We start from the raw sequence: 50122 nt of genomic DNA on the forward strand, positions 1-50122 counted from the left end.
AAAATCTAAAACAGATTTTGGGCCACTCAGAAGGGGGCAGATCAGCAGAGCATTTTCGCAAGTGTAAAGTTACACAATACACCTTCAGAGAATCCCGCAGTTTCTGACCTGCGCTCATGACGCAGTTGCATCCGCACTGCATGGATCTTACTGACTAACCAATCAGTCATTACGAGTCGAGGGAGAGGGCATGATGCGCAAGCGGTCCCGCAGTGATCCGGAAGAACGGCGCAGCCACATTCTCGACGAGGCGATCCGCATCGTCGGCCGGCACGGCTATCATGGCTTTACCATCCAGCAGCTGGCGCAGGTTTGCGGGATGACCAATGGTGGGCTGTTGTACCACTTCCCCTCGAAGGAGAACCTGCTGGTCGCCATCCTGGAAGAGCGGGACCGGCGAGATGCCGCGATCGTCCCGCAGGACGTGGACCTGAGCGCCCGGGATTGCGGCAGCGACAGTGGCTATGCGCTGTCTACCGTGCGGTCACTGCTGCGCGCGATTGTAGCGCGGACCGTGGCGGAACCGGAGCTGGCGCGGCTCCATGCCGTCCTTCAAAGCGAGGCCATGGCCCCTTCACACCCGGCTCATGGCTATTTTGAGCGGCGCGAGGCGATGGTCCTCGAAGAATTCGCCGCGATGCTCACCGGCCATTGCCGGGATCCCCGGTCGGCAGCCCGTCAAACGCTGGCGATGATCGACGGCCTGGTCCAGCAATGGCTGCGGGCGAACGGTGCCTTCGACCTGATCGCACAGTGGGATGCCGCGGCCGCCGCGATCCTGCCGGCTTCTTCCGCCCATGACTGAAAGGCTCGCCATGTTCCGCACGCTTGACCGGCGCACCCGCGACGATGCCGCGTTTCACGCTTTCGACCCGGAAAGCTTCTTCACCGCCGAATTTCCGGCGCTCGCTGCCCGGCACGGCCATCTGGTGGCCGGCGCGATCCGCATGCTGGGCGTGCCGCCGCTTGCGATCGAATGCGACGGCAGTGCCTGGACCATCACGGGAGAGGGCGGCACGGGACAGGATGGCACGATCTGGGCCGAACGGGGGATCGCGCCCGGCGCCATGGTGCTGACGCTCACCGGGGAGCAGTTCGGCGAATGGGCACAGAACCGGCTGACCCTTAACGGCATGATGACCGCGCGGTCACTGGTCTTCCGCGAGGGAACAGTGCGCGACATCTCGTGCTGGGATGCCATTTCGCATGCTCTCCTCGAAGGGTGGCCGGTGACAGACGATGGCCTGACGTTTACCGACCGCCAGGGCGCCCCGCTGGACCTCGCCCGCGCCTTCACGCCCAGGGACGATCCGGCGGAGATCTTCCAATTCCTGGCGCAGGCCGGCTATGTGCATCTGCGTGGCTGGCTGGATCCTAGGGACATGGCCGAAATCTGCGCCGACATGGACCGTGCCCTGCCGCATTACCGCGAGGGCGACGGCAAGTCCTGGTGGGCACAGCTGAGCGACGGATCGCGCCGCTGCGTGCGCCTGCAGGAATTCGTCGAACATTCGCCGGCGACGCGCCGCATCCTTTCGGGGGAGACCTGGGCGCGGATCCGCCATATCGTTTCGGGCGACGACACCCTCAAGGTGCTGCCGGCCGAAGGACGGGTGATAGAAGCGCTGTTCAAGCCGGCAGGCGTCGTCTCCGGCCCCTCGGACGTTTCGTTCCACCGCGACTGCCACCTCGGCCGCCACGCCTACAGTTGCTCGCGCCGGGTGGTGGGCATCGCCCTGACCGCCAGCAGCGCGGACAACGGCCTGCTGCGCGTGGTGGCCGGGTCGCACCGCGTCCATATGCCAGTGGAGCTGGCGAAGACCGCCTCCTACCTGCCCGTGATCGCGCTGCCGACCGAGCCGGGCGACGTGACGGTTCATCTTTCCTGCACCCTGCACGAAGCGACCCGGCCGGTTTCGGCCGAGCGCCGGGTGATGTACACGGAACTGCCGCATGCCGATGCGGTCTCCTATGCCGACACGGCCGAAGGCGAACTGCGCGAGCAGGTAACCGGCATACTGCGCGACCTGGAGCCTCGGACGGCCGCCTGACCGTTACAGCCACACCATGAACCGGGTCCTGGCGGGCCAGGCCCGGGAAGGACCTGCGTTCAACGTGAGGTTTTCCGGTCTTGAAACGGCTTCGTGCGCCAGCCATCCTTGTCTCAGAACAGAACGCCGGCGCGCGGCTTCGCCCAGGGTTCACTGGTGCGCTCGACATCGAGCGGGCCATCCCACGTCCGGCACAGGGCAAAGGCCTCTTCCGGCGTCCCTTCGACCCATTGCCGCCAGTGCTCCGGCCGCAGAATGGTGGGCATCCGGTCGTTGGCATCGCCCATCCGTTCACAGCCATCGACCATGACCATCGAATAGGCCTGCCCCCAGGCATCGGTCGGCCGCCAGATCCCGGCAACGGCAAAAAGAGCGGCATCGGGCAGGCTGAACCAGGTCCGGGTCATGCGGCCCTTCTCGCCATCCGCCTCGGCCCAGGCGGAGACCGGGACGAGGCAGCGCCGGTTCACGAAGCTGTCGCGCCAGAACGCGGTAGCGAGCTTGTCCTCGCGCGCATTGTTGACCGGCTTGGGCTTCAATGGCTGTCCGGTTTTCCTGCTCCTCAGCACCAGCGGAAATCCCCAGGTCATGGCGCATAGCGCACCCTCGGCAACGACCAGCCCGGGATAGCCGGGATAGACCTCGCCCGCGAAATTCGCCGGAGCGCCCGGATCGGCCCCGAACAACGTGGAAACGGCCTCGCGCGGCGCGGTCATGCGGTAGAGATTGCACACGCCGCGAGCATGACCTGCCAGGGCCAGGTGTCAATCGGACTGCGCCCAGCGCTCAGAATGTTCTATATACGTTCTCATGAACGCAATCCCGACTCGATGCCTGCGATGCGCTGGTCCCGCGACGGGGTAATGCTCCCCACCTGCATTCTCGAGGCGGCCACCTTCCAGCAATCGGTCCAGCTCACTTGCCGGTGCGGGCATACGGGGCGTTTCGAGGCCCACGGGCTGTGGTGGCATTTCGAGAGGCGGGGCTGGGACGACCGCTTCGCGGCTGCCCGGCCCCGCTTCTGGTGCCGGGTCTGCGCCTCGCGCGAGCGCCGCAAGGTCCATCCTGACCGGCTCGAGGCGGTGCCCTGGCAGCAAGGCGATGTCGAACTGCCCTGGCCGGAGGAGCGCCGGTGGAAACAGGCGACCGCGCGCTTGCGCTGAGACACGGCCCATTCGCTCCCGGGCTCTACGGCGCGACTGCAGCCCCCTCGCCTTCAACACGCGCGGTATCCCTGGAGCACTGTCCAGCCAGGACGGCGAACAGGCCTCCCGGACTCTCTTCACCCGGGACGGCCGGATCCCGCGCGCAGCGCAGGACCAGGAAGATCCCTCTCCCGGGTCCGCGCGCCTCGCGGCCATCTCCTGCGGCAAGCCGGACATCCAGCTTTGCAAGGTAGGCACGCGTTTCCGGGGGAAGCGGGCGTCCGGGGTCGAGATATTCGGCGTAGCGGGCCGGCCCCGCATTGTAGGCGGCGAAGAGGCCGGGATACCCGAACCGGTCGTAGAGCAGCCGCAGATAGAAACTGCCGGCGAGGATATTGTCGCGGGGATCGTGCGGATCGGGCCCCAACCCCAGCCGGTCCCGCATCGCGGCCCAGGTCCCCGGCATCAGCTGCATGAGGCCCATGGCGCCCGCGCGAGACGATCGGGCGGCCTGCCAGCATGGTGTGCCCGCCGCTCTCGGCCGCCATGACGCGGGCGATCCTCGCGGCGGGAATTCCGAAGCGCGAGGACGCTTCCGCGACATAGGCGGCCCAGCGCCCGCCGCTATCGGCTTGAGAGACTTGCGTTGCCAGCGAGGCGGCCGGCATCGGGAGTCTTGCCGGGGCCGCGCTCGCAAGCGCGAGCGACACCAGGCCAATATTCAGCGGGTCCATAGCGGCCATGCCTTGCCGACGATGGCGCTGCGCGTAGCGGCATTGACGCGGCTGAGAAGGTCGCGGGCCTCGAGGGCCGCAACCGGATCGGGAGCGGCAAGCTCGCAATCGTCGGCATTCACATGGAGATCCTGCGCGTGCCGGACTGCCATTCTCGCCTCATCGCGCACGAGGTTACCGGCGATACGGGTGAGATAGGCCCGGGGTTGATCGAGATCGTACACAGCCATTGCGGCGCCGCCCGTTCCATCATGCCTCGCTCGACTTGTCCGCGCTCAGGGGAGAAACCCCGCGTGTTTCAGCCGGGTTACGGATTCTCGCGCGACAGGTGCCATCTGACCGCTTGTGAGATGGATGACCCAGCTCCGTCCCGCCGAGACGGCCCGGTCGATGCCGATCCTTGCCACCCACCAGCTGCGATGAACCTGCTCGCCGGGAACGCCTTCCATCTCGGCTATGGCATCCCTCAGGCGCATCAGCAGAAGTTCACTATCGCTGGCACCATGGACACGGACGTAATGATCCTCGCCTTGAAGAGCGAGTATGGGTCCGGCGAAGCGCGGTGAAAGGCGATTGGCTAGGGGCGGTTCGAAAAGCCCGGATGCAGTACCTTCGGTTGCCGTCCGGTTTGCGTCCTTCTCCGCGCTCTCCTTCGTCCCGTCCTGCAAGGGCTTGTCCTGCATGTCTGTGGACACCCCTGCCAGCCTCAAGTCCGCACCTGAGGCCCAGCGTACCACTCCAAGCACAGCCAGCGCGCAGAGCAGTGATGATGGCAGGAGAACCGAGAGGCCCTCCAGCATCCTCAACTGCTCCTTTCCGATCAGGAGCCAGATCGCGACAAGGGGAGCTGAACAGAACCATACGCCCCAGAACACCAGCGGACCGCGCCGCATTCCTGTTGCAGCGGCGAGCTTGCCGAGCAGGAAGATCGCGGGCCGGACAACCAGATATGCCCCCAGCAGCAGAATGGACCAATCCAGGATACGGCCCGCAAGCCCTGTGGGTTCGTAAGTGTCGAAAGGCCCCAGGAAGCCGACCACGGCAGCAAGGACAAACATAGCCCAGAACTCGAGCAGCAGCCGGCGCATGTTGATCACATCATCCTCGTGCCATTTGGCGCAGCGTGAAGAGGAATATGGGCGATTTTCCGAAGGTTTTGCAAGTCGGATTGCCGAGTTACGGATTTGCGGTTGCGCCGGGGAGGCCTTGCACGATTAGCTTGTCCCGGCAGGACAGCGCAGTGCGGCCTAACAGGCCGGACCGTTCCTGCCGCGATACAAGATCATAACGATCGCAATGTCGGGAAGAGGCAGCAGATGGCCCCACTTTTTTCAAGGAACGCGGCAGTTCTATTGGTCTCCGCCGCCAGCCTGGCAAGTTGCACAGGTGTGACCCACAAGGAGACTGGCCTGACGCGGCCTGAGATCGGACGCTATCAGATCTCGACCGTTCCCTTCGACCGGGATCTTGTCCTGCGATCGGCGACCTATACGCCATCGGGCCGGGTTCTGGTGACTTACGCGAAGGATGAAAGTCAGGGAGAACGCCAGCTGGCCCTGGCCACGATGGACGACGACGGGCAGAATTTTCGCCCTTTCTTCTCGCAGCTCATCCCGCAACGGCCCAAGGACAACGGCATCCGCTTGATGGTCTTTCCCGACGACAGACGCATCTTCCTGGGTGACTTCGTCATCGAATGCAGCACGAGCCTGGAAACGTGCAAGGATCCGGCCCTCTTGCCGGTGGAATATCCGGCAGAGGTCGCGATTGGCGATTATATCTCGCACCGCTGGTCGGAAATCGTCGTTGCGCCGGATAACCGCCACATCGCCTGGAACGCACTGCTGTCCAATTTCGCCGTTGCCGTCTTCACAGGCGAATTGCGCAAGTCGGGCGGCACCTACGCCATCGTCAGCCCGCAGATCGTCAGCACGTTGGACCCCTTCCGCCCCGATCCGGATCATCCCGGCGGCGTGCTGCCCGCCCCGCTGCGCGGCGGCGAAGTGAAGCAGTTCATCCACGGCGGCACGGCGCTTTCGATGGTCGGCGCAGTTCGCCGCGACGTTCCGGATTCCGTCGCGCTGAGCCTGGTTACCGGCAAGACCGAGGCGATCACCGACACCCCCGGCTACACCGAGACCACCATCTTTTCGCCCGATGAACGGCTCGGGATCACCATGACTTCCCGCTTCTCCAGGGTCACCGACCCGGCAATCCTGGGCCTGGTGCCCCGGCCTTATCCGGACAGCCTCAACATCGGCGTCAGCATGCTGGCCTATACGTATGCCGTTACCGGAGTGCGCAACCAACGGCCCGGCAACATCGGCCCTGCCCTCATCGATATCCAGGCCTCGAAAACACAGGAGGGGTATCAGGGCATGGACCTGAACACGCAGGAGGACTGGGTATACTATTCGCCCATGTCATGGTCGCCGGACGGCAGGAAGGCCATGTGGATCGAAGGCCGGCGCGACAGTCCATCCAAGCGAATCCAGCTCGTGACCTTGCCCGATTACCGTCCGGGCCCGCCGGTCGCCGCCGCCACCACGCCGGATCGCATAGCCTTTGGCTCAAGTGACCTATCGCGGGTGGAGGACTATGCCCGGGCCGCCCAGGACATCGACGTGAAGGTCTATGGGCGAAAGTCCGGCTATCTCACCTATCGCCACATGCCCGGCGGCGTGATCGAGAAGCACTACTTTGACTTCAGCGACGACGGGACAGCCATCTATTCGGGCGATGAACGGCTGGAAGCCAATCCGCTTGGCCGCTCTACCTACAGGGCCGATCTGCGCCTGACAGGCCCGAAACCGGGCGCCATGCATCTGCGGATGACCTTTGGTCCGCTGGGTGGTCTCTTGCCGGCACAACTCATCTTCAGCCCGGACAGCAACGGTCTGCCGCTCACCCGGGGCTATGCGGAATACGACGGGCACCGGCTCGATGTTTCGACCCTCGTGCCGTGAAGGCCGGTGTCCGTGCCGACAAATCGTCAGAACAGTCCAGCCGAGATTGCATCCTCGTCCGACATCCAGTGAACGAAGCGCTGCAGAGGGAACATCGCATCATGCGGTCCGCCCATCACGTGCTTCGCCGCCCCGCCCAGACGGACCACACGCTGCGCACCTGCACTGGCGAGGCGGTCGCGCAGCGCGCGTTTGCGGGAGCCAGGATAGACGCCAATTGTCTGGGTCGCGACGTTAACATGCCGCACGGCCTGTTCCAGTGATGGCACATGCACCACGTTGGCTGTCTTGTTGGAGGGATGGAAGCCGACTGGCTCCTCTGTCAGCACGACCAGTCCGCGGCCATCGAAAGATCCCCAGACCTTCGCTTCATCCATGAGCGCCAGCATATCGACCTCGTCCTTGATTTCTGACGAAGGCGGCGGGGCATCGGCAGACGCCGAAAATCTGTCAACCGCGAGACGGCGCGCGAGCACCTCGCAAAACGTCTCGATCCCGGCACGCTCGCCTTCGACGAAGATGAAGCGGCTGGCGAGGCAAGCGTCCTGGTTGAATACCGTAAGATCGCTTGCGGCCAGCTCCGCAACCTCGTCGATCACTTCGTCCGATACGAAGGCCTCCGCACCAATCATCGAGATCGAGGTCTTGGGATCGAACGACACCAGCTGGATTCCCGGCCCCAGGTACTTGATGACGTTGTTGATCGCATCGCCGCCGCCCCATGCAACGATACGGTCAAAATATTGCGGGCGGTAAAGCATGCGCTCGACGCGTTCGTCGCCCCCCTTCCAGTACACAGCCGACATCGACCTGACGACCGGGTGCGACGGATCGACGTCGGCCATGGTCCGCAAGATGGCCACGCAAGTGAAGGGATCGCTTGAGGGCATCTTGAAGACATTGACCGCCTTGACCAGAGCGCCCTGGGCAATCGAGGAAATGCATCCTGTGGGCGAGTTCCCCGCCAGCATGTGCACCATGCGCGGCGGGAAGGCCCTGAGTGCGCCGACATTTCCAAGCACGTCCGTGCGCTCGACCCAGCCGTCCAGCACGGCAGGATTTGCGAAGTTCGCCTCGACATTGCTCCACAACGCCGTGGGAGAAAGGTACCCGGGGGCGCTGCGAAACAGGTTTTCGATTACGCGCCTCGGCAGGGGATTGACCTTGCACGTGTGTTCGAGCGCATGCTGCATGTAGGGGTTGGTATCGAGATCGAGGTGTTTCCCGCATTCCGCGAGGAATTCGATGATCTCGGAGACCGGAACATCGAGCAGGGGCGGCAGTTCCGAGCGCGGGGTAACCAGGGCATCGCCATCGATGGCTGGCGTCGCGAAATCGACGCCGAGATCGCGCGAACGATGCCTGACGGCATCGCCGCGCACCAGTTCACCCCGAATGAAGAAATCGACAGGAACCGGAATTTCGCCTGCTCCAGCCGGCGATTCCGTTCTGATGTTGGTCGCGGTCATGACAGTCCTCGCACATAGGCATCGACAGTTCCCGAGCAGCTGATCTTGTCATCGCCCTCAAGGTCCGAATAGCGGGCGATGTTGTCCCGGATGGACGGAGACGAGGCACCGCATTCGCAGCGGCCAAAATCGATCTGGATCCTGTCGCCGGAGATCAGGCCACCCCAACGCCCATCGAGCGACAGGTCGAAAAAGGCGGCACGCCCCTCGACTTCACCGCTGCCGGGGATCGGCACGAGGGCATCACCCTCCTTGTTGAGCGGCAGGCAGACCAGCCATGGCGGCACGTGGTAGCGCCCTCCCTTCTGGCAGCGCGGCATGGCCGTCTGTATCTCCTGCATGCTGTACATCTGATAGCTGTTCGCGGCCTGCAGGTTGAACGTCTCGAAAACGAATTCCCGGTAGTTTTCGGGCAGTTTCGCCCCTTTCAGGCCGCCTGCGACATAGGATATGTTTTCAGGGTGGAAGTCTTTGGCACCGTAGCCGCGGTTACGGACTTCTTCCGCAATCGGGAAAAGGGCGCCCCACATTCCCGAAATGAAGAGCTTTTCGCCTCGAGCCTCGATCAGTGCGTCGGCGCAGATGCCAACCGCTGCATCCATCGCCTTTTGCCGCTCGGCCGAGACTTCCTCGAACTCTGCGATGTCGCCGGGGCGGGCGGTTCCCTCGGCAATAGCCTTGCGCAGCGCGATCATCCGGCTGATGGACCCAACCGTAATCGGGGGAACCGGATAGCTGAACCGTTCCTTGCCGGGCACGCCAAAGGCGTCGCGCAGTGCCTCGCCGATCACGGCATTACGCGGCACCTGGGTGATGGGCGCAAGACCGAACACGATGCGGTCCTGTTGCGGTCTCACCCCGGTCCCCCAGGACACTGCATTGACGTTGTCCTTGCAGAACCACTCGATATCAGACGGAGACGACGGCAACATGGCGGGCTTGCCGGTCGTGCCGCTGGTGCACGAGATATAGTGGCCTGCCGTCTTCAAACGCTCAACCCATTCGTCGATATCGGCTATGCCTTCCAGGTCGACGCCGTTCAGTGGATGGGCATCTACGGTGCCAAGCCATTTGGTCAGGCGATCCCACTGGCCATCGCTCAGGACGCGCTCGGGATAGCTCTTGTAGGCCGTATGCGGCAGCAGCAGCGGCACGACATCCGCAAGCTCCCGGATCCGGGTAATTCCGGCTTCCTTCGCACGGTGCGCAACCAGCTTCACCTTGCCGGCGAATTCCTGCAGCCGTTCATCGAGAGCCGCGACTTGTGTCTCGCGCAGTTCCTCGATCGGGACGCAGTAAGCTTCATCACTGCCCTGCATCCCCATAAGCCTGTCGACAGCCTCTCCCATTCTTCTCTCCTCTCGTCAGGTCAGGGCGGAGAAGCCTCGGCCCCTCGGGGATTGACCTGCATTTTGTATCGCATTACGATACGTTATATTGCATAACGATATAGGACTAGATTTGGGTCATGGCTGTCAAGTCAAATCAGAGCGCGGAACGGGTCCTGCAGGTTCTCGACGCGATCGCGGCCAACCAGCCGGTCGGCGTCAGCACGCTCTCCCGGATCCTGGACTTGGACAAGAATGCCGTACAACGCGCCCTGGTCACCCTGGCGCAGACCGGGTGGATCGCGGCGGCGCCTTCGCCAAGCAAGGGTTGGGAACTGACGGCGCACATATTTTCCATAGCGCACAAGGGGCAGCGCAAGAACGACCTGCGGCAGCGCGCACGCCCGGAACTCGAGGCGCTGCGCAATGCGACCGGTGAAACCGCGATCCTGACCATCCCGACTTTCGACGAGTTCATCATTGCCGACGTAGTCGAAAGCCGTCAGGTACTGCGGTCCGTGCCCGACATCGGAGAGATAGCCCCTCCCCGGAACAGCGCCACGGGACTGGCGGTGCTGCCCTACCTGCCTGCGGAGCGCCAGCGCATCCTGCTGGGCACCGCCCCCGATCAGCCTCTGCTCGAACAATATGCGAATACGCTTCGGCGCGGCTTCGCGGTGGCAGTCGATGCTCCGGTCGCGGGCGGCGCCAGTATTGCCGCAGCGATTTTCGATGCGCAGGGCTTGCCATGCGGCGCCATCGTCATTGCCGGCCCGAAGGACCGCTTGCCGCCTCAACGCCAGGACGAGATCGGCGAACTGGTAAGAACTGCCAGCATCAACCTGTCCCACGCCGCCCCGGTACGGCATCCGGCCGCCTAGCGGCCTTCGGCAGCAGGACAGTCCGCGCCTGCCCGGGTAGCGAGGTTCGAACTCGGGCTATTGACCCTGCGCGGTAAGGCTTAGCCGATCACGCAGGGTCAACCAGTCCTGAGCAATGTCAGGCAGGTTCGGCATGTTTGGTGAACATGGCGATGATGTCCCCCGAGGTCACCGGCCGCGGCTGTTCACCGGCCGCCAGCGGTGCTGCACCGCCGGTCGATATCAGGGCGGTATCCACCCCTGCTTCCCTGGCCTGAGCCCGCAACGCTCCGACCGTCAGTTCCTCGCGCTTGTGATGATCGAACATCGGGAAGTTGTAGAGCCGCATGGCATTGCGATGCGTCACCTTGTCGATCTGTTCATCGGTCAGGAACTGGGCCGACTTCCAGAGGATTTCCGGTGCATTGGGCCACGGTGCATCCGAATGCGGATAATCGACTTCGTAGCAGACGTTGTCCTCGCCGATGAGGTCGAGGTTACGAAGACCATAGGCATCGTCGATGAAGCAGCTGGAGAAGTGGCGCCTGAAGCGCTCGCTGGGCTTCTCGTCGCCGAAGTACTGGTTCGAGTGCGTCCAGACATGATGCTGTTCGTGGCTGTAGTCGGCCCGTTCCATCAGATAGGGAATCCAGCCGATGCCGCTTTCGGAAAGGCACACCTTCATGGACGGATAGCGGGTCAGTGCCGCCAGATTGAGCCAGTCGGCGGCACCGAAGGCCACCGCCATAGGCATCGTCGCGATGTTGACCTCGATAGGGCTTTCCATCGACGGGTGCGGCGAGACATTGCCGGTGCCGATGTGCAGGCAGATCGCGGTATCGCAATCGGTCACCGCCTTCCACAGCGGCTCCCAGTATTCATTGTGGATCGAGGGCAGCCCGCGCATGGTCGGATTATCGCTCATGGTGACCGCGAAACAGCCCTTGTCGGCGAGCCGCCGCACTTCCCTCGCTGTTTCGTCCATGTCCCACAGCGGCAGGCAGCCGATCGGGATGAAGCGGCCCGGATATTTCCCGCACCATTCGTCGATGTGCCAGTCGTTGTAGGCACGCATGTGAACCAGAGCCTGCTTCTTGTCGTCGGCGGAAATGAACAGGCCGCCATCGATGCCGGCAAAGCTTGGAAAATTGAGGCTGGCGGCAACGCCGTTGACGTTCATGTCGCCGATGCGTGCATCGACGTCCCAGCAGCCCTTGCGGAGCTGGTCGAGGTTGGTCGGCTCCATGCCGTATTCCTCGCGCACGCGTCCGGTAACAGCGTTGAGCGCGACCGACTGGATCTGCTTGCCCTGATATTCCCAGTAGTTGGCACCGTCCGGCTTCACCTTGAGCTTGGGCGCCGTCGCGTAGTCCTGGCCCGACAATTGATTGTCGAACACGGTTCCCGGCTCGGTGATGTGATCGTCGACACTGACAATCACCATGTCTTCCATTTTCATGGCTTCACTCCCATGCGCGGATCTTCTGCCGCGCGTTTCCATTTGCAATTGCTCACCAGACGAGCGGAACCGCAGCGGGGCCCACGACGCCGCCGGGCTTGTAGGCGATTTCCGTTCCCGGCTTCACGGAGAACCTGGGAATCCGCTTGAGCCATTCCTCAAGGGCGACCCTGAGTTCGAGCCGCGCAAGGTGCCCGCCCATGCAGCTGTGAACACCTACCGTGAACGCGAGGATCGTCTTGCGGGGTCTGTCGAAATCGACCTTGAGCGGATCGGGGAACACGTCCGGATCGAAATTCGCGGCCGGCAGGCAGGTCATGACCCGGTCACCGGCTTTCATGCGCACGCCGCGCAGCTCGATGTCATGCGTCACATAGCGGCTGGAGAAGGTAACGGAATATCTCCGCAACAGCTCCTCGACGATCTTGTGCATGTCGCCCGGGCGGTCGATGATTTCCTGGACCCGGTCCGGATTGCGCGCGAGCCACAGCCAGATGTTGTTGAGCGTGGCGTAGACCGTATCCAGCCCCCCGATCCACAGGAAGCAAACGAAGCCGAACACTTCCTTGTCGGAAAGCGGGCGCCCGTCGATGCTGGCATTGGCAATAAGGCTGATCACGCCCTCGTCGGGATTGGCCTTCTTCTCCGCAATAGCCCCCTTGAGGTAGGCAATGGCCTTGCCGAAGGCCATGCCCACTTCGGCCGGATCCTGGGAGTGGATCATGATGTCGGCCCACTCGACGAAAGTCGGCAGCATGTCCTGGGGCAGCCCCATGATGTCGAGGAACACCGAGACGGGCAGAGGGCGGCCGAACGCCGTCGTGAACTCGCATTCGCCCTTTGCCGCAAACTGGTCGATCAGATCGCCTGCACGCTGGCGGATCTTGCCTTCCAGCTTCGCGACGCCGGCGGGACAGAACAGCGGATCGACGATGTTGCGGTATTTCCGGTGATGCGGCGGATCGATCTCCTGCGGAATGAAGAAGAAATAGTCGTTCGGGTCACGCGGAAAGGGTGCTGCCTCCAGGTTCCGGAAGGTCTCGGCATTGCGCAGAACGTGCAGGCAATCCTCATGCTTGGTGAGAATCCACGAGTTCCCGAACGGCGAGACGTTATAGAACACCGGCGGAAATTTCTCATGCATCGCCGCCATGTAGTCATGGGGCTCCTGCAGATATTCGGCGCCGGTAATCAGCCCGGCGTCGAGGATCAGCTCGGGCGGCACATGATCGGGAATCTGGTCCGGTCCTGCCCGCTTCGGCAGGTTGGGGCATTGGGGATTGGCAGGGTCCTGCACGAAGACCATTTCGCTGCTTTCAGTCGCCATTGAACCTCTCCGTTCGCGGTGGTCAGAATTGGGTTTCGGGCAGATGTACAATCAGCCCATCGAGATCGTCCGTCACCGTGATCTGGCACGAAAGACGGCTCGTGGGCTTCACTTCGCAGGCAGCCGCCTCAAGCAGCTCCTTCTCGACGTCGTTCGCGGGACCACCGACCGTCGCGGCCCAGGCCTCGTCAATGTAGCAATGGCAGGTCGCACAGGACGGCGCGCCGCCACACTCTCCCGCAATGCCTTCAACGCCATTGTAGAGCGCACCGTGCATAACATTTTCGCCAACGGGAACCTCAACGGTGGCCGCACGGCCATCATGCGACACGTATGTGATCTTCGGCATTCCCTCGTTCCTCTGCTCCGGCGGGGATTTTCTCCCCCACAATCCGGGATTGTCCGCCCTCCCCCCTGCACAATGGGACTCAGTGCAGTATGGAGGTTGCAATCCCTATTGAAATACACAATATTCAGGACATACTGAACATGTCAAACGATAAACTCACCCCGAGCCAGCAGGCTTTCATCGACGCTTTCGCGAACATGCTTCTCAGCTGGGGCATGACGATCGGTCCGGCGCGCCTCTATGGATATCTGCTGCTTGTGCAGGCGCCAGTTTCGCTGGACGAATTCACCGAGGTTCTGGGCATCAGCAAAAGCGCCGCCAGCACGGCAGCCCGCGAACTCGAATCCATGGGCATAGCCCACCGGATCACGGATCGCGGCAGCAAGCGCATTCGCTACGAAGTATCAAAAGACCCCGGAATTGCCTTGCGCAGCCATGCCGACCTGCTCGGCAAGATGGCCGACCTCATCAGCGCCAATTGCGATGCGATAGTTTCCGGTACCGCGCGCCAGCGCCTGACAGAACTCGCCAGTTTCCACCGCAACCTGAAGCAGGCGATGGAAACGGTGATCGATCAGCATCAATCCGGGCTGGCAGAATGAGGCGGGGCAGCGAAATCGCCGTCGAGGCAGCACAGGCTGTCCGGCAATACCATGCCCCGGCCTTATTCTGGTTTTGAGGCCCTGCCGGAAAGCGAGAGGCCGTCCTCAAGCTGCACGCCAATGGCGACCAGCCCCCAGGCCACCATGGTGAAATATCCCGCAGCGTGGATCAGATCCATGATCTGCTGGCACGACATGACGGCAGTAAGCTCGGCCCAGGCCGCATCGTCAATCTTGCCGCCGTCGCAGGTCTGGTCGACCGCTGTCAGCAGCATGCGGTCTTCGCGATTCCAGATGGGCGATGAGCCGCCGGTCCTTACGGCCGCAATCTCTGCTTCGGTCAAGCCCGCCTGACGCGCGGTCAGCGAGTTGTGCCCCCACTGGTATGTGGAGTTGTAGCGATGGGCGACGCGCAGCACGATCAGCTTCTGCTGACGCGGGCTGAGCGTCGAATTGAGGATGAAGTACTTGCCGAGATCGAGCGAAGCCAGCGCCAGTGGCGGGTGATTCGCCAGCGTCATCATCGTGTTGGAGCGCGAGCCCTTCTCACGGGCCTCATCCCCTTCCCAGAACGCGAAAACGTCTCGCGCAGCCTCTGTCCATTCCGCGCGCGCCAGCGGGGCAATGCGGGGCGTTTTCGCCTCAGTCACCAGATCATCTCATCCCTTATTGGACACGCGTGAAGCACGCTCGTGCATGACCCGGCCGTGCCAGCGGCGCCGGCCGGGTCCACATGTCCTGAGCGCGATTACGCCCGCGCGATCCGGCTTAGTCTCAGGAAAAGGCTTCCTCGCCTTCCAGCTTGGTGCGGTGCATCTGCCGGTCGCAATCGAGCGGATAGGCCATCGCGCGATGCATGGTGCCGGTGTTGTCCCACAGCACGGCATCCCCGACTGACCAGGTATGGCTCAGCGAGAAACGCTCCTGCGTCGCCCAATCGCGCAGCTTGACCAGCAAGCGGCGGCTTTCCAGCGGATCCATGCCGACGATGTAGTCCGCGGTGGACCCCAGCACGAGCGACTTGCGGCCGGAATCGTGCGTCCAGACCAGCGGCAGCTCGTTGGTCCCCAGAGCTTCCCATTCCTCATACTTGGCAAGGCTGGGCTCCGGATCGACATAGAGCTGCGAGTTCACGAAAGAGTGCACCACGCGCAATTTGCCGAGCGCTTCCTTCTCCTCGTCCGACAGCGCGTCATAGGCAGCGTAAGTGTTGCAGAACTCGGTATTGCCGCCGACGGGCGCGGTCTTCTTGCAGGTCAGGATCGACGCGAACAGCGGCACTTGCTGCATGGTGCCGTCTATGTGCCAGTAAAAGGCGCCCTTCACGTAATCGGCCTGCGGATTGACCTTCTTGTCCATCGAGATCTTGAAGACGTCGCCGCGCATTTCCGGGACCCATTTCCCGAGCGTCTTGGTGAACTCGATCTGCTCCTCGTCGTCGAAATGCACCTGCGAGAAGACGATGACACCGCGATCCTCAAGCATTTCGCGGATCTGGCCGGCAAACTTGCCGCTCAGAAGCGCTTCCTTGCTGGCATCCACCACCGCGCCGATCAGCGGCTTCACTTCCTGAACGGCGAACTTGTCTGCAACGGCTGCTGTCATATGCCCAAACTCCTGCCCAAACTTCTCAAGGCCTGCGGCTTTGCCGGATACTGGCCTGAATCACAAAAAATTTGAACACCTGTTTAGCGCATTGCGGCCAGCACCGTCAATTCTGATATTATCAAATAATATTAGTATGTTACAGAGAGAACCCACCCTTCCGCCCGATCGCAAAACGGGGCTGGAGAATGCGAATGCGGTCTGCCAGCCGAGTGCTTGGCCAAGCCGCCAGCCCCCTCGGCGGCGAGCATGGGCGGGCACGCCAGCATCTGGCGAAGCCGCCCCGGCAGTGTGCGGCAAAGCGCCCTGCACACCTCAGCGCAGACGCGCAAATAGCTGCTACTGAAGAGCGGCATCCGGCCGGACGATGCGATGCACCGCAGGCCGGATCGACAGAGTCAGCGGTCAGGCTCGTAGAGCGTAAACACCTGATGTATCAGGTCCCGCGCCTCTTCGTGCCCCGCCGATATGCCCAGCTGATCCTCGCGCGACAGTGACAGCGCCAGACTCGTCGCGATGAGCGCGAGGCAAGACGAAGGCAGCGGCGCCTTTCCGGCCATGCGGCTGACGGCACCTTCGATGGCCCGCACCTGGACGGCCCTGGATTCCTCAATGAAATACGCGACTTCCTGCCGCAACCCCTCGATGCGGTTGGCCAGCGCCATGAATTCGGAGATCAGCCGCACGTCGGTTGTATGAATGCAGACGTCCCACAGTTCCCGCAGCGGTTTTTCGGTTTTGGCTGCCTCGGTAAGGCGGGCCAGTTCACGTTCGGAAAGCCGGTGGAAAGTGTGGACGATCAATTCGTCCATCGTGCGGAAATAGTAATAGATGAGGCGCTGCTTCACCCCGATATATTCCGCCACGCGGCGCGAGGTCAGTGCAGCGTGCCCTTCCTCACGCAGAATTACCTCCGCGCCGTCCAGCATGGCATGCCAGTTCTCCGAACCAACCGGCCCCATGCGCCGATCGGATTTTTGCTGCGTCTTGGCCATGACCCCCTTTCGAAACGATCCGGTTGCGTAGACAGGTCGAGCCCTTGCGTAAAGTCCTCCAGCGGAACGCTTGACATGCCGGGAAAGCGCTAACAATGTGACGAACAATTCAACCGTGAAGAAGCAGTCAGGCAAACAGGGTACGCGCTTGCGGCGAAAACTCCGGGACGAGACCATAAGACCACCAGCTTCGCGAACACCCGGCCTGCCTTGGACCAGGACCGGTTGCTGCATTCATTCTGGAGCTCATTGATGCCTTTTTCCTTCGACCTGGATCAATGCCCGTTCATCGAAACATTGATCGACGAGGCAGGACGCGAAATGGATTTCACCGAGCTCGGCGATCCATCGCGCAATGCCGGCATGGAAGCCCTTCTCGAATCCATGAGAGAAGAAACCTGGGCGCAAATGACCCCGAAGGCCCGGGAGCTGGCGACAGATACCCTGCTCCACTATCTCGTAAACCGCATGTGGCTTGCAGCTGACCGCGCGGCCTTCCCGGAAATCACCCGCCAGAAGATCGAGGCGCCGCTGATCATTGTCGGTCCTCCGAGGTCGGGATCGACGTTGCTGCACACGCTGCTCAGCCTTGACCCGGATAACATGGCGCCGGAACACTGGATCTGCCGGGAACCGAGCCCCCCGATCGCCAGGCTTGCCCCCTCCCCGGAACGCATGGAGGAGGCACAACGGCGCATGATGAAGCAGTTCGAGCTCGTCCCGGACATCTTCGTCACGCACCCTTACATGATCGAGGAAGGCTCCGGCGCACTCGCGGAATGCGGAAGCGATATCCTGAGCATGGCAGGCACCAGCCAGCAATTGTGGTGCTTCTGGGGCGGCGAGACCTACAAGCGCTACCTGCTGGAGGCGGACCACACGGCCGCCCTGGGATTTCATCACGACTTCCTGCAGCACGTGCAATGGGGCAGCGACGGCAAGCGCTGGGCCCTGAAGGGCTCGGATCATATGCTGTGGCTGGCCGAACTGGCAGCGCGGTATCCGGACGCCAGGCTGATCTGGACGCACCGGGACCTTGCCCAGCAACTCGGATCGCTGGCCAGCGTTCAGTCGATCCTGCTGGGTCTGCGCGGCCACCCGGTCACCCCGGAACAGCGGCATGCGCAAGGCATACGGGCGATCGAGTTGCAGCATGCGGCCATCGAAAAGGCGATGAAGGCGCGCGAGGCCATCGGGGAAGATCGCTTCATCGACGTTTCCTATCACGACATGATGGCCGATCACCTCGGCACTGTGCGGCGCATCTATGAACAATGCGGCCTCGAGGTTTCACCGCGACACGAAGCCAGCATCCGCGCCTGGCTCGCGGATCACCACCAGACGAAACACGGCGTTCACAAGCACTCGCCGACGGAATTCGGCCTGGATGCAAGGGCCATCAATGAACGTTTTGCCGGCTACCTCGATCGCTTCGGCTTCGGGTTCGGCATCCGCCCCGAACTGACCTCGTGACCGGACCGGCCGCCGATCTTGCCGGAGGGCTCGACGCCGCGCTGGAATATTTCCAGCCCGAACGCCCTGCCGATCCTGAAATGCGCGATTCGGCCACCCTGTGGGTCATGGACAAGTCCGGCCGCTTCGCCCTGCCCCGCGTCACGATCGATGTCGTGGGCGGAGAATGGGAGACGCCGCGCCTCCAGCTGAATTTTGCCGCAGAAGGCGGCAAGGTGATGCGCGTGTGGTCGCAGGGACCGGGCGGGCTGGCTCTCGACGGCGATGGCCGCGCAATGACGCGCGATGCCGGGGCATTGCGGTTTGCCTGCCTCGAACCCTTTCGGCGCTGGGCGCTGGAATTCGACGGCACCGCGATGCGTACGACCACCCAGGCCGAGCTGGAAGCAAGCCAGGATGCGGTCCCAGCTGCGCTCGCCTTCCGGCTGGAGGCCGAAATGGCTGCCCCTCCCTGGCTGATGGGCGGTTTGACGCCCGAAGCGGCAAGCAGGATGCTGGGGGGAGATGCCTCGGCACTGATGGGCGGCGTGCGTTACGAGCAGCTATGCCGGATACGCGGAACGATATCCTATGATGGCGCGGACCACGACGTGGACGCAACCGGAATGCGGGTACGCCGGCAGGGCGTGCGCAACATGTCCTCTGCCATGGGCCATTGCCAGCACTCCGCCCTGTTTCCGTCCGGCCGGGCGTTCGGCGCGATCGTCATGGCGCGCGGCCCCGAAGGCCCGGAGACCTTCAACGAGGCCTTTCTGCTGCAGGGTGACGGCCGCAAGGTGGCAGCGCGCGTTGCCCGCGCGCCGTGGATGACCAGACTCGGCCCGGGAGGGGAAGACGTCGGGCTCGTCCTGGAAAGCGAGGTAGGCACAATCCGCATCGAAGGGCAGGCACTGCTGTCGATGTTCGATCACTACAACTTCGAAATGGCCGGCACCTCGGTGCTCCACCAGGGAACGGCGCGGTATGTCTGGGACGGCGAGGAAGCGATTGGCCTGATCGAGCGGTGCACCTTGCGCAGCCGCCTCAACGGGCTCTGAGGGGAGGAGACCGATGAAGACAGCACTGGTCACCGGCGGCGGTGCCGGTATCGGACGCGCTGCGTGCATGCGCCTCGCGCGTGATGGCATGGCCGTTGCCGTGCTTGGGCGGCGCATCGGGAACGCCCGTGAAGTCGCCGATGCGATCGCGGCGCAGGGTGGCCGGGCGATTGCCGTCGCTGCCGATGTCGCGGACGAGGTGCAGGTGAGCGCTGCACTAGCCCGGATCCGAAGCGCGCTTGGCCCCGTCGCCGTTCTCGTCAACAATGCCGGGATCGAGGAGTTCACGCCCTTTGCCGGGATCGATGACGCGGCGTGGGACCGGGTCATGGATGTGAACCTCAAGGCAGTCTACCGGCTCACGCAGAATGTCCTGCCGGACATGGAAAAGGCCGGCTGGGGGCGCATCGTCAACGTGACCGCCCTTGGCGCGCAGATCGGTGCGGCCAACATGGTGCACTACACCGCCAGCAAGGGCGGGATTACCGCGATGACCCGCTCGCTGGCGGTCGAACTGGGGCGCAAGGGCATTACCGTCAATGCCATTTCGCCCGGCTTCATCCTCACGCCTATGGCGCAGCGGGCCATCGATGGTGATCTGTTCCCCGTGCCTTATCAGGATATCGTCGCGACTTATCCGGTGCCCCGTGTGGGCCGGCCTGAGGAAGCGGCTGCTGCGATTGCCTATTTCGCCAGCGAGGACGCCGGCTACGTGACCGGCCAGGTCCTGGGCGTGAACGGAGGCTGCTGCCCCTGACGCGGGCGGCAGTATCGCCGCGAGGATGGGCGCAACGGCCGATTGACCATCGCCAAACCCATCGCTAACAATACGACGAACAATCGAATTTGGGAGAATTGATGTGAGCGGTTCGGGAAGACTCGAAGGCAAGGTTGCGATCGTTACCGGCGGCGGTCAGGGCATCGGCGAAGCGATTGCCGTAGGCTACGCCAGGGAAGGCGCCAGGGTCCTCGTGACCGGCCGTACTCTCGGCAAGCTCGAGGATGTCGTCGCCAAGATTACCGAGGCCGGCGGCACGGCCATGGCGCTTGATGCGGTGGCTGGCGAAGCCGAGCAGTCGAAGGCCACTGTCGACAAGGTCATGGCCGAGTGGGGCCGCGTGGACACGCTGGTCAACAACGCCCACTCCTTCACGGACTATCTGCCGCTCGCCGACCCCAAGATGGAAGAGAACTGCAAGATCGACTTCCAGTCGGCGTTCTTCGGATCGCTGCAGCTCATGCAGCTGTGCTACCCGCACATGGTCGCGCAGGGCGGCGGATCGATCATCAACATGGGTTCGAGCTACGGTATCCGCTGCGAGCCCGGCTTCCTCGCCTATGCCGCGAGCAAGGAAGCGATCCGCGCCCTGACCCGAACCGCTGCCCGTGAGTGGGGCAAGGACAAGATACGCGTCAACACCATCCTGCCTTCGGCGCTCTCGCCCAAGGCGCTCTGGTACCTGGAAGAGAGCAAGACCTACGACCTGGAACTGTCCAAGGTCGCCATGGGCCGCTTTGGCGCACCGGAGGACATCGCCCCGACCGCGATCTTCCTCGCCAGCGACGAATCCGACTTCGTGACCGGTCAGACGATCGGCGTCGAAGGCGGCGCGGTGATGTTCTAAGCCAAACCACGCTCTCAAACAGGGAAACGCCAGGTAATGACGGACCACAGGGTAGCGCTGGTCACCGGCGGCGGATCGGGCATGGGCAAGGCGACAAGCATGCGCCTTGCCCGCGAAGGCCGTGCCGTTGGCGTGCTGGATATCGACGAGGCGGCAGCGAAAGCCGTTGCCTCGGAAATCACCGCCGCGGGCGGCAAGGCCATTGCGGTTGCCGCAGACATTTCGGACCGCGGCCAGGTCAAGGCCGCCCTGGGAAAGGTCCGTGCCGAACTCGGCCCGGTGACCATTCTCATCAATAACGCCGCCATTGAGAACTTCTGCCCGCTGGGGGAACTCGACGACGAAACCTGGGACCGGCTCATGGCCGTCAATCTCAAGGGCTTCTACATCGTGACCCAGGAAGTCCTGCCGGACATGGAAGCGGCCGGCTGGGGGCGCGTGGTGAACCTCTCGGCAATCGGCGCCCAGACCGGCGCCCCGGACATGGCGCTCTACACCGCCAGCAAGGGCGGCGTCATCGCGATGACGCGCTCGCTCGCGGTGGAACTGGGCCGCAAGGGGATCACTGTGAACTCGGTCTCGCCCGGCTTCATCGACACGCCGATGGCTCGGCGTGCCATTGATGGCGACCTGTTCCCGGTTCCTTACGAACAGATCCTGCAGGGTTATCCCATACCGCGCCTCGGCCTGCCCGAGGAAATCGCCGCGGCCTGCTGCTTCTTCGCCAGCGAGGATGCCGGTTACGTTACCGGCCAGCTTCTCGGCGTCAACGGAGGCGCCGCAGTCTGACCGGACTTTTCACGCTCGAATACCGCAATTGGGAAGAGGATTGAGCCATGAAGAAATTTATCAATCACGTCGATCACGTCGCATGGCTCTCGCGCCCGGAGAACCTCGACGCCAACGTCGCCCAGCTCGAAAAGCTGACTGGCGCCACGCTGACCCGGTTCGCCCGCAAGGACATGGGTTTCACCATGTGCATCAGCTGGGAAGCGGGTCTCGAGGTCGTTGCCCCGATGGAAGAGCGCACCGACTTCAACACCTGGCTCTGGAGCGAGCTCGAGGCCAAGGGTGAAGGCGTCAGTTCGGTCGTTTTCGGTGTGAAGGACCTCGATGCCCACAAGGCGCGCCTCGAAAAGATGGGCTTCCCGGTCGGTCCGCTGATGGACGATCATCCGGATTCGCCCTGGCACGACAAGCTGGTGCTCTGGGAACGTGCAGCCGGCGAAGCGATGAACACCAACATCATTCTCGGCGATATCGATTATGCCGACGAAGTGATCCCGTTCGTCGATTCCGAAACCGCCGAAAAGGTCTGACGCATGGCCATTGCCGACGTTTCGGACAGCTCGATAGCCCAGCTCGTATCGCTGGAAGGCCGCTGCGCGGTCGTGACCGGCGGTGCACAGGGACTGGGCAAGGCCATGGTTCGCCGGCTCGCAGAGGCCGGCGCCAGGGTCCTGATCGGCGATCTCAAGGAATCAGAAGCCACCGCGGCCGCCGAGGAGATCTCGGCCCGCTACGGCACCATGGTCATTGCAACCCGGCTGGACGTTACCGACAGCGATGCGATCCGGGCTGCGGCAGACCTGGCCTGCAGCGAGTTGGGCGGCCTTGATATCTGGGTCAACAACGCCGGCCTCTATCCGAATGTCCTGCTCGAAGAAATGACCGATCCGGTCTGGGACCAGACGATGGCCGTCAATCTGCGCGGTGTATTCGTCAGTTGCCAGGAAGCAGCGCGCCGGATGAAAGATGCCGGTACCCAGGGCGTCCTCGTCAATGTGGTATCGACCGCCGGCTTCAAGGGCGTCGCACCCGGAATGGCTGCCTATGTCGCTTCCAAGCACGGCGTGCGCGGGCTGAACAAACAGCTTGCCATCGAACTCGCCCCGCACGGCATCCGCGTACTGGGCGTGGCGCCGACATTCTGCGAAACCGAAGGCAACATGGCCGCGCTCAATGCACTGCCCGAACGGGTGCGCACGGAAATCGCGGCGACCCTCACCTCCGCGCTCGGGCGTGTCGGCGTTCCCGATGACATTGCCCGCGCCGTCCTGTTCTGCGCTTCGGACATGTCCCTGTTCATGACCGGCAGCACACTGCTGGTCGATGCCGGGGAAACGGCCTGAACGGATCCGCCGGCCCCGTCCCATTCGATCCGTACAAACGAACCGGCCCACTCCCCTCACGGAGCGGGCCGGTTCCTTGATTCAGGCCGGATCGAACTCGACGTAAAGATCGGACAGGCTCCGGAAGGTATATGTCGGCTCGAAATTGAACTTGCGGTTTCCGGGTGTCCCGTGATGCTCTTCCGACAGGCGCACATTGGACGTGCGCGCAAGCAGCCGTTCGATGGCGATGCGCGATTCCATGCGGCCGAGTGGAGCACCCAGGCAGCCATGCGGTCCCCGGCTGAAGCCCATGTGGTCGCGCACATGCGGCCGGTCGATGTTGAACTGCTCCGGGTTTTCAAACTTGGCCGGATCGTTGCTGGCAGCCATGAGCGCCGCCGCGACGATGGTACCGGCAGGAACATCGACATCCCCGACCCTGGTATCCCTCGTCGCAAGACGGTAGGAGACTTTCACCGGTGCGTCGAAACGCAGGCATTCCTCGATGAAGTCCTTCACGCGCTCCGGATCCGCACGCAGTCGTGCTTGCAGCTCCTGATCGTCGGCAAGGATGAGAATGCCCATCGCGATCAGGCGCGAGGTCGTGTCCTGCCCGGCTGCAAAAAGGAAACGGGCAAGGCCCGACAGCACCTCGAAATCCGGTTCGCTGCCATCCTTGAGCCGGGTATTCATCAGGTCGGACATCAGGTCCCCGCGGTGGGTTTCCTTGCGGTCCCGCAAGTATGTATCGAACAGGGGTTTCATGGCTTCGAGCGGATCGGGCCCGACCTTGCCGACGTCGCCTTCCAGTTGGCTGGGCGGTGCGCCGATCTGCTGGAGCAGGACAGGACGATCCTCCATCGGAATGCCCATGAGGTCGGAAATGGCATAGACCGTGGTGGCATGGGCATATTCGGGAACAGCGTTGATCGCCCCTTTGCCGATAAAGCCGTCGATCAGCCGGTCAACGAGATCATAGAGGTAATCTTCGTTCTGCTTGAGCCTCTTGAAGGTCAGCAAACCACCCATGAGCCCCCGGTATTCGGCGTGCTTTGCCCCATCGAAAGCCACCAGGTGATCGGCCCACGGCATCCGGGCCCGATGCGCATCGAGCTGTGCCAGGATGTCATGGCCTTCGGGCTTGAAGGGCAAGCCCGGAATGGGGCCGACAACCGACGCGGCATTCGAGAAGACACCCTCCTTGTCGTTCAGAACCGCCAGCGCTTCGTCGTAACCTGTGACCATCAGGGTGCCGTGATAGGGTTCCCATGCCACCGGCCCTTGCGCCCGCTTGAAATCGAAATAGGCCTTCGGATTCCCGATGACCGCCGGGTCCTGATAGAAATTGGGTTCCGCCTTGTTCATGGCACTTCCTCACCACACTCGCATCTTTGTTCGTCGACTTGTTAGCAAAGGGTCCGGGAAATCACAAACTCTCTTGATGAATTCTCGTCGCGCCGTCGAAGGTAACGCCAGGACGGCACAGCAAAAGAGGCAGCAAGGCATTGCCGGGCATGCCGCGCCCGGACAGGATCGCCACTGGATTTGCCTGACCGGCGTGACGTCAAGGACCCGCGAAAAGCGAACTTCCTGGCTGGAGATGATCCGGGATCGCATGCAGGCATTGTGCGGAAAGCACTGGCTCCCCTCCCGGATACAGTCCCCGGAGCGCCAATGAAACGAGCCGGCCGAGCCGATCATGTTCAGGACTGACAAGACCGGAGGAGACCTGTCGTATAATTCCAAGAGAGCGGGCGGGCGCGTGAAGAAGGGATAACAACCCGCCCGCTCTCCGCCTCAATTCGCTCCGAAACGGTAGCGAAGTGAGATTCCGTAAGTTGCCGGCTCACCGTAGATCACGCCTGCAGCGGCGGTACCGACCTGGATCTGCGTGTAGTAGGTCTCGTCGAACAGGTTGTCGCCGAAAGCGGCAACGGTCCAGTGGTCGCTGGGATCCGTCCACTCGACCCTTGCGCTCAGGATGTCGTAGGTCCCCTGCGAGAACTGGTTCGCGGCGTCGAAGTAGATCTTTGACGTGTGGAACAGGCTTGCCGATGTCACCAGCCTGCCGCCGGCAAGTTCGCTCGCATAGCGGGCGGATACATTGCCGCTGAACTTCGGCGCATGCTGCACTCGGTTGCCATCTGCAGCAACCGTACTCGATGTGTTGAAACCTTCGAAGTCGTTTACGCCGTCCCCGTCCGTATCGCGATAGATGACAGGCGCGAAATAGCCGGCCGAAGGGAAATTACGGTACTTGGCGTCAAGATAGGTTCCCGCCGCGGAAACTTCGAAGCCATTGCCGAAATCGTAGCGCATGGATGCCTCGAGCCCCTTGATACGCGACTTGGCAGCGTTCGAAAGGATCGTCTCGCCGACCCTGTAGTAGCCGTTCTGAAGGTTCTTGTAGTCGTAGTAGAAGCCCGCCAGCTCAGCCGAGAAATGGCCGGTTCCGTACTTGAAACCCGCCTCCCAGGCAGTAACTTCTTCCGGTTCAAGATATTCGCTCCCCGATGTTGAACGGTAGTCGGGAATGGCTGACTTGTACCCCTTTGTGAACGAGGCGTAGATGCTAGTTTCCTGCGTAGGCTTGTAGCGCAGCACGATACGCGGTGTCAGCTTGTCGTCTTTCCGGTTGCTCTGATAGGTGAACAGACCGGCGACGCCCGGGTATGTCTGGTAGTATGGATCTTTCACCTCGTCGCGGCTCAGGCGAAGCCCCCCGGTCACGAAGAACCGGTCGAACACTTCATAGGTAAGATCGGCGAAGGCCGCGTAAGTACTGATCTTGGCACCGGTGGCGCTGTAATCGAAGAAGGTGTTGGCGTCGGGTGCGAGCCCGTAGAGGGCAGCAAAGGGAGCAGCCAGATCGACTTTCGCTGCCACTTTCTGGCGGAACAGGAAGATTCCTCCGGAATACTGGAGGCGTCCACCCGGCTTCGAGTTGAGCACGAGTTCCTGGGACATGATCTTGTCACGCTCGGGAAGGCTCAGGGCGAGCACGGAAGCCGATGAGTAGTCGCCTTCCAGGAACTGGGCGATCTGCTCCTCGCGGTACTGGCTGTAGGACTTGAGATCGGCAGATCCCAGATCGAACTCGCCGGTCAGTTGCACGGTATCCGCGCGAAGCCGGAAACTGGTCCTGGCATTGGCCACGAAATCGCGCCGCCCCAAAGCGAAAACCGTCCCTGGCAACGCATCGCCGGCACTGTAGATCTGGCCATCTTTCGCATAGGTCCCGTCCAGGACGCCGCGCGGATCATCCCGGTCCTCGTGCATGTAGCGCAACATCAGCGTGGCGCTGTCCGAAAGCCACGCCTTCACGCCGGCGCGAACAGACCATTTCTCGTATGCGCCGGGGTGACGAATGCTCACACCCGGCGCGTAGCCGCCCCCGGTCGCGAGGCTGCCATCATAGAGGTTCGCGTGCTGGAAACCGTCGCCGGCGCTGTATTGCCCTTCGATCGAAAATGCGATGTCAGGGGTGATGCCTGCCGTGACATAGCCCTTGATCTTGCGGGCATTGAAGCGCGCGTAAGACGCCTCGACGCTTCCGCCGGTCTCGGTGCCGGGATCGGCGGTGGACACCAGAATGGCACCGCCCGTCGTATTGCGCCCGAACAGGGTACCCTGAGGTCCCTTCAGCACCTGGATCCCGGTGACGTTGACGAAGTCGAAATCGAGCGCAAGCGCGTTGGGAAGGTAGAAACCATCGACATAGGTTCCGACGCTGGAGCCCACACCCGTCTGCACCAGCGTGGTGCCGATGCCGCGGATAGTCGGCTGGGTATAGGAGCCCTGCTGGTCGATCCTGACACCGGGGGCAAGCTTGGGCAGCGAGACCAGCGACTGCACATTGGCCGCCTCCAGTTGCCCGGCACTGGCGCTCGTGACGGTGATCGGCACGTCGCGGGACAGTTCCTGGCGGCGCTGGGCCGTCACCACAATCGCGTTCGAGGTATTGTCTGCTGCTGCCTCCGTTGCCTGTGCCGCAGCCCCCTCGGGCATAGCCATCAGGGCCATGGCCGAGGCTCCACCCAGAAACACAACTCGCGAAAAATCGCGCAGACCTGCGCCACCTGACCAACGCGTCATCGTAGACCTCCCCAAATGTTCGTCGCTTTGTTAGCGTTTCGTCACAATGTTAGCGAATGGATTTGCTGTCAAGGCGGAGTTTGCTGCAAGCACAAGCTCCCGGCGAGGACGGTTTGCGCCCTCCCGGCACAAGGATTGCCTGCCGGGAGTTGACCGCCGGGGGTTTGCAGCCAAGGTTCCGGCCCGAAAGTCAGGCGGAGGTGGCTACGCCGGCAAGCGAGGTCCAGCCCCCATCGACGATCAGCGGCGCGCCGGTCACGAACGAGGAATCGTCACTGGCAAGGAACAGGGCACCCCTGGCCTGCTCGATAGGCTCGGCAAAGCGGCCGAGCGCCGACATCCGGTAGATCATGTCCTGGTCGACCAGCCCATGCTCTTCCATCTCTTTCAATTCGCGCTGCGTCAGCGGCGACATCGTCGCCCCCGGGCACAACGAATTGACCCGGATACCGTACTGCGCCAGCTGCACCGCGCCCACGCGCGACAAGGCGACGAGCCCTGCCTTGGACGCGCAATATCCGGCGGTAAGGGCCGCAATGAAGGCACCGATCGAGGCGGTGTTGACGATGGAGCCGCCGCCCGCCGCGATCATGTGGGGCACCACGTGCTTCATCATCAGCCACGGCCCCTTGAGGTTGACCTCGATGACACGGTCGAAGGCCTCCTCACTCACTTCGTGGAGCGGCTGCTTGTTTTCGGTATCGGTGCCGGCATTGTTCAGCAGGACAGTCGGCAAGCCGAGTTCCGCGACCGTGCGCGCGACGATCCGCTCGACGTCCGCGGTCCTGGTCACGTCGGCCCCGACGGCAATGGCCTGCCCCCCTGCCCTGCGGATGGTGTCCACCGTGGGCTGTGCGGCCTCTTCCTTGAGATCGACCACGGTGACGCTGGCGCCTTCCTGCGCGAAGAGGATGGCCGAAGCCTCTCCCATGCCGCCGGCCCCGCCGGTGACGATTGCAACCTTGTCCTTCAGTCTCATTCCTTTGTCTCCCCATCCCGCCACCGGCGGTGAATGTAAAAGTCGCCGCGCAGGCCGTTCAGACCGGAATCTTTCCGCCAATCGCCTCGAACACGGCTTCGTAGAATTGCTCGGAGCCTTCGTTGCGCTCGATCAGCTCGACCAGCGCCGAACCGGCCATTTCGCCTTCGAGATAGCACCAGGGGACATCGTTTCCGGGGCCGGTCCCATCGACGAGAATCTTCGGGTCCACGCCCCCTGCCCGCATCTTCGCAATTTCGCCGCGGACCGAGTCCACCCAGTAGGCAAGGTGATGCAACCCTTCCCCGCGCTCCTGCAGGAATTCGTAGTGCGGCGAACGGTCGTCCATCGGCTCGACGATCTCCACGGCCGTGTTGCGCATCCACACGAAGGCACCCTTCAGCGACAGGCCCCTTTCCCCGTTCGCGAGCAGTGCATCGGGGAAGATTCCCTCGAACGGGAACGCGGGCCCGAAGCCCATGGTCCCGGAGAGATTGGCCAGTGCCTTGTCCCGGTCGCGCACGACCATGCCGATGTGGTGAACTGGCGGAAACCCCGAGCCATCGGAGCGGGAGCCCTGGTAGCGCGGGCTGACCGCAGCGCCCGCCCCCGCGCCCATCGGCCCGCGCACCGCAGGCACAAGTCGCCGTCGCCGCGCCGACATGCACATGATGCAGGGGCACGAGCCGATATTGTCTCCAGCAATGCGCATGAACTCTCCCGTTACCGCCAGACGGATGACATGTTCGTCATGTTGTTAGCAGCGAGGTAGCCCGGCTGCAGCCACCGGTCAATCGGGACCAGCCGGGCCGGCCGAGTGAAGTTTCAATTCCATTGCTAGCGGGCCGGGTCGCCAGACATGCCCTGGCCAGCCTTCATCACATCGATTCTCCGCCATTGACCGCGAGAACCTGTCCAGTCACGAAGCGCGAGGCATCCGAGGCGAGGTACAACAGGGCAAAGGCGATGTCCGATGGCGCGCCCAGACGGCCAAGCGGGGACTTGGCCGCCATTTCGCGCCGCACGGCCTCCTTGCGCTCTTCGCTGATCCGTCCGGTCTCGTCCCGGAAAAGATCACGGCTCATGGGCGTTTCGATCCATCCCGGAGCGACAGCATTGACACGGATACCCATGGGACCGAACTCGGCTGCGCTTGTCCAGGTCAGCGAATTCACAGCCGCCTTGGTCATCCCGTAGATGCCAATGCCCGGGAGCGGCTTGGAACCGCCGCCCGACGAAATGTTGATGATGGCACCGCCGCCGCGCCCGCCCATCACGCGCGCGGCGGACACGCAGCCCCAATAGGCCCCCATCATATTGACGGCGACAGTGTGTTCGGCCCTGGCCGGATCGGACTCCAGCAGGGAATGCAGATAGGAAATCCCGGCGCCGTTGACCCAGACATCGAGCCCGCCCGCTTCGTGCAGCGCCCAGTCCGCCAGCGCACCGAGTTCTTCCCGGCTGGAGACATCCACCTTGCGCGTCAACGCCGATCCCGTCCGCAGCGCTTCGGCCGATGCAGCAAGTCCCTGCTCGTCGATATCGGCCAGCACGACCCTGGCGCCTGCAAGCGCGAATAGCCTTGCCGTTTCCCGTCCCAGCCCGGATCCTGCCCCGGTTATGACCGCGACCCTCCCGTCCAGCGAAAATCCCTGCGCCACTTCGGGCGCCAGCCCCACCTCTCCTGTCATACCTCTCCCCTTGGTCTTCCTGCCGGCTCCCGTGACTTTCACCGGTTACGCTTGACAGTGCGAAGCTGTGCTAACATTGTGACGAACGTAGGTGCAAGGGCCCATGCAGATCACGCAAAGGCACCGAAAGCGCCGCATTCATCGCATGTCATGGGAGAGAATCATGCCGCAGGCCGCCATTGAGGCTTTTGAAAAGGTCGCATCGGGAATCTATCTCGAAGGGCTAGCCATAGACCATGGGCGGGATGTCGTCTGGTACAGCGATGTCATTGCCGGCGGCATTCACGGCGTGAAGCCCGACGGGACCAGGGTCGTCACGTTCAATCCCGAACGCATGTGGACTGGCGGCGTGATGATGAACGCCGATGGCAGCGTGCTGTCGACCGGCGAAGGCGGGATCATGTGGAACAACCCCGACACCGGGAAGTCGGGCTGGCTGATCGACACCATCGATGGCAAGCCGGTCAACGGCATCAATGAAATGGCCCCAGACGGCAAGGGCGGCATCTTCTTCGGCACCAGCGATATCGAAATGGTCATCAAGGGCGAGCAGACCCGGCCGACCCGGATCTACCGCCTCACCGCAGATCGCGAACTCATAAGGCTGGCGGACGATATCGGCTTCACCAACGGCATCATGTTCGATCCGGTTCGCAGCCGGCTCTATTGCAACGACACGTTCCACGGCACCTGGGCATTCGATGTCGACGCCGGCTGGACGCTGTCCAACAAGCAGTTCCTCATCGAGAAGGAAGACGCGGACGGCATGGCGCTCGATGCGAGCGGCAACCTGTGGATCACCGGCTTCCGGTCGAACTTCTTCACGCGGCTGGCGCCCGGCGGAACGCGCCTCCCCGACTATGCGACCCCGGCAGGATCGATCACGCAGATCCGCTTCGGCGGGCCCGATATGCGCGACATCTTTTTCAACTCGGTGCCATCCGACGGCGGCGACACGCTCAAGGAGGGCGGCGAGATCACGGCGAAGAACTCGTTCCTTTTCAAGGGGCGTTCCGAAACGCCCGGCATGAAGCTCGAGCCCGCGCGCTTCACCCTCGACTGACCATTCCCGACGCACAAGGGAGAGAGACATGAACGAAATGAGCAATTCCGGCCTTGCCATCGAAAAGCCGGTTCGCATTCCGATCGAGGCCTACGTATCCGAAGACTATGCCCGGGCCGAAAACGGGAAGCTCTGGGCCAGGGTCTGGCAGATCGCGTGCCGCGAGGAGGAAATTCCCAAGGTCGGCGACTATGTGACCTACGACATTCTCGACGAGTCGATCATCATCGTACGCAGCGCAGAGAACAAGATTTCGGCGCACTATAACGTCTGCCCGCATCGCGGACGGCGCATCACCAAGAATTGCGGTCACGCCCAGCGTCTGCACTGCCGTTTCCATGGCTGGGGCTGGGATCTTGAGGGCAACAATACCTACGTGCTGGACCCGGAGGACTGGGGCGACAGCATCTCTGCCGAAAGGCTTCACCTGAAGCCTGTGCAGGTGGACACCTGGGGCGGCTGGGTCTGGATCAACATGGATCCGGACTGCGAGCCGCTGCTCGATTTCCTCAAGCCCGCCTCGCCGATGCTCGATGCCTTCAATTTCGACACGATGCGCTATCGCTGGCGCAAGTGGCTCCGGTTTCCCTGCAACTGGAAGACGGCGCTGGAGTCCTTCATCGAGAGCTTCCACGTCGATGGCACGCACCCGCAGCTGATCCAGTGGGGCAGCAACCGCTGGTGGTGCCGCACCGAAGGGCTGCACGCCTGGCACGGAATCGGTGCGGGCCGCGGCACGGCCACGCGCTCGGGCGCAGGCGCGATCACCGTGGGGGTCGACGACGGGATGGATCCCCGCGTCACCATGGCAGAACTCTTCACCGAACTCTGGGAAACCGTAGGCACGACCACACAGACCCTGGTCGATGCGGCGAACCGTCTTGTCGACGAGCTGCCCGCGGATACCCCGCCGGATCAGCTCACCTCGCACGTGATGCAGACGGCGGCGATGACCGATGCCCAGCGCGGCGTGCCCTGGCCCGACATGACGCCCGAGCATTTCGCCGATTGCGGCATGGACTGGCACATCTTCCCGAACTCGGCGATCCTGCCGGGGATCACCTACGCCTTGTGCTACCGTGCGCGGCCGGACGGCTACAACCCCGATTCCTGCATCTTCGAAGTCTATATCATCGAGCGCTTCCCGGAAGGCGAAGAGCCCAGGACCGAATGGATCGAGGAGCCGGAACCGACCGAAGACAAGTGGCAGCTCATTCTCAGCCAGGACTTCCAGAATATCGGCGAGATCCAGAAAGGCATGAAGTCGCGCGGATACGAAGGCGCTATTCCCAGTCCCTATCAGGAAGTGCCCATCATCCACTTCCACCGTACCCTGGCGAAATACATGGGCACTGGCGAACCCGAGCCGCTCGACAAGCCCTGACCCCGCGGATCATTGCGCATGAGCATCGATTTGCTGTTCGGCTGCTGCCAGATCGAGACATGTGCGCACGATCTGGATGCCGCCCGCACCTTTCTCACCGATGTGCTTGGCGGTGCACCGGTCGAGCAGGAACTGGCCCGCCAGATCGCCGCACTGATCCCCGGCGATGCCTACGACGTGGACCATGTCGGTTGCGGCAGGGCCGTATTCCAGATCAACCGTCCTTCGCCCGCGATGGCGTACAGGGGCAACCCTTCGGTTCACCAGCAGTACCTTGACACCTCAGGCCCCTGCGTCACCAATCTCAACTACTTCGTAGACGACATTGCGCACGCCCATGCCCTGCTGACTTCGCTCGGCGCCCCGACACTCATCGAAGGACCCAGTTCGGCGGCGCGCGCATTGGCCGACTATGGCGAGGCAAACACCCGCCCCGGCGCCGACGAACGCCCGTTCCTGTTCATGGGCACGCGCAATCTGATCGGGTTCGACCTGGAAATCATGGAACCGAATTTCCTCCACTTCGCGGACCAGACCACGCAATTTCCCGCCTTCGTAGAACCACGCCCCGGCGCCAGCGGCGGCGACCTCGAATTGCACCGACTTCTCATCGCGGTGCCAGACCTGCAGGCGCTGCTCGATTCCCTTCGCACGATCTTCACGCCGGCCAGTCGCAGCAAACCCTATGCACTGATCGATGGACCATCGGGACGCTCGTTTCGCCTGGCACTCGGCGGCATGGAGATTGAATTCTGCGAACCTCGCGGTGCGGCCGGCGATCTGGCCCGCACCCTTGCCGAACGCGGCCCGGGAGTTTTCACTATTGCGTTCGGGACTGCAGATCCTGCCCCGCTTCTCGAAAGGGCCGCCGCGGCCGGAATTCCCGCCGCCCGTCAGCACACAGATCACCTGGGGAATCCCACAGCGTTGCACTCCACACTCCTCGCCAGCCAAACGGCCGCCGGTTTTGACACGCTGGTCGAGCCGCCAGAGGTCTTTTGGTGCGCCTGAGCGATCTTGCAGGGCATGCCCATTGGTACGCCAGTGCAGCGTTGACGCCATGCGCCGCTGACTGCTAACAACATGACGAACATACAGTCACCCGGGAGAGAGACTATGGCCACGAATGAAGCAGTTGCCGACCGCACGCTCGATTGTTCGGACCTCGACAACTATATCGGCAAGCCGATGACCCCCTTCAGTCTGAAGGAGGACCTGCACAACAACGATTTTCGGCGCTGGGCGCAGGCCATGCATTACCCCAACCTGCTGCACTACGATGCCGAATATGCGGCACGCGGCCGTTTCGGCAGGCTCGTTGCGCCGCAGAGCTTCACGATCTCCGCCGGAGAAGGTCATGGTGCCTGCCCTGCAGGCATCGGCAACATTCCTGATTCCCATCTGATTTTCGGCGGTGACGAATGGTGGTTCTACGGCCCGCGCCTGTTCGCCGGAGACCGCGTGATCCACGAGAAGATTCCCTTCGACTATGCCGTCAAGGAAACAAAGTTCGCCGGACCGACCTGCTTCCAGCGCGGCGACAACAACTACTACAAGCAGGACGGCACGCTCTTCGCCAAGCAGCGTTCGACCAGCATCCGCTATCGCCGCGACCTCGCCGTGGAGATGGGCTCGCTCGACCAGACGGAAGACCCGGACTGGACCGACGAGGAACTGGCGGACATCGAGAGCCGCAAGCTGGAATTCATTCAGGCCGTTCACGAACTCGGCCACGGCCGGCGCCACTGGAACGACGTCAACGTGGGCGACCAGCTTCCCGTGCGCGTATTCGGTCCGCATTCGGTCGCGAGCTTCGCCACGGAATGGCGCGCCTACATGATGACGATCTGGGGTGGATCGCACCGCAACCAGGACTGCGACCCGGCCAAGCTGGGCTTCGTCGGCCCTATGGCAGGCTGGGAAATGGATCCGGTCGAGGAACTGGTAAATCCGGAAAACACCGACGGCGCCTACATCGGCCCGTCGCGCGGGCACCTGTTCACGCGCTGGGCCCAGTATGTCGGGATGCCGCGCCCCTATGGCTATGGCGCTTCGATGGGTGCGTGGATCATCGACTACCTCGCCGGCTGGGCCGGTGAATGGGGCTATGTCGTGCACTGCAACTCGCAATATCGTGGTCCGGCATTCTCCGGCGACATCACCATCCAGACCGGTGAAATCGTCGACAAGATGACCGACGATCAGGGCCGCAAGCTGGTGCAGATCAAGTCAAAGATGGCGAACCAGGACGGAACGACGATGGCAACGGCTGTCGCCGAAGTCGAACTGCCCGAATAAGCTCGGGAGGCATTCTGCCGTGGAAGGCTTTGCATGGGTACCCGATCCCGCCATTTCGGTCGCCAAGGGCATACCGCTGTCGGAAGAGCCCGGTCTCGGAACGCTAACAGTCTCGGGCTGGCTGCGTGAAGTAACCGGACAATTCGGGCCGCGCGAGGCCCTCGTCCAGCCGCGCCCGGACGGATCGACCGAGCGCTGGACTTATGCCGATCTCTGGGACCGGTCCATGGAAGTGGCCCGGTCGCTGGTCGCCTGCGGGCTCGGCAAGGGTGACCGCGTCGGCATCCTTGCCACCAACCGGGCCGAGTTCATCTCGGCCTTCTTGGGCACGGTCCTGGCCGGCGGGACGGCTGCGCCGCTCAGCACCTTTTCCACACCCGGCGAACTCGACCAGCTGATCATGGCCAGCTGTTGTTCTGTCCTGATCGTGGAGCCGAACGTGCTCGGCAAGGACTTCGTCGAAGTCATCGCCGATCTGGATCCGGCCATCGAGAAAACCGGGCCCGACGGCATAGTCTCGGAGCGGTATCCGTTCCTGCGCCATGCCATCGCCATGGACCTGAAAACCGTCCGCCGGGGCTTCGAGCCCTGGAACGTATTCCTGCGCAGCGGGAAGAACATTCCCGACGCAGTCGTGGCCGGACGGGCTGCGAGCGTCACCCCGGCCGATGCCGCGGGACTGTTCTTTTCCTCCGGCAGCACCGGGCGCCCGAAAGGCATCCTCAACTCCCATCGGGGCATAGCAATACAGCTCTGGCGCTGGCCGCGCATCTTCGGCCTCAGGTCCGACGAGCGCGTTTGGGTCCTCAACGGTTTCTTCTGGTCTGCTCCCTTCGGCATGGGCCTTGGCGGCGCGCTGAGCATCGGCGGTACACTTGTGCTGTTATCGACCTTCGACCCCGAGAAGGCGATCGCGCTGATCGAAGCCGAGCGGATCACCTGCCCGATGGGCTGGCCGCATCAATGGGCCCAGCTCGTCGCCGCGCCGAACTTCACAAGCGCGGACCTGTCCTCGCTGCGTTGCGTGCATCCGGAGAATCCCATCAGCCAGCACCCCACTGTCAGCACGGACTGGCAGGAACCGACGCGGATTTACGGCAATACGGAAACCTTCACGCTGAGCACCGGCTATTGCTCGGGGACGCCCGAGGAAATCCTGCGGGGTGCGCACGGGTTCCCCCTGCCCGGCATGACGGTAAAAGTGCGCGATCCCTTCACGGGCGAGGCCCTGCCGATGGGCGAGCGCGGCGAACTCGCCGTGAAGGGCGCAACGCTCATGCTCGGCTATGCCGGCGTGCCGATAGACGAGACGTTCGACGACGAAGGCTACTTTCCCACCGGCGATGGCGGATATATCGATGCCGAGGGCCGCGTGTTCTGGGAAGGCCGCCTCAACGACATCATCAAGACCGGGGGAGCAAACGTCTCGCCAGTCGAGGTCGATGGCATCCTGTTGCAGTGCCCCGGCGTGAAGATCGTCAAAACGGTCGGCATACCGGACAGCCTCCTGGGAGAGATGGTCGTCTGCTGCGTGGTCGCTCACGAAGGCGCCGCAGTCACCGAAGCCGGTGTCCGCGCTTTCGCGAAGGAACACCTGGCCAGCTTCAAGGTGCCGCGCCGCGTGGTCTTCCTTTCGGAAGACCAGCTGTCCCAGACCGGCAGTGCCAAGGTCAAGACAGCGGACTTGCGGACGCTTGTGGCGGATATTCTGGAAACCGAAAGCGTCTGACCACGGCCGCTTCCCGCACAGCCGCCCCACACCTTGGAATGGGCCCGGCCAGCGCTGCTGCTGAACGATCCATGGGATGAATTGATGAAAGAGCGTTACGACTACATCGTCATCGGTGCCGGTTCGGCAGGCTGTGCGCTCGCCAACCGGCTGTCCGCCGATCCGGCCTGGTCGGTGCTGCTGGTCGAAAGCGGGCCCGCAGACAAGAGCCTGCTCATCCACATGCCGCGCGGCCTGGGCATCATCAACAATCCCGGCAGCAAGTACATCTGGGAATACAACGTCCACACCGGCGGCAATCAGCCCGATGAACGCTGGTTCCGCGGACGCACCCTCGGCGGGTCGAGTTCCACGAACGGCATGATCTACATGCGCGGTGCCCCCATGGACTACGACGGCTGGGCAGCCAGGGGCTGCACCGGCTGGAGCTGGGCCGACATCGGCCCCAAGTTCGTCGAACTGGAAGATCACGATCTCGGCGCGGCGCAGTGGCGCGGCGCGGGCGGCCCCCAGCGGATCACCACCCACCCCAAGGGCAACCCGCTGTTCGACGCGATCGTGACCGCAGGCGAGGAAATGGGCATCGCCCGCGTCGAGGATGTCAACGACCTCACCTCCGTGCGCGAAGGCGGGATCGGGTATCAGCCCAACACCCGCTACAAGGGGCGGCGCTTCAGTTCCGCGCGCTCCTTCCTGCGCCCTTCCCTCTCGCGCAAGAACCTTGACGTGGTGACTCAGACTGACGTCCTGCGCATCGAGTTTGAAGGCAAGCGCGCCACAGGCGTCGTCCTGCGCAATGCGCAGGGACAGCGCACGATCCGGGCAAACCGGGAAATCATCCTGTCGGCAGGTGCGATCCAGACGCCAAAGCTGCTCCAGCTTTCAGGCATCGGTCCGGCCGCTCTGCTCAAGTCCGTCGGCGTCGAAGTCGTCGCGGATTCGCCAGGCGTCGGCCAGAACATGCGCGAACACCGCCATGTCGACTTGCGCCTGAAAGTGCGCGGGTGCAGCCAGAATCAGGAACTCGCGGGCATTCACGCGGTCTGGTCGGTTCTGCGCTACCTTGCCGCCCGCAAGGGCCCGATGTCGCACGGCGCCCACGAAGTCGGCGGCTTTGCGAAATCGGAACCGGGACTGGACCATGCCGATCTGCAGTTCGGCCTGATGTCCTTGTCGGCCAGCAGCAGCGGCAAGGACGGCGCCGTCGCGCTGGACACTTATCCGGGCATCACCTTCATCACCTATTTCACCCGGCCCGAAAGCCAGGGCGAAGTCCGCATCCAGTCGAGCGATCCGGACGTTGCACCTTACGTCAACGTCAATCATCTTTCGGCCGAGATCGACCGCCGCAAGTTCTGCGCGGCATTCCGCTGGAACCGCCGCCTCGCGCAGCAGCCGGCCTTGCAGAAATGGGTCGAGGAGGAAACCTTCCCCGGCCCCTCGGTCCAGACCGATGAAGAGATCCTCGCCATGGCCATGGAACTTGGCGGCAGCTGCTTCCACAGCGCCGGCACCGCGCGGATGGGCACGGACGATCAGGCCGTTCTGGACCCGCAACTGCGCGTGCGCGGGGTGGAGGGACTGCGTGTCGCGGACACCTCGATCATGCCGACGCTGGTCTCGGGCAACACCAACGGCCCTGCCATGGTGATCGGCCTGCGCGCTGCCGATTTCATCCTGGCCGACCGTTAGGGCGGATCGACATTCAGCCCTGGCGGCCTGCAAATGGCGCTTTACCGTGCTTCCGGTGCTCACGTACCGAAAGTACGCTCCGCTCCGGGTCACGGAAAATCACCATTTTCGGCGCGCCATCATCTGAATGTCGATCCGCCCTAGTCCGCCCGCACCTGATTTCCTCGCTGCAAAGACCCGGACTGCCGGAAACAATCTGCGCGCCTTGAGCGGTGAACGCCCGCTCAAGGCGCGCATTTTGCGCATGGAGATGAAAACCCGCATCTCAGATGCAACCCGGAACGCTTGCCCGCCCCGGCGCTTCTCCACCATAAATCCTGTACTTTAGACAAGGACAGGCAAAGCTGCGGAATACCCGCCGGCCGCCACAAGCGGCCTCGCGCGGAATCCGGGCTGCGCCTTACGGAGAGGATGCACAGAATGATGGCGGGCAAACCCGGGGAGTGGATGGACACGTCCCTGCCCATTTCTCAGGTCGATTTCAGCCAATGGCGTATGCGTGTCCCGGCCGATCGTTACAATTCCGACGAATACGCGGCCAGGGAACGCGAAAATCTCTGGATGAAAGTCTGGCAGATCGCCGGACGCGCCGAAGAGATTCCGTCTCCGGGTGACTGGAAGGTACACCGGATATTCGATCAGTCGTTCATCCTGGTGCGCGGCAAGGACAATGCCGTGCGCGGCTTCGTCAATGCCTGCCGCCACCGCGGCAACAAGATGTGCGAAGGCAAGGGCAATTCCTCGCGCTTCACGTGCCGCTATCACAACTGGACCTTCGGTCTGGACGGGCAGCTTCTCGCGCTTGCGCACCCGGATTTCGAGGGCACGATCGAGGAATTTGCTGCACCAAAAAGCGAACTGGGGCTGCTTCCGGTGCAGGTCGAATGTTTCGCCGGATTCATCTTCATGAACCCCGACCGCAATGCGGCCCCGCTTTCCGAATTTCTCGGTCCGGTCCGCCATGTGCTCGATGCGTACCGCATGGAAGAATGGATCGCCACCGGCACCAATGTGCGCGAAGAGATGGATTGCAACTGGAAGGTCGTGATGGACGCCTTCGGCGAATCCTATCACATTCAGGGCGTTCATACCGAACTGGTCGGCCTGTCGGATACGAGCCGCGAACGCTTCGCGGCCTTCGGCGACCACTGCGCGGCAGCCGTGCCTTTCGGCGCGGCCTCGAACGGCGATGCCGAGGAGGATGTCCGCACCATCCTGGGCGTGCCGGTGGAACAGTTTCCGCTCTATGCCGACGTCCTGCCGCGCTTTCGCGAAGCGGTAGAGGGCTACCGCGATGAAAACGGAAAGCTGATTCTGCCGGAGGGCCTTGCAGCCAAGGACCTGTTCCGCCAGCTGATCCGCAAGGATCTGACATCCAAGGGCTATGACGTCAGCGGCCTGACGGACACGCAGATGACGGACTATCAGTACTGGCTGCTGTTCCCCAATATCTTCCTTCAGGTCTGCGCAGGCGATGCAACGATCATCATCAACGAGCCGCACCCTGATGGCGACCACAACCGCTGCATCTGGCACGTCATGTTCCTGCACTGGGTGCCCGAGGCGGAGCGCAGCGCGAAGGCTGAACCCGTCAAGGTCATGCCGGCCGGCGAGCATTATCCCTATCACTGGGTTCTGGAGCAGGATTACGTCCAGATGCCGATCCAGCAGGAAGGCCTGCGCAACCGGCTGTTTGAAGACATGCAGCTGACGCGCAGCGAGCCCAGGGTCGCCCATTTCCACTCCGCGCTGGACCGGTGGATGGCCTGACAGCACGGCCGCCTCAATTCAATAAAAGGGAGACATCAGTGCCTTTCACCGGCCCCAGAGAAGACCGTGATGCAATTCGCGAACTCTATGCCACTTACGGCGATGCCAGCACATGCGGCGATACGGAGCGATTCCTCGCCTGCTTCGCCGAAGACGGGCAATGGAACACGCATATATTCCAGCGCACGGGCAAGGCCGAATTGCGCGCGCAATGGGATCAACTCTGGGCCGGTTTTGAAAGAGTCGGGTTTCTCGGTGAAGTCGGCTCGATCGAAGTGGAAGGTGATGCCGCGTGCTGCCGCTGCGTAGCCAGGGAAATCGTGCTGCTGAAAACGGGCGGCGTCTACAAGCTGATCGGCCAGTATACCGACCGTCTCGTCCGGCAGAACGGCGCCTGGCTTTTCGCGCAGCGGGATTACCGCCCGATCGTAGAGGAATTGCCCGCGTAGCAAAATGCTCAATGCTTGCCGCAAACGCCGTTCGGGCATACCATCCGCTGTGTCTGGATCCGCAATTGCTGCGGCACCGGGCGGGAGAGGATAGCAAGTCCCGAAACAGCATGATGTACGAACTGATCGAGAAGATTGTGCCGCTTGACGGTGTATCCGTGCTCATCGGCGTGAGCGAATGGCTGGCGCCGGAAAACTGGAGCTGCCCTGCGGATAGCTACGTCGTGTGCCAGAGGCTTTCCGAGGGACATTCCCCGCTCCGCCTGACCACCGACGATGCGGGAACGCTGGAAGTCTATCCGCAGGTCCGCTCGCTGGGTTTCATGCCGTCCACGCGCGGGATCGTCATGTACCCGCTCGAACGCCAGTTGCGCACGCTCAACTGCTTTTTCGACAAGGCCTTTTTCGAGGAAACGACCGGGATCGATGCGGACGGCTGGTACGACCGCAGCGGTTCCTTCATGATGCTGTCCAACCGCACCATCGAAAACCTGATGCGGACGATCCATAGCGAGCTGCTGCAACCCGGTTTTGGCTCGGAACAGATGATCGAGGCAGCCAGCACGATGATTGCGGTGGAAATGGCCCGCCTTGGCAGGCAGGCGAACCGAAGTGCCGCGAGTACGCTATCGGCCGGAAACCAGGGCCTGGCCCCCTGGCAGATGCGGCGAATTCGCGAACGTCTCGATAGCGCGGGTGAAACCGGCTATCCGGGAATTCAGGAACTGGCGCAGCTTTGCGGGATCAGCCGCAGCCACCTGATGCGCATGTTCAAGGCTTCTACCGGCCAGCCGTTGCAACGCTTTGTCATGGTGGAGCGCTTGAACGCAGCGCGGCGGATGCTGGCGGACGACAAGCTGAGCATCAAGGAAATCGGCGCGGTCCTGGGCTTTTGCAACACCGCACATTTCAGCAATGCATTCCGCCGCGCCGAGGGCATGGCTCCGTCCGAATTCCGCAACCGTTCGCGCGTCGTCCCGGCCAGCGCCTCCGGCAACGGATCGTCCCATATTCACTGACCGCCCGGCGCCCTGACCCGACCGGCCCGGACCTTTTCAGCACCCAAGTGCAACTGTGCCGCGATCGTGCAACGCGCGGCCATTGAACCGCTTCGCGCGCTGCTGCACCTCTCACATTCAAAGGTCGGTGCACGCGCCATTCCAGCCGGAGTCGCGCGGCAGCAGCCGCCATGTGTAAAGCGGGAGGATATACGTGCTCCGAAATCTGCCGGAGAAGTGGGACACCGAAGTCGACATCGTCGCGATCGGATCGGGTGCTGGCGGGCTCTCCGCAGCGATCACCGCGCACGAGCTTGGCGCCAGCGCACTGGTGGTGGAGAAATCCGATCAGGTCGGCGGGGTCACGGCCCTGTCCATGGGCGAGGTCTGGGTCGCGGGCAATCATCTGGCCGAAGCTGCCGGAATCGCGGATTCCGTCGATGAAGGGTACAACTACCTGCAGACGCTTTCGATGGGCTACGGCAACGACCTTGCCGTGCTCAACAAGGTTATCCATGCCCGCCATGCGCTGAAGTTCTTCGAGGAGAAAATCGGCCTGAAGATGGAAGTCATCAAGGGCTGTCCGGACTACTACTACAAGGCCAATCCCCACGGCGTCAGCGAAGGGCGTATGCTCGAAGCGGTGCCCTTCCCAGCCGCCGAGCTTGGCGAATGGCAGGGCAAGACCCGGCTTTCGCCGCAGATGCCCTATGGCATGACCCACGCCGACATCTTCGATGCTGGCGGTTCGGCCAACATGATGAAGTGGGACTTCGCCAAGATGGGCGAACGCCTCACCAGGGACGAACGCTGCCTCGGCCCGGGGCTCGCCGCCTACTTCGTCAAGGGCGCGCTCGATCGCGGCATTCCGATGTGGACCGGCGCTGCGGCCGAGGAACTGATATCCGACGGCGAACGCGTCGTCGGCGTGCGCGTCAAGCGCGATGGGCAGGATGTCTACGTCAAGGCAGCCAAGGGCGTGATCGTGGCGGTCAGTTCCTACGAGCGGCGCCAGGACTACAACAAGACGCTCGGCACCCAGCTCGATCTGGGGTCCATGGTGTTCTCCGCCATTGACGGGTCGAATTTCCGGCTGGCCGGGCCGCTGGGCGCGCGCATCGCCAAGGTTCCGGACATCACCTCGCTGGGCTTCACCATTCCCGGCGAAGAAGACGAGGAAGGCGGCGCACTGTGGCGCACCGCCCTGGGCGCGCTGGGCCAGCCGCACACCGTGGTCGTCAACCGCAAGGGCAAGCGCTTCGGCAACGAAGCCTTCTACCGGTCCTTCTACTACGAGGTCGACCGGATCGACGGCGGCAACCAGACCCATCCCAATTTCCCGTGCTGGGTCATCCTCGACAGTCAGGGGCGCGAGAAATACCCGTTCATTTCGATCACGCCGGATCAGGACTGGCCCGAAGGCTTCGGCGCGGTTGCCGATACCCTCAGCGAGCTCGCAGACATGATCGGCGTCGATGCAGCGGGCCTTGAGGAAACCATTGACCGCTTCAACGAATATGCCGAAGCCGGAGAAGATCCGGAATTCGGGCGCGGCAGCCATCCATGGAGCAAATGGATGTGCGGGGATCCGTTTCACAAGCCCAACGCCAATCTCGGCACCTTGCGCAAGGGTCCGTTCTACGCGGTCGAACTGAAGCGGATGGGCGGCACGGCCATCCCTTCGACCGGATTGCTGGCCGATCATCATTCGCGCGTCATGGGGTGGGACGACAAGCCCATTGAGGGCCTCTACGCCGCCGGAAACTCGGTCGCCCGCATGGAAACCGGCGCCGTCATGCAGAGCGGTGTCTCCAACGCGCGCGGCATGACCTATGGCTGGCTGGCCGCCCGCCACGCCTGCGGCGATCCCAGCCCGCTGCTGCAACAAGAAGCCGCCCGGCTCGGTCTTGCATAGGGCATTGCGATGATTGAAACGGCCCAGACCGTTCCCGTCCACGTGCCGGTCGGCAAGGTGTGGGAGCATGTGAAGAACATCCGCAACTGGGCAGAATTGATGCCCGGTTTGCAGGACTGCACGATCATCGACGACGACGATTCCCGCTGGGTGCTCAAGGTCGGCGTCGGAGCGATGGTCCGCACTGTGAAAGTGGCCGTGCACGTCGATGAATGGGACGGCCCTGAACGCGTGTTCTTCTCGTTCAAGCTGCAGGGCGATCCGGTAACCGGCGGAGGCTCCTATCTGGCCGTGCCGACGAGCGATGGCTCGGTCGACATGACCCTCACGCTGCAGGTCAAGGGCACCGGCCCGATGGCGCCTATGTGGGAAGCCATGGGCGGTCCCTTGTTGCCGAAATTCGCTCATGCCTTTGCCGAACAGCTGGCTCGGGGCATCGAGGAAGCGAACGGCGTCTCCGTCCGGGCGGAGGCCTCGCGGGTTTCGCTCGTGGCCAGATTCGGCGCATTGCTCGGCCGGCTGCGGCGCTGGATAATGGCCTCGCCATCCGCCTGAGCGTGCGGAACTGCCATGCCTTCCCGGGGCGCGGCATGAAGGGAAGGACGGCCATGACCGTATCTGTCGAAATGGAAATCGGCGTGCGCCGCCTTCATGCCCTGTGCACCGACGCCGTATGGCGGCGCGACCCAGTGGCATTCGGAGAGTGCTATACCGCAGATGGCATCTGGAAGATCGCCGGTCTCGAATTTCAGGGACGGGACGCGATCGGCCGGGCGCTCACCGATCTGGGCGCCGGCAACGAACGTGTACTGATGATGTTCGGCTCACCCATTCTGGATCTTGCGGACGGCGTCCTCACCGCGCGGACCTACACGGTAGAGCAGGTCAAACTTCTGGACGGCGGCGGATCAGCGACGGTCGGCATCTACTATGAGCGCTTCGTGGAGCAGGATGGGCGCTGGCTGTTCCAGTGGCGCCATTTCGATTTCTGCTATCTCGGGCCGCCCGACCTCTCGGCGCCGTTTTTTCCTTTTCAGGATTACGGTCCGGCGCCTGCGCTCCCCGGCGGTACCACTGCGACAGCGGGCCTGCGCGTCGGCGACTGAATCCCTTGCGGGTAAACCGGTCCATATCATTTGTTTCGGTTGCGCTACCTTTTACGCACGGCGCCCCGCGGAGGGCAGCTGTGTTTTGTCGAGCGACGAACGCAGCCGATGCGGTTTTCGCCGGCTAATGGGCGTCAGCCCCCCATGACGGGGGTTTCAACGCCGGTCCAGGAAGTACCCCAATGCAGGCAAGCGCAAGCCACCGACGCTAATCCGGCGGGGTGCTTGCGCCCCCTGATCAGGGCCGCTGGAAATCTCCGCCATCCACGCTGAGCACTTGCCCGGTAATGAAGTTACCTTCATCGGCCATCAGTAATGCGGCCAGCGCGGCGATGTGTTCCGGAGTGCCGAGGCGCTTGAGGACCGTCTGTTGCAGAAACGCAGCCATCGCCGCTTCGGGCATCGCGCTTTCAAGGCGGGGATGCATGATGACCCCCGGCGCGATCGCATTGGCGCGGATACCTTCGGAGCCGAACCGCGACGCCACATGGCGCATCAGCGGCAAAATCGCACCTTTGCTCATCGCATAGGCCACCCGCACAGGCTCGCCGACATAGGCGGCATTCGACGACGTATAGACAATCGCTCCGCCGCCCCGTTCGAGAAGAGCCGGGATCGCATGGCGCGTGCACAACACATAACCACGAGTGTTCACGCGCATGGCTTCATCGAAGTCGGCCATATCGAGGTCGAGGATATCGACGGCCCTCGACCCGTCTCCAAGTTCGGCGAAATTCACATGGATGCCATCGAGCCCGCCGAATTGAGAAACAGCCAATCCTATCAATTCTTTGCAAGAAGAATCCTCGGCTCCGTCAAGAGACGTCGCAACGGCCGTGCCGCCGTTCGCCCTGATGCGTTCGACGACCGATTGCGCAGCATCGGCATTAATGTCGCCCAGTACGACTGACGCACCTTCCTGAGCGAAGCGCACGGCAAGTCCCGCCCCTATTCCACCGGCTCCAGCGACCACGATGACTTTGTTTTTAAGCCTCTCCATCTTTTGTCCTTCCCGGCGGTCCTGCATGGCGAGCCTTCTGGAGTGCCTTCATTCGGCACCGTTCAGCGCCATTGGTGCATTCCCGGCCATGCAACACCGGCGATCCATGCTTGTGCAGCATGGACCGCCCAGTGTCCGAGAGCCCCCGCCGGAGATGGGTCAGTCCGTGCGGAAGTGCGGCATGACTTCCTTGGCGAACAGGCGCAGTTCCTCGATCTGCTTTTCCGGATCAGGCACGCCAGTCGGCGTGATGAAGAACCATTCCGGATTGAGGATGTCGCGGATCCGCGTCATCTCGCGGATACAGTCGTCAGGGGTACCGACGACGGCCCGGTTGGGCGCAAATTCCTCCAGGCTGACCTGCTTGCCGCCGAACATGACTTCGCTCGACAGTTCGTCCCGGTCTGCATCGGCGCCGATGTTTTCGTAGCTCTGCCAGACTTTGATGATGTTCGGCAGGAAGTTCGGATCGATCTGCTCGCGTGTCGGGGCGACATGAACGTCGCGCATCAACACAACCGTGGACGGACGCCCGTGCTCGGCCGCAATGGCCTTGTAGGTGGCGACCTTGTCCTGCAGCTGCAGAAGGTGCTCGGCGAAGCTGATGATCCAGCCGTCACCCAGGCGCCCTGCCCGCTTCATTGCGGGCTCGCTGACCGCACCGACCCAGATCGGCGGAATTTCGCCGCGCAGAGCGGCCGGTTGAATCATGACATCGTTGATGTCGAAATGGTTGCCCTTGTAGCTGAAGCGCTGCCCCGTCATTGCCAGACGCAGCACTTCCATGCACTCCTCGAACCGCTTGGCGCGGGTCTTGAAGTTCCAACCGCAATTCTCGAACTCGTCCGGCTTGTAGCCGATACCGCCGCCGAGAATGAACCGGTTGTTGCCCATCTCGTTGATGGTGTTGATTTCCTCGGCCAGCTCAAGCGGATGGCGTGCGGGAACCAGCATGATGTTCGTGCAGAACTTCATGGTCTTCGTGCGCGCCATCAGCGGAGCCAGCATGGACAGCGGCGCCGAAGGCTCGGTCGCGCTCTCCTGCCCGAAGGCCGTCGACTCGGAAAAGCGATGGTGCCCGCACCATCCCAGATCGTAGCCGAGATCTTCCATCTCGTTGAGATAGCTGAACAGCCGCCCGTAAGGATCGGACGAATTGCGGTCGATCATCTTTCGATTCACGATGACACCAAACTTCATTGGCAGTCCCTTCCTCCCATTCAAATCTATATCTTGAGGGCGCCTCGCTATCGGGGCCCCTAAACTACCGCAACAGGATAAGTTCGTCACCTTGTTAGCAACGCGCTGAAACGAGATCAAGGCAGTTGAAGGTGGACTGCCATCAATCGCCGGATCGATCATGAAACCCGATACGGAAAGCCTCGTTGACCCCCATCGCCAGCATCGCTAACGACCTGACGAACATCAATCCACGCTGGGACGCGCCGTCAGCATTCGCCAGACCTGGGGAAGCGCGCACGAGCAGAACCCTGCCGTCACCGGGAGAATGATCTAGATGCCGCAGAGCAACCTCGAGGACCGTTTCCTCATTCGCGAAGTCTATGGGCGCTATGCCCTCGCCGCCGCCCAGCAGGACGGCAAAGCCTGGCTGGATTGCTGGTCCAGCTCAGCCACCTGGAAGACCCCGCATTTCGAGGTCAGCGGCCAAGCGGCGCTGGAACAGGCATGGGCGGCAACGTGGACCGATTTCGTCAATGTCGCCGCTTTCAATGAAGTTGGTGAGATTGCTGTTTCCGGCGACACCGCAAGCGCGGTCTCGAGCGTACTGGAAATCGTCACCCTCAAGGCCGGGGGCCTGCTCAAGATGGCCGGGCTGTACACCGACCAGTTCGTGCGCGAAGACGGTGCCTGGCGCTTCTCGAACCGCGAATATGTCTCTCTGAGCCAGGAAATGAGCGCATCCGCCTGAGCGGACGAAACGTCTTCAGCCTTGCCATTGCATGCCTGAGCGCCGCGATTGCCGGGCAAACAACAAACGGAGCATCACATGCCAGACTCTTCACCCGTAGCGGTCGTAACCGGCGCGAGCCGCGGCGCGGGACGCGGAATTGCAATCGCACTGGGCAGCCACGGGTGCACGGTATACGTCACGGGGCGCTCGCAGAAGCAAGGCGATCACGCCCTTCCCGGCACCATCTATGAAACGGCCGAAGCCGTGACGGCTGCGGGCGGCAAAGGCATTGCGGTACGCTGCGACCATGGCGACGATGAGCAGGTCAAGGCCCTGTTCGACCAGGTCCTCGCCGAACAGGGCCGTATCGACATTCTCGTCAACAATGCCGCTGCCGTTTACGACGAACTCTCCATGCCCGGCAATTTCTGGGAAAAGCCGATGAAGCTGGCCGACATGATCGATGTCGGCATCCGCAGCGGATATATCGCCAGCTGGCTGGCGGCACCTGCCATGGTCAGGCAGAACCATGGCCTGATCATCTTCACCTCGGCGTCCGGTGCGGCCCACTATTCGATGGGGCCTGCCTATGGAGCCCACAAGGCGGGCATGGACAAGATGGCCTTCGACATGGCCATCGACTTCAAGGACGCCAGGGCAAATGTCAACGCGTTGTCGGTCTGGATGGGCGCGCTGGCCACCGACCGCCTCCTGGGCATGATCGAGGCCGATCCCGAGAAGTTCGGTTACCTGCGCGACCAGATCGAGACACCCGAATTCACAGGACACGTGATCTGGGGGCTGTACAACGATCCGAACCTGGCCGAGCTGAACGGCGAAACCGTAATCGGCGCGGAGATGGCCGTGAAATACGGCATCAAGGACGAAGGTGGCCGCCAGCCGCCGTCATATCGGGATACGCACAAGGTCGTGCCGCACAAGCATCATCCCCTCGTCATCCGCTAGGACATGACCGGCAGATGAGGCCCGTTCGCGACATCCTGATCTGCGGTGCAAGCATCGCCGGTCCGGCTCTGGCATGGTGGCTCCACCAGCACGGGTTTCGTCCGGTCCTGCTGGAGAAGGCGCCAGCCCCGCGTCCCGGTGGTCATGCGATCGACATTCGGGGTGCCGCGCTCGGCGTGATCCGTGCCATGGGCCTTGAAGCCTCCATCCGCGCCAACCGGACGCAGATGAAAGGCACATCCAGGCTCGACAGGGACGGAAACGAAGTCTGGCGCTCCGAAGAGATGACGATCTCCGGAGGCAGCTTTGCCAGGGACGCAATCGAGATCATGCGCGAAGATCTCTCGCGCATTCTTCTCGGTGCGCTCCCGAAAGACGTAGAGACGATCTACGGCGACAGTGTGGAGATGCTGCGCGAGGACGCAGACGGCATCGATGCCACATTCGTCAGCGGCACGCAGCGGCGCTTCGATCTTGTCGTGGGGGCTGATGGCCTGGCATCGTCCATGCGCAGGCAGGTGTTTGGACCGGACAGCGAATACCTGCTCCCGTTCGACATGGTCCTGGCGCCGTTCAGCAGTCCGAACATGATCGGGCTCGAGGACTGGCAGATCACATATGACGACGGCAACGGCAGCTGCATGATCTACACTGCCCCCGGCAACGAAACCCTGCGGGTCTGCTTCGGCTTTACCGCTCCTCTGAAAGACCTGCTCGAGGACCGCGCAAGCCAGATCGCCCTGGTGCGCGAGAACTGTGCCGGCATGGCCTGGCACGTGCCAGGACTGCTCGACAACATGGAGGCAGCGCCCGACTTCTACCTTGGCCCAATTGCGCAAGTGAAGATGAAGGGGTGGACTCGCGGCCGGGTGGCTTTGGTAGGCGACGCTGCCTATTGCCCCTCACCCTTCACCGGTCAGGGCACAAGCCTCGCATTGGTGGGAGCTTACGCCCTGGCCAGGGAAGTCGCACATTACCCAACGGCGCCTGCCGACGCATTCGCCCGCTATGAGGCGATCATGCGTCCGTTCGTGGAGGTCAACCAGGCCATAGCCGGCTTGTCTCGCGACCCGCGGTTCGGAAGCGACCCGGGCTACTACACCGACGTCATCGAACCCGCCATGGCGCATGCTGAGAACGCCGTTAAGCTACCAGAGCTGACCGGCGCGTACACCTAAGGCCCCCGAGACGACGGCAAGGACCGGGCCATTAGGAGCAATGGCCCGGCTCAACCCGAATTGACAAATTCGATGCGAAGGCGTCCGGCTGCGGCGCCTTGCACCGCAGCCGGCGGATTTCAGAAATTGAACCGCAGCGAGGTGGAAATCGTGCGCGGGTTTATGGTTCGTGCTGTCACCACCCCGCTCGACGGTATGAAGCCCGCGTCCACTTCGACCAGGCCGAGAACGTCGAAGAGATTGTTGGCGTTGAGCATGATCGAGACGCGTTCGTTCGGGCGGTATTGAACGAAGGCATTGGTAACGACGTAGCCTGGCATTTTCAGCCCGTTGTTGTCAGCCGCATAGCTGCTGGTGGTGCCGTAGAAATTGGCGCCGACCGAGAAGCGTTTTGTTTCCACTTGCGGGGTGACCTGGAAAATCAGGTCGGCCTGGTGCTTCGGCGTGTTGCCGACCGTGCTGGGATCGATGACATCCCTGGTGATCTCCGCCTTGGTCCAGGTGGCGCCGCCGTTCACCAGGAAGATACCCCTGCGGTAGCTGCCCTCGAATTCAAGTCCATAGGCCCGGTAGGAACGTTCGAGACCGATATTGTGCTCGCCGGTCTTGGCCCAGAACCCGGTTACATAGGCTTCGAGGCTGTCGGAACGGTATTTGATGCCGCCCTCGGCCTGCTTGACGGAGTCATAGGCAGCAGAAGGCACCAGAAGCTTGCCGCTAACCGGGCTGACGTAGTTGGCGAACAGGATGCGGTCGGC

At 62.7% G+C, this 50122-nt stretch carries 47 protein-coding genes and 1 pseudogene; 28 read left to right on the forward strand and 20 right to left on the reverse strand.

The genetic code is table 11. The features are described from left to right. Nucleotides 1–193 precede the first annotated feature (193 nt). Both MTR64_RS19835 and MTR64_RS19840 read left to right on the forward strand, forming a co-directional pair. Nucleotides 194–805, forward strand: a complete 612-nt coding sequence (locus tag MTR64_RS19835; protein ID WP_243996278.1) for a TetR/AcrR family transcriptional regulator — start codon at nucleotides 194–196, stop codon at nucleotides 803–805. Continuing rightward, nucleotides 798–2051, forward strand: a complete 1254-nt coding sequence (locus MTR64_RS19840; protein WP_243996279.1) for a phytanoyl-CoA dioxygenase family protein — start codon at nucleotides 798–800, stop codon at nucleotides 2049–2051. Before MTR64_RS19835 ends, MTR64_RS19840 begins: the two co-directional genes overlap by 8 nt. A gap of 113 nt (nucleotides 2052–2164) precedes the next feature. Here MTR64_RS19840 and MTR64_RS19845 read toward each other — a convergent pair whose 3' ends face one another. Further along, nucleotides 2165–2785, reverse strand: coding sequence for an SOS response-associated peptidase (locus tag MTR64_RS19845; RefSeq protein WP_243996280.1), 621 nt, complete (start codon nucleotides 2783–2785; stop codon nucleotides 2165–2167). A 105-nt stretch (nucleotides 2786–2890) separates the two neighbouring features. On the opposite strand from MTR64_RS19845, the gene MTR64_RS19850 reads away from it, so the two are divergent. Further along, the gene (locus MTR64_RS19850) at nucleotides 2891–3214 is read left to right on the forward strand and encodes a hypothetical protein (RefSeq protein ID WP_243996281.1); all 324 of its coding nucleotides are present in this window, start codon (nucleotides 2891–2893) and stop codon (nucleotides 3212–3214) included. A gap of 25 nt (nucleotides 3215–3239) precedes the next feature. Here the strand turns inward: MTR64_RS19850 and MTR64_RS19855 are convergent. The 3 genes and pseudogenes from MTR64_RS19855 to MTR64_RS19865 all read right to left on the reverse strand — a co-directional run bounded on the left by MTR64_RS19855 (nucleotide 3240) and on the right by MTR64_RS19865 (nucleotide 5018). Continuing rightward, nucleotides 3240–3930 (reverse strand): annotated as a pseudogene (locus tag MTR64_RS19855) (lytic transglycosylase domain-containing protein). Further along, nucleotides 3918–4160 (reverse strand): hypothetical protein, encoded by a 243-nt coding sequence (locus MTR64_RS19860; RefSeq protein WP_243996282.1) that lies wholly within the window; start codon nucleotides 4158–4160, stop codon nucleotides 3918–3920. Before MTR64_RS19860 ends, MTR64_RS19855 begins: the two are co-directional and overlap by 13 nt. 45 nt (nucleotides 4161–4205) lie before the next feature. Beyond that, a complete protein-coding gene (locus tag MTR64_RS19865; protein WP_243996324.1) occupies nucleotides 4206–5018 on the reverse strand; it encodes a LytTR family DNA-binding domain-containing protein in 813 nt (270 codons plus the stop codon). 300 nt (nucleotides 5019–5318) lie between these two features. Here MTR64_RS19865 and MTR64_RS19870 point away from each other — a divergent pair, with 300 nt between their 5' ends. Continuing rightward, nucleotides 5319–6896, forward strand: coding sequence for a hypothetical protein (locus MTR64_RS19870; RefSeq protein ID WP_243996283.1), 1578 nt, complete (start codon nucleotides 5319–5321; stop codon nucleotides 6894–6896). Nucleotides 6897–6922: 26 nt separating this feature from the next. Here MTR64_RS19870 and MTR64_RS19875 read toward each other — a convergent pair whose 3' ends face one another. Next, nucleotides 6923–8365 carry an acyl-CoA reductase gene (locus MTR64_RS19875; protein WP_243996284.1) on the reverse strand — a complete coding sequence of 481 codons (1443 nt, stop codon included), beginning with the start codon at nucleotides 8363–8365 and terminating at the stop codon, nucleotides 6923–6925. Then, complete coding sequence (locus MTR64_RS19880) at nucleotides 8362–9714, reverse strand: hypothetical protein (RefSeq protein ID WP_243996285.1); 1353 nt, start codon at nucleotides 9712–9714, stop codon at nucleotides 8362–8364. The genes MTR64_RS19875 and MTR64_RS19880 overlap by 4 nt, the downstream gene beginning before the upstream one ends. Nucleotides 9715–9833: 119 nt before the next feature. Between MTR64_RS19880 and MTR64_RS19885 the strand changes: the two genes are divergently transcribed. After that, nucleotides 9834–10574 carry an IclR family transcriptional regulator gene (locus MTR64_RS19885; protein ID WP_243996286.1) on the forward strand — a complete coding sequence of 247 codons (741 nt, stop codon included), beginning with the start codon at nucleotides 9834–9836 and terminating at the stop codon, nucleotides 10572–10574. A gap of 118 nt (nucleotides 10575–10692) precedes the next feature. On the opposite strand, the gene MTR64_RS19890 is transcribed toward MTR64_RS19885, so the two are convergent. Genes MTR64_RS19890 through MTR64_RS19900 form a run of 3 tightly spaced genes read right to left on the reverse strand, consistent with a single transcriptional unit; the run spans nucleotide 10693 to nucleotide 13688 of the window. Next, nucleotides 10693–12012: an amidohydrolase family protein gene (locus MTR64_RS19890; RefSeq protein WP_243996287.1), complete on the reverse strand. Its 1320-nt coding sequence runs from the start codon at nucleotides 12010–12012 to the stop codon at nucleotides 10693–10695. Between the two features lie 52 nt (nucleotides 12013–12064). Continuing rightward, entirely contained in the window at nucleotides 12065–13339 is a 1275-nt protein-coding gene (locus tag MTR64_RS19895) for a cytochrome P450 (protein ID WP_243996288.1), read from the reverse strand. Nucleotides 13340–13361: 22 nt separating this feature from the next. Continuing rightward, entirely contained in the window at nucleotides 13362–13688 is a 327-nt protein-coding gene (locus MTR64_RS19900; RefSeq protein WP_243996289.1) for a 2Fe-2S iron-sulfur cluster-binding protein, read from the reverse strand. An 89-nt stretch (nucleotides 13689–13777) separates the two neighbouring features. On the opposite strand from MTR64_RS19900, the gene MTR64_RS19905 reads away from it, so the two are divergent. After that, complete coding sequence (locus MTR64_RS19905) at nucleotides 13778–14290, forward strand: GbsR/MarR family transcriptional regulator (protein WP_243996290.1); 513 nt, start codon at nucleotides 13778–13780, stop codon at nucleotides 14288–14290. A gap of 62 nt (nucleotides 14291–14352) precedes the next feature. Here the strand turns inward: MTR64_RS19905 and MTR64_RS19910 are convergent, their stop codons facing one another. The 3 genes from MTR64_RS19910 to MTR64_RS19920 form a co-directional block, all read right to left on the reverse strand. Then, on the reverse strand, nucleotides 14353–14940 hold the full coding sequence (locus tag MTR64_RS19910; protein ID WP_243996291.1) for a carboxymuconolactone decarboxylase family protein: 588 nt from the start codon (nucleotides 14938–14940) through the stop codon (nucleotides 14353–14355). A 124-nt stretch (nucleotides 14941–15064) separates the two neighbouring features. Beyond that, nucleotides 15065–15895 (reverse strand): TauD/TfdA dioxygenase family protein, encoded by an 831-nt coding sequence (locus MTR64_RS19915; RefSeq protein ID WP_243996292.1) that lies wholly within the window; start codon nucleotides 15893–15895, stop codon nucleotides 15065–15067. Between the two features lie 398 nt (nucleotides 15896–16293). After that, nucleotides 16294–16890 carry a TetR/AcrR family transcriptional regulator gene (locus MTR64_RS19920; protein ID WP_243996293.1) on the reverse strand — a complete coding sequence of 199 codons (597 nt, stop codon included), beginning with the start codon at nucleotides 16888–16890 and terminating at the stop codon, nucleotides 16294–16296. Between the two features lie 252 nt (nucleotides 16891–17142). Between MTR64_RS19920 and MTR64_RS19925 the strand changes: the two genes are divergently transcribed. The 7 genes from MTR64_RS19925 (at nucleotide 17143) to MTR64_RS19955 (ending at nucleotide 23157) form a co-directional block, all read left to right on the forward strand. Continuing rightward, nucleotides 17143–18363 carry a sulfotransferase family protein gene (locus MTR64_RS19925; RefSeq protein WP_243996294.1) on the forward strand — a complete coding sequence of 407 codons (1221 nt, stop codon included), beginning with the start codon at nucleotides 17143–17145 and terminating at the stop codon, nucleotides 18361–18363. After that, nucleotides 18360–19400 (forward strand): hypothetical protein, encoded by a 1041-nt coding sequence (locus MTR64_RS19930; RefSeq protein ID WP_243996295.1) that lies wholly within the window; start codon nucleotides 18360–18362, stop codon nucleotides 19398–19400. Before MTR64_RS19925 ends, MTR64_RS19930 begins: the two co-directional genes overlap by 4 nt. Nucleotides 19401–19413: 13 nt before the next feature. Further along, entirely contained in the window at nucleotides 19414–20157 is a 744-nt protein-coding gene (locus MTR64_RS19935; RefSeq protein ID WP_243996296.1) for an SDR family NAD(P)-dependent oxidoreductase, read from the forward strand. Between the two features lie 103 nt (nucleotides 20158–20260). After that, entirely contained in the window at nucleotides 20261–21025 is a 765-nt protein-coding gene (locus MTR64_RS19940) for an SDR family NAD(P)-dependent oxidoreductase (protein ID WP_243996297.1), read from the forward strand. 36 nt (nucleotides 21026–21061) lie between these two features. Continuing rightward, nucleotides 21062–21814, forward strand: a complete 753-nt coding sequence (locus MTR64_RS19945; RefSeq protein WP_243996298.1) for an SDR family NAD(P)-dependent oxidoreductase — start codon at nucleotides 21062–21064, stop codon at nucleotides 21812–21814. A 47-nt stretch (nucleotides 21815–21861) separates the two neighbouring features. Beyond that, entirely contained in the window at nucleotides 21862–22344 is a 483-nt protein-coding gene (locus tag MTR64_RS19950) for a VOC family protein (protein ID WP_243996299.1), read from the forward strand. A 3-nt stretch (nucleotides 22345–22347) separates the two neighbouring features. Continuing rightward, complete coding sequence (locus MTR64_RS19955; protein WP_243996300.1) at nucleotides 22348–23157, forward strand: SDR family NAD(P)-dependent oxidoreductase; 810 nt, start codon at nucleotides 22348–22350, stop codon at nucleotides 23155–23157. A gap of 81 nt (nucleotides 23158–23238) precedes the next feature. On the opposite strand, the gene MTR64_RS19960 is transcribed toward MTR64_RS19955, so the two are convergent. The 5 genes from MTR64_RS19960 to MTR64_RS19980 form a co-directional block, all read right to left on the reverse strand. Next, on the reverse strand, nucleotides 23239–24504 hold the full coding sequence (locus MTR64_RS19960) for a cytochrome P450 (protein ID WP_243996301.1): 1266 nt from the start codon (nucleotides 24502–24504) through the stop codon (nucleotides 23239–23241). Nucleotides 24505–24936: 432 nt separating this feature from the next. Next, entirely contained in the window at nucleotides 24937–27234 is a 2298-nt protein-coding gene (locus MTR64_RS19965; RefSeq protein ID WP_243996302.1) for a TonB-dependent receptor, read from the reverse strand. Nucleotides 27235–27424: 190 nt separating this feature from the next. Continuing rightward, entirely contained in the window at nucleotides 27425–28213 is a 789-nt protein-coding gene (locus MTR64_RS19970) for an SDR family NAD(P)-dependent oxidoreductase (RefSeq protein ID WP_243996303.1), read from the reverse strand. Nucleotides 28214–28271: 58 nt separating this feature from the next. After that, complete coding sequence (locus MTR64_RS19975) at nucleotides 28272–28925, reverse strand: VOC family protein (protein ID WP_243996304.1); 654 nt, start codon at nucleotides 28923–28925, stop codon at nucleotides 28272–28274. A 166-nt stretch (nucleotides 28926–29091) separates the two neighbouring features. Then, on the reverse strand, nucleotides 29092–29904 hold the full coding sequence (locus MTR64_RS19980) for an SDR family NAD(P)-dependent oxidoreductase (RefSeq protein ID WP_243996305.1): 813 nt from the start codon (nucleotides 29902–29904) through the stop codon (nucleotides 29092–29094). A 163-nt stretch (nucleotides 29905–30067) separates the two neighbouring features. Here MTR64_RS19980 and MTR64_RS19985 point away from each other — a divergent pair, with 163 nt between their 5' ends. The 12 genes from MTR64_RS19985 to MTR64_RS20040 all read left to right on the forward strand — a co-directional run bounded on the left by MTR64_RS19985 (nucleotide 30068) and on the right by MTR64_RS20040 (nucleotide 44308). Then, complete coding sequence (locus MTR64_RS19985) at nucleotides 30068–30967, forward strand: SMP-30/gluconolactonase/LRE family protein (RefSeq protein ID WP_243996306.1); 900 nt, start codon at nucleotides 30068–30070, stop codon at nucleotides 30965–30967. Nucleotides 30968–30995: 28 nt separating this feature from the next. Continuing rightward, entirely contained in the window at nucleotides 30996–32351 is a 1356-nt protein-coding gene (locus tag MTR64_RS19990) for an aromatic ring-hydroxylating oxygenase subunit alpha (protein ID WP_243996307.1), read from the forward strand. An 18-nt stretch (nucleotides 32352–32369) separates the two neighbouring features. Continuing rightward, nucleotides 32370–33362: a hypothetical protein gene (locus tag MTR64_RS19995; RefSeq protein WP_243996308.1), complete on the forward strand. Its 993-nt coding sequence runs from the start codon at nucleotides 32370–32372 to the stop codon at nucleotides 33360–33362. A gap of 105 nt (nucleotides 33363–33467) precedes the next feature. Continuing rightward, on the forward strand, nucleotides 33468–34649 hold the full coding sequence (locus MTR64_RS20000) for an FAS1-like dehydratase domain-containing protein (RefSeq protein WP_243996309.1): 1182 nt from the start codon (nucleotides 33468–33470) through the stop codon (nucleotides 34647–34649). 19 nt (nucleotides 34650–34668) lie between these two features. After that, nucleotides 34669–36378, forward strand: coding sequence for a class I adenylate-forming enzyme family protein (locus MTR64_RS20005; RefSeq protein WP_243996310.1), 1710 nt, complete (start codon nucleotides 34669–34671; stop codon nucleotides 36376–36378). An 84-nt stretch (nucleotides 36379–36462) separates the two neighbouring features. Next, nucleotides 36463–38070, forward strand: a complete 1608-nt coding sequence (locus tag MTR64_RS20010) for a GMC family oxidoreductase (RefSeq protein WP_243996311.1) — start codon at nucleotides 36463–36465, stop codon at nucleotides 38068–38070. 447 nt (nucleotides 38071–38517) lie between these two features. Beyond that, nucleotides 38518–39840: an aromatic ring-hydroxylating oxygenase subunit alpha gene (locus tag MTR64_RS20015; RefSeq protein ID WP_243996312.1), complete on the forward strand. Its 1323-nt coding sequence runs from the start codon at nucleotides 38518–38520 to the stop codon at nucleotides 39838–39840. Nucleotides 39841–39878: 38 nt separating this feature from the next. After that, the gene (locus tag MTR64_RS20020) at nucleotides 39879–40289 is read left to right on the forward strand and encodes a nuclear transport factor 2 family protein (protein WP_243996313.1); all 411 of its coding nucleotides are present in this window, start codon (nucleotides 39879–39881) and stop codon (nucleotides 40287–40289) included. Nucleotides 40290–40399: 110 nt separating this feature from the next. After that, nucleotides 40400–41308, forward strand: coding sequence for a helix-turn-helix domain-containing protein (locus MTR64_RS20025; protein WP_243996314.1), 909 nt, complete (start codon nucleotides 40400–40402; stop codon nucleotides 41306–41308). A gap of 193 nt (nucleotides 41309–41501) precedes the next feature. Further along, complete coding sequence (locus tag MTR64_RS20030) at nucleotides 41502–43202, forward strand: FAD-binding protein (RefSeq protein ID WP_243996315.1); 1701 nt, start codon at nucleotides 41502–41504, stop codon at nucleotides 43200–43202. Between the two features lie 9 nt (nucleotides 43203–43211). Continuing rightward, on the forward strand, nucleotides 43212–43757 hold the full coding sequence (locus MTR64_RS20035) for a CoxG family protein (RefSeq protein ID WP_243996316.1): 546 nt from the start codon (nucleotides 43212–43214) through the stop codon (nucleotides 43755–43757). Between the two features lie 53 nt (nucleotides 43758–43810). Beyond that, nucleotides 43811–44308, forward strand: coding sequence for a nuclear transport factor 2 family protein (locus tag MTR64_RS20040; protein ID WP_243996317.1), 498 nt, complete (start codon nucleotides 43811–43813; stop codon nucleotides 44306–44308). A 238-nt stretch (nucleotides 44309–44546) separates the two neighbouring features. Here the strand turns inward: MTR64_RS20040 and MTR64_RS20045 are convergent, their stop codons facing one another. After that, nucleotides 44547–45335, reverse strand: a complete 789-nt coding sequence (locus MTR64_RS20045) for an SDR family NAD(P)-dependent oxidoreductase (RefSeq protein ID WP_243996318.1) — start codon at nucleotides 45333–45335, stop codon at nucleotides 44547–44549. Nucleotides 45336–45467: 132 nt separating this feature from the next. After that, nucleotides 45468–46508 (reverse strand): LLM class flavin-dependent oxidoreductase, encoded by a 1041-nt coding sequence (locus tag MTR64_RS20050; RefSeq protein WP_243996319.1) that lies wholly within the window; start codon nucleotides 46506–46508, stop codon nucleotides 45468–45470. A 316-nt stretch (nucleotides 46509–46824) separates the two neighbouring features. On the opposite strand from MTR64_RS20050, the gene MTR64_RS20055 reads away from it, so the two are divergent. From MTR64_RS20055 to MTR64_RS20065, 3 genes are all read left to right on the forward strand, one after another. Then, on the forward strand, nucleotides 46825–47238 hold the full coding sequence (locus MTR64_RS20055; protein WP_243996320.1) for a nuclear transport factor 2 family protein: 414 nt from the start codon (nucleotides 46825–46827) through the stop codon (nucleotides 47236–47238). Nucleotides 47239–47316: 78 nt separating this feature from the next. Then, nucleotides 47317–48186 (forward strand): SDR family NAD(P)-dependent oxidoreductase, encoded by an 870-nt coding sequence (locus MTR64_RS20060; RefSeq protein ID WP_243996321.1) that lies wholly within the window; start codon nucleotides 47317–47319, stop codon nucleotides 48184–48186. A 14-nt stretch (nucleotides 48187–48200) separates the two neighbouring features. Next, nucleotides 48201–49364: an FAD-dependent monooxygenase gene (locus MTR64_RS20065; RefSeq protein ID WP_243996322.1), complete on the forward strand. Its 1164-nt coding sequence runs from the start codon at nucleotides 48201–48203 to the stop codon at nucleotides 49362–49364. A 119-nt stretch (nucleotides 49365–49483) separates the two neighbouring features. Here the strand turns inward: MTR64_RS20065 and MTR64_RS20070 are convergent. Beyond that, on the reverse strand, nucleotides 49484–50122 hold a 639-nt coding region (locus MTR64_RS20070; RefSeq protein WP_243996323.1), incomplete at its 5' end, for a TonB-dependent receptor domain-containing protein.

This window comes from Novosphingobium album (ex Hu et al. 2023), from assembly GCF_022832385.1.
In the GTDB taxonomy this organism is placed as follows: domain Bacteria; phylum Pseudomonadota; class Alphaproteobacteria; order Sphingomonadales; family Sphingomonadaceae; genus Novosphingobium; species Novosphingobium album.

Bases quoted from the DNA above. Each gene is read 5' to 3' on its own strand.
- MTR64_RS19835 (WP_243996278.1), top strand. From the start codon at position 194: ATGCGCAAGCGGTCCCGCAGTGATCCGGAAGAACGGCGCAGCCACATT.
- MTR64_RS19840 (WP_243996279.1), top strand. From the start codon at position 798: ATGACTGAAAGGCTCGCCATGTTCCGCACGCTTGACCGGCGCACCCGC.
- MTR64_RS19850 (WP_243996281.1), top strand. From the start codon at position 2,891: ATGCGCTGGTCCCGCGACGGGGTAATGCTCCCCACCTGCATTCTCGAG.
- MTR64_RS19860 (WP_243996282.1), bottom strand. From the start codon at position 4,160: ATGGCTGTGTACGATCTCGATCAACCCCGGGCCTATCTCACCCGTATC.
- MTR64_RS19865 (WP_243996324.1), bottom strand. From the start codon at position 5,018: ATGCGCCGGCTGCTGCTCGAGTTCTGGGCTATGTTTGTCCTTGCTGCC.
- MTR64_RS19875 (WP_243996284.1), bottom strand. From the start codon at position 8,365: ATGACCGCGACCAACATCAGAACGGAATCGCCGGCTGGAGCAGGCGAA.
- MTR64_RS19880 (WP_243996285.1), bottom strand. From the start codon at position 9,714: ATGGGAGAGGCTGTCGACAGGCTTATGGGGATGCAGGGCAGTGATGAA.
- MTR64_RS19885 (WP_243996286.1), top strand. From the start codon at position 9,834: ATGGCTGTCAAGTCAAATCAGAGCGCGGAACGGGTCCTGCAGGTTCTC.
- MTR64_RS19890 (WP_243996287.1), bottom strand. From the start codon at position 12,012: ATGAAAATGGAAGACATGGTGATTGTCAGTGTCGACGATCACATCACC.
- MTR64_RS19895 (WP_243996288.1), bottom strand. From the start codon at position 13,339: ATGGCGACTGAAAGCAGCGAAATGGTCTTCGTGCAGGACCCTGCCAAT.
- MTR64_RS19900 (WP_243996289.1), bottom strand. From the start codon at position 13,688: ATGCCGAAGATCACATACGTGTCGCATGATGGCCGTGCGGCCACCGTT.
- MTR64_RS19905 (WP_243996290.1), top strand. From the start codon at position 13,778: ATGGAGGTTGCAATCCCTATTGAAATACACAATATTCAGGACATACTG.
- MTR64_RS19915 (WP_243996292.1), bottom strand. From the start codon at position 15,895: ATGACAGCAGCCGTTGCAGACAAGTTCGCCGTTCAGGAAGTGAAGCCG.
- MTR64_RS19920 (WP_243996293.1), bottom strand. From the start codon at position 16,890: ATGGCCAAGACGCAGCAAAAATCCGATCGGCGCATGGGGCCGGTTGGT.
- MTR64_RS19925 (WP_243996294.1), top strand. From the start codon at position 17,143: ATGCCTTTTTCCTTCGACCTGGATCAATGCCCGTTCATCGAAACATTG.
- MTR64_RS19935 (WP_243996296.1), top strand. From the start codon at position 19,414: ATGAAGACAGCACTGGTCACCGGCGGCGGTGCCGGTATCGGACGCGCT.
- MTR64_RS19945 (WP_243996298.1), top strand. From the start codon at position 21,062: ATGACGGACCACAGGGTAGCGCTGGTCACCGGCGGCGGATCGGGCATG.
- MTR64_RS19950 (WP_243996299.1), top strand. From the start codon at position 21,862: ATGAAGAAATTTATCAATCACGTCGATCACGTCGCATGGCTCTCGCGC.
- MTR64_RS19955 (WP_243996300.1), top strand. From the start codon at position 22,348: ATGGCCATTGCCGACGTTTCGGACAGCTCGATAGCCCAGCTCGTATCG.
- MTR64_RS19960 (WP_243996301.1), bottom strand. From the start codon at position 24,504: ATGAACAAGGCGGAACCCAATTTCTATCAGGACCCGGCGGTCATCGGG.
- MTR64_RS19965 (WP_243996302.1), bottom strand. From the start codon at position 27,234: ATGACGCGTTGGTCAGGTGGCGCAGGTCTGCGCGATTTTTCGCGAGTT.
- MTR64_RS19970 (WP_243996303.1), bottom strand. From the start codon at position 28,213: ATGAGACTGAAGGACAAGGTTGCAATCGTCACCGGCGGGGCCGGCGGC.
- MTR64_RS19975 (WP_243996304.1), bottom strand. From the start codon at position 28,925: ATGCGCATTGCTGGAGACAATATCGGCTCGTGCCCCTGCATCATGTGC.
- MTR64_RS19980 (WP_243996305.1), bottom strand. From the start codon at position 29,904: ATGACAGGAGAGGTGGGGCTGGCGCCCGAAGTGGCGCAGGGATTTTCG.
- MTR64_RS19985 (WP_243996306.1), top strand. From the start codon at position 30,068: ATGCCGCAGGCCGCCATTGAGGCTTTTGAAAAGGTCGCATCGGGAATC.
- MTR64_RS19990 (WP_243996307.1), top strand. From the start codon at position 30,996: ATGAACGAAATGAGCAATTCCGGCCTTGCCATCGAAAAGCCGGTTCGC.
- MTR64_RS19995 (WP_243996308.1), top strand. From the start codon at position 32,370: ATGAGCATCGATTTGCTGTTCGGCTGCTGCCAGATCGAGACATGTGCG.
- MTR64_RS20000 (WP_243996309.1), top strand. From the start codon at position 33,468: ATGGCCACGAATGAAGCAGTTGCCGACCGCACGCTCGATTGTTCGGAC.
- MTR64_RS20010 (WP_243996311.1), top strand. From the start codon at position 36,463: ATGAAAGAGCGTTACGACTACATCGTCATCGGTGCCGGTTCGGCAGGC.
- MTR64_RS20015 (WP_243996312.1), top strand. From the start codon at position 38,518: ATGGACACGTCCCTGCCCATTTCTCAGGTCGATTTCAGCCAATGGCGT.
- MTR64_RS20025 (WP_243996314.1), top strand. From the start codon at position 40,400: ATGATGTACGAACTGATCGAGAAGATTGTGCCGCTTGACGGTGTATCC.
- MTR64_RS20035 (WP_243996316.1), top strand. From the start codon at position 43,212: ATGATTGAAACGGCCCAGACCGTTCCCGTCCACGTGCCGGTCGGCAAG.
- MTR64_RS20040 (WP_243996317.1), top strand. From the start codon at position 43,811: ATGACCGTATCTGTCGAAATGGAAATCGGCGTGCGCCGCCTTCATGCC.
- MTR64_RS20045 (WP_243996318.1), bottom strand. From the start codon at position 45,335: ATGCAGGACCGCCGGGAAGGACAAAAGATGGAGAGGCTTAAAAACAAA.
- MTR64_RS20050 (WP_243996319.1), bottom strand. From the start codon at position 46,508: ATGAAGTTTGGTGTCATCGTGAATCGAAAGATGATCGACCGCAATTCG.
- MTR64_RS20055 (WP_243996320.1), top strand. From the start codon at position 46,825: ATGCCGCAGAGCAACCTCGAGGACCGTTTCCTCATTCGCGAAGTCTAT.
- MTR64_RS20060 (WP_243996321.1), top strand. From the start codon at position 47,317: ATGCCAGACTCTTCACCCGTAGCGGTCGTAACCGGCGCGAGCCGCGGC.
- MTR64_RS20065 (WP_243996322.1), top strand. From the start codon at position 48,201: ATGAGGCCCGTTCGCGACATCCTGATCTGCGGTGCAAGCATCGCCGGT.